Here is a 57,671-nt window from a genome sequence, read left to right as displayed (position 1 = left end):
GGCTACGAAATTACTTATCTTGATCCGGGCGCTGATGGCATCATCACTCCGGCTATGGTTGAAGACGCTCTGCGTGAAGACACTATTCTGGTCAGCCTGATGCACGTTAACAACGAAATTGGCGTAGTTAACGACATCGCTGCTATTGGTGAGCTGACCCGTTCCAGAAAGATTATGTTCCACGTCGATGCAGCTCAGAGTGCTGGCAAGCTACCTATCGATATGGAAACCATGAAAGTTGACCTGATGTCGCTTTCCGCTCACAAGATGTATGGCCCTAAAGGCATCGGTGCGCTTTACGTTAGCCGTAAGCCTCGTGTTCGTCTGGAAGCACAGACACACGGTGGTGGTCATGAGCGTGGTATGCGTTCCGGTACTCTGCCGACGCACCAGATTGTCGGTATGGGTGAAGCCTGCCGTATTGCTAAAGAAGAGATGGCTGTTGATACCGAGCACTGTCTGGCCCTGCGTCAGCGTTTCCTGAATCACTTTGCTGATATGGAAGAAGTGCACGTCAACGGAAGTCTGGAGCAGCGTGTTGCCGGTAACCTGAACATCAGCTTTGCCTTTGTCGAAGGCGAGTCCCTGATTATGTCTCTGAAAGACGTGGCTGTATCTTCCGGTTCTGCCTGCACCTCGGCCAGTCTTGAGCCTTCCTACGTACTGCGTGCGTTGGGTGTGAACGATGAAATGGCGCATAGCTCCCTGCGTTTCAGCTTCGGCCGTTTCAGTACGCCTGAAGAAGTGGATTATGCTGCCGCCCAGGTTCGTCAGGCTGTAGAAAAACTCCGTGAGCTGTCTCCTTTGTGGGACATGTATAAAGACGGTGTTGATTTGAGCACTGTCCAGTGGACTGCACACTGATTTTATAAGGGTTGGAGGATTAGATCATGGCTTACAGCGAAAAAGTAATCGATCATTACGAGAATCCACGTAACGTGGGCAAGCTGGACGACAAGTCTGAAAATGTCGGTACCGGCATGGTCGGAGCACCTGCCTGTGGCGACGTTATGCGTCTGCAGATTCAGGTAAGCGACGAAGGCGTGATTGAAGATGCACGCTTCAAAACATACGGCTGTGGTTCAGCTATTGCATCCAGTTCACTTGCTACCGAGTGGATGAAGGGTAAGACCCTGGATGAAGCAGCCGAGATCAAGAACACTGATCTGGCTGAAGAACTGGCATTGCCGCCGGTTAAGATTCACTGCTCTGTACTGGCTGAAGACGCCATCAAGGCAGCGATCGACGATTACCGTACCAAGCAGGACGAAGGCGAATCCGCCGCCTGAGATTGATTTGAGCTGGAGTATTTCATGGCTATCACCATGACAGAGGCCGCAGCCCGGCATGTAAAAGACCAACTGGACAAGCGTGGCAAGGGAGTAGGTATTCGGGTTGGAGTACGTACTTCCGGCTGCTCAGGCATGGCTTATGTGCTGGAGTTTGTTGACCAGAAACAGGATGGCGACATCAGTTTCGAACATCATGGTGTTGAAGTGCACTCTGATGAAAAAAGTTTGGCTTACCTTGATGGTACCGAGCTGGATTTCGTCAAGGAAGGTCTGAACGAAGGCTTTCAGTTCAATAATCCCAATGCCGCCAGCGAGTGCGGTTGCGGTGAAAGCTTTAACGTCTGATTCTGAATGCTCGAAGCGGCGATTGCCTGCTTCGGGCTTCTTTTATATAAGACAACAACTGCCCGCTGTATGCTGTTGGGCAGGCTCATCCCAGCATTCGGAATGAACTGCATCGTGGTTGATATAACAAAGAACTTCTTTGAGCTGTTTCAGCTCCCCGTCTCCTGTCAGGTTGATTCTAACCTGCTGTCCGAACGTTACCGTGAACTTCAGAAAGCTGTCCATCCAGACCGCTTTGCTGCTGACGATCAGCGCCAGCAAAGACTGTCTGCTCAGTATGCGGCTCATGTTAATGAAGCCATGGACACCCTGAAGGCTCCGCTTAAGCGTTCCATCTACCTGTTGCAACTTTCCGGTAAGCCGGTGGATATGGAAAATAATACCGTCATGGATACCGCTTTCCTGATGGAGCAGATGGAACTTCGCGAAAGAGTGAGCGAGGTGCGCGATCATGCGGATCCGGAAGCTGAGCTGGAAGCCATTATTGAGCAGGTTGAAGAATCCATAGACGACTATCAGAGTTCGTTTGATTCACTGTGGCAGAAAGGCGACGACAAGTCTCTGAACGAAGCTGAAAGCATTGTCAAAAAGATGCAGTTCATGGTAAAGCTGTCGGCCGAACTGGAACAGCTGGAATCCGAGCTGCTGGATGATTGAGAAATAATTATGTCACTTCTGCAAATTTCCGAACCGGGTCAGGCGCCGGAACCGCATCAGCAGAAACGAGCGGTGGGTATTGATCTGGGCACAACCAATTCACTGGTTGCTACTGTCCGCTCCGGTTCTACAGATACACTGACAGACCTTGAAGGTCGTCATATCCTGCCATCAGTGGTTCGTTATACAGAATCCGGTATTGAGGTAGGTCATGAGGCCTGGGCTCATGCGGTTGAAGATTCCCTGAATACTATTGTTTCAGTAAAGCGCTTGATGGGGCGCGGCCTGAAAGATGTTTCCACCCTGGGCGGTGTGCTGCCTTACCAGTTTGCTGAATCCGAAAGCCGTATGCCACTGATTCAGACTCGCAAGGGTGCTTTCAGTCCGGTTGAAATTTCAGCAGAGATTCTGAGGACTCTGGCTGAGCGCGCCAGTGAATCCCTGGGTGGAGAGCTGGATGGCGCTGTTATTACTGTACCAGCCTACTTTGATGATGGTCAGCGTCAGGCGACAAAAGATGCGGCCAGGCTGGCCGGTATTAACGTCTATCGTCTTCTGAATGAACCAACGGCTGCAGCTGTCGCTTACGGGCTTGATGAAGGTGCTGAAGGTGTTATCGCCGTTTACGACCTTGGCGGTGGTACTTTCGATATCTCTGTTCTGCGCCTGAATAAAGGTGTTTTCGAAGTTATGGCCACTGGCGGCGATTCCGCACTGGGTGGCGATGATTTCGATAAAGTGCTGGCTGGCTGGATTCTGGATCAGGCCGGTATCGGTCATGATGCTCTTGAAAGCGGCAGTCATCGTGCCGTAATGGTAGAGGCACGTCGAGCCAAAGAAGCGCTGACAGACAATGATACTGTCTCTGTATCTCACGGAGACTGGTCAGGTGAAGTGACCAAAGCTCTCTTTAATGAGCTGGTAGAACCTCTCGTTACCAAAACCCTGCGTTCCTTTAAGCGTGCTCTTCGTGATGGGGGGGTCAAAGCCCGTGACCTTCAGGAGGTGGTGATGGTAGGCGGTTCAACCCGCGTGCCTCTGGTTCGTGATAAGGTCGCTGAGCTGGCAGGCAAAGAGCCGCTGACGTCTATCGATCCGGATCGTGTTGTTGCCATGGGTGCAGCCCGTCAGGCTAATGCCCTCGCAGGTAACAAGTCTGCCGATGAAATGCTGCTGCTGGATGTTATTCCACTGTCGCTTGGTCTGGAAACCATGGGTGGTTTGATGGAGAAAGTAATCCATCGTAATACCACTATCCCGGTCAGTCGAGCTCAGGAATTTACCACCTATAAAGACGGTCAGACAGCTATGGCTGTGCAAGTGCTTCAGGGTGAGCGAGAGCTGGTGAATGATAACCGCTCGCTGGCTCGTTTTGAGCTGCGCGGAATTCCGCCACTGCCTGCAGGTTCAGCCAAGATTCGTGTGACCTTTCAGGTAGATGCGGACGGTCTGCTCTCTGTGTCTGCTGAAGAGCTTTCCACAGGAGTCAGTAGCAGTGTCGTTGTCAAACCGTCTTATGGTTTGAGTGATGACGAAATTACTCGAATGCTGAGAGATTCCCAGACCAGTGCGGCTTCTGACCGTGATGCCCGTAAACTGCGTGAGCAGGAAGTGGAGGCGGATCGTCTGGGTGAAGCTCTGGCGGTGGCGCTGGATACTGATGGTAAGGCTCTGCTGAGTGAAGAAGAGTTCAGTGCGCTGGTGTCTGACCTGAGAAACCTGAAGTCGGTTCGTGGCTCGGGTGATGCTGATGCGATTAAAGTAGAAATTGAGCGAGTAGCAAAGGCCAGTGATGCTTTTGCTGCCAGAAGAATGAACCAGGGCATCCGCAATGCGCTGTCCGGCCACAAGATTGACGAATTCAAGGAGTCCTGATCATGCCACAGGTTGTTGTGCTGCCCCATGAAGAGCTTTGCCCGGAAGGTGCTGTATTTGAAGCAGAAGCTGGCGTTACTGTTTGTGATGCAGCTTTGGCTAACGGTGTAGAGATTGAGCACGCCTGCGAGAAGTCCTGCGCCTGCACCACCTGTCATGTTGTTGTCCGCGAAGGTTTCGACAGCATGGAAGAGGCGGATGAGCTGGAAGAAGACCTGCTTGATAAAGCCTGGGGTCTTGAGCCGGAATCGCGTTTGAGCTGTCAATCCCTGATTGGTGATAAAGATCTGGTGGTTGAGATTCCAAAGTACACGCTGAATCAGGTTTCTGAGAAGCACTGATTTTTTAGATGAGTAAGTACTCAGATATACGAGTTCGTGAGTTGTTTTCCTGCTCAGGTGGGAAAACAGCCACTTGATATTCGATTAACGTGTGTCTGCGCGCTTAGAGCGGTATAAAACTACAGCTTTGGGAGATATGGAATGAAGTGGACCGACGTATACGATATCGCCATCGAATTGGCTGAGGCCTATCCGGATACGGATCCAAAGTTTGTTAATTTTGTTGATCTGAGAAGTTGGGTAATGGCGCTGGAAAGCTTTGATGATGAGCCTGAGCGTTGCGGCGAGCGAATCCTTGAAGCTATTCAGGCGGCCTGGATTGAAGAGCTTGAATAAGTTTTAACTTGAGTGAGCTTTAAGTAGTGCTTTAATGAAAAAGCCGGAACAATTGTTCCGGCTTTTTTATGCCTTCAACTAAAGGTTACTTTTTCGGAGCAGGCTTGTCTTTGCTCTTATCATTTTCTGAAGTAATTCCCATGATGCGAGCCAGATCAGCTGCTGGGCGATAGCCGGGGATAGCCTGACCATTTTCAAGGAACATCGCAGGAGTACCGCTGACGCCGAGTTTCAAACCAAGTTGATACTGCTTTTCAACCAGTGCTGCGCACTGACTTTTGGCTTTCTCTTCGTCGCTGGCTTTTTTGGATACGGTCTGTTGGCCGTTCTTCAGTTCTGAAATGGATTGTCTGCGATCGCTGGAGCACCAGGCCTCTACCATCTTGGCATAGGCAGGAGACTGCTGGCCGCCTCTGGGGAAGGCCAGGTAGCGCACTTCAATGCCCAGGTCGTTCATGGCAGGTACTTCCTGATGCAGTTTGCGGCAGTAGCCGCAGTCAACATCGGTGAAGGCGTAAACCACGCCTTTGGTTTTGCCTTTGGCCGGGAAGTTGATCAGCTCTTTGGGGTCTACTTTCTTGAGCTCTGCTGCAGTGGTTTTGTTTCGAATGGCTTCAGTCAGGTTGGTAACCTGGCCACCGCCAATCTGCAGCATATCGCCCCTGAAGAGATGTTTTCCGTCTTTGCTGGCGTAAATAAGATTGCCACCTTTGAGTTTCACCAGGTAGACATTATCCCAGCTGGTTTTTTCTATACCCTCAATCGGGATATTGGGATCCAGCGCCTTGAGTTCCTTTTCTATGGCAGTACTGGCTTCAGCCAGTGTTCTGTCAGCGGCTGGAGCGGCCAGAGCAAGGTTGCTCGCCGTAAGTAGTGACGCAGTCAGTATCAGTGTCCGAATGACCATCAAGGCCCCCTGCAGGATTGTTGTTGGATCAGGCGTCCCTGACCTCTATTGTTCTGATCGGAATAGTTTGCAGAAAAGTTTAGACGTTAGATAAGAGTTGTCACTGGTGGAAGAGGATAAATGATGGATTAGATGCTGACTTTTCGCCAATGAAGTTCGTTACCAATTCGGGTTGGAACATAATGGTGATAGAAGCGGTGCAGGAGTGAAGACTGGATAAGTGGGTAGCATGTGTCTGGATGGTGGTAGACGGTGATGATTTCTTCTTCCAGGTCAATAAGTCCGCTGAGGCGGTCAAACTCCTGAATATTGGTCCAGTTCTCATGACTACCAATTTGTACAAATGTTCCATCAGCTTTCAGGAGGTGTTCAAGCGTATTGTGGTTAGAGTTGTACTCTGGGTCGATCAAGCGTTTGCTTTCATAAAAGGCGGCTAACCATGGGTGTGACTTGCTATCAATTTGAGAGAGATTTTTAAGGGCTGAATGCAGTAGTTGATTTATTTCATCACTGTCCGTTGTGTAATGAGTCAGGCTTTCTTCATCGTTTGCTGTTGGAAAAATACTGGTCATTGGGAGTAGGCAAAGGAAGAGTCTCTCCTGCTCACGCTGAAGCAGGTAGCAGGGGTGGTTAGTGTTCTGTTGCTCTGGCTTGTGCCAGTTGACTCCGCGTTGATCAAGAATCTGTGTCAGAAATTGTTCTGGATGAGTCATCGCTAGCCTCTGGGGTGATGTGTCTGATGTAAGTCGGCAAGGCGTTGATTAGCGATGTGAGTATAGATTTGAGTGGTCGAAAGGTCACTGTGTCCTAGTAGCATTTGTACTGCCCGTAAGTCAGCACCATGGTTTAGAAGGTGTGTCGCAAAAGCGTGACGAAGAACGTGGGGTGATACTTCACTGTTAATTCCGGCGCTGATAGCGTGCTTTTTAATTCGATGCCAGAATGTCTGTCGTGTCATGGGTTTGTCGGCTCTGCCCGGGAACAGTGTTGCAGAGCTGGGCTGATTCAAGAGAGTGGGGCGTGCCAGTTTCAGATATTTCTCGAGCCAGTTAAGTGCTTCCTCACCCATTGGGGTCAAGCGCTCCTTTCCGCCTTTGCCTGCGACCAGAATAATGCCCTGCCGCAAATTGACCCTTTCTACAGTCAGATTAACCAGTTCGCTCACTCTGAGTCCGCAGGCGTAAAGTAGTTCCAACATGCAGCGGTCGCGCAGTCCTAACGTTGTATTGGTGTCAGGTGCTGACAACAGGCTGTCGATATCACTTTCACTAAGGCTTTTCGGAAGAGGGCGGCCAAGCTTCGGCATGTCTATGTTCTGACTGATATCTTGCTCAATCAGGTTTTCTCTGAGTAGAAAGCGGTAGAAAGCTCTCAGGCAAGACAGGCTGCGAGCGGTTGATGACGCCTTGTAGCTGCTTTCATGCCGCCAGCCGAGATAGTTGATCAGGTGATGTTGTTCGGCTCGCTTCAGCGTTTTTTTGTGTTGCTGATCCAGCCACTGGCTAAACAGCTGAAGATCCTTTTTGTAGGATGCTTGTGTGTTGCTACTCAAGCCCTTTTCGAGCCAGAGGTGGTTAATAAATTGGGTGATCAGCGTGTCATTCATTGCTGTTGCTATGTTGAGGGTTATCTAGCTGTTCTACCAGAAATGAGAGAGGTTGCACAGGTGGGCAGTGTTTTCAGAGGTATTTACCAAACGATGGGCACAAAAAAAGCGACTTTCGTCGCTTTTTTTGTGCATGCTGACAAGGTTGCCGGTTTGTCAGAACTTGCTTCGTCACCTTCGAATGATGATAACGAAATGAACTCAAAAATCTTTCGTGCAAGGCACGAAGCGATCTTAGCTGAGCTTTTCCTTGATACGAGCTGCTTTGCCGCTCAGAGCGCGCAAGTAGTACAGCTTCGCTTGACGAACATCACCACGACGCTTCACATTGATGGAAGCAATCATTGGGGAGTAAGTCTGGAAAACACGCTCAACACCAACGCCGCTGGAAATCTTACGTACGGTGAAAGCAGAGTTCAGACCACGGTTACGCTTGGCAATGACAACACCTTCGAACGCCTGTTCACGCTCACGGGTGCCTTCCTTAACCTTAACTTGTACGACAACGGTATCACCCTGCGCGAACGCTGGGATTTCCTTTGTCATTTGCTCATTTTCGAGCGCTTCAATAATTTTGTTCTTGCTCATTTCTATATTTGCTCCCGTTAGTCAAGAATTCGCTTCGTTGTCCGCCTTTGCCTGATGCTCACGAATAAATTCGTTAAGCAGCAACTCTTCTTCTCTGGTCAGTTCCTTGTTCGTCAGCAGATCGGGTCTGCGTAACCAGGTTCGTCCCAGTTGCTGTTTCAGTCGCCAGACGCGAATCTTCGCGTGGTTACCTGACAGCAGAATGTCCGGCACTTGCTGTCCCTCGTAAACTTCGGGACGGGTGTAGTGCGGGCAATCCAGAAGGCCGTCGGCAAAGGAGTCCTCTTCTGCGGAATCCTTGTGACCCAGGGTGCCCGGTACAAAGCGTGATACTGCATCAATCAGAGTCATGGAGGCTAATTCGCCACCACTTAACACGTAATCACCAATAGACCATTCTTCGTCTATCTCAGTGTGAATTACACGCTCGTCAATACCTTCATACCGCCCCGATACCAGAATAAGGCGTTTTTTCTCTGCCAGTTCCCGAACACCTGCTTGATCAAGCTGGCGCCCTTGCGGGGACAGATAAACTACCGTGGCATCGGCTCCTGCAGCTGCTTTAGCTGCATGAATGGCGTCACGCAGAGGTTGAATTTTCATCAACATGCCGGGACCACCGCCGTAAGGTCGGTCATCCACAGTCCGGTGTCGATCATGGGTGAAGTCCCTGGGATTCCAGGTTTCAACCTTGATTCGCCCTTCCTTTACTGCCCGGCCTGAAATGCCGTGATCAGTAATGGCCCGAAACATTTCCGGGAACAGGCTGACAACACCGAACCACATATCTTCTGTTACAGGTGTCTCTTGCTTTTCAGCAGTCGAATCACTCATAACCATTAAAATTCCGGATCCCAGTCGACCCGAATAAACCCTTCAGCAGGGTTTACTTCCAGTACCACCCGATCAAGCAACCAGGGCACCATTCGTTCGCGGCGATCAATACTGCCCTTGCAGGCTTTAATGATCAGAACGTCGTTGGCTCCGGTTTCCATCAAGTGACTGGCTTTGCCCAGTAGAACCTCGTCAGCGCCCTCGAAAGAGCAGCGGACTTCCAGTCCCTCCAGCTGATGCCAATATATTTCGTCATCAGCCAGTGAAGGCAGTTCGCTTTCTGCGATCAGAATCTCGGCGCCTGTGTATTGGCGGGCGATATCCCGGTCATCGCAGCCAGCTATTTGTGCTACCAGACCCTTGCCTTGACGGCGGCCCTGGCTCACTTCAATGGTCTGCTGGCGACCATTTTGGCGCAAAATCCAGTGTTTGTAGTTCAGGATGTTGGTCATGGGCTCAGTGTGTGAATACACCTTTACCCAACCCTTCACGCCATAAACACCAGTAATACTTCCGAGAACAACCTGGTTGGATTGTGCTCCTGCTGATGTGTTACTCACTGGACCTGTTCCTTGTAGAGACTACTTTCAAAACAGCTTAAGCTGCTTTCTTGGCGTCTTTAACCAGCTGAGCTACGCGATCGGATACGGTTGCACCCTGGCTCTGCCAGAATTCAACACGTTCCAGATCTACACGCAGACGCTCTTCCTGACCACGAGCAACCGGGTTAAAGAAACCCACACGCTCGATGAAACGACCGCCTTGAGCTTTACGGCTGTCAGCAACTGTCAGGTGGTAGAACGGACGCTTTTTGGAACCGCCGCGAGCTAAACGAATTGTTACCATGGAATGGTTTCCTGTAATCGTGATTTCCGGCAACGCTTGTCTTTCGTGCCCAGTGCCCCAGGCACAAAATCTCATGGCTTACCCGAGAGTGAGCCATGAAGGGCGCATATTCTAAGGAATAAGTTCTGTTCTGACAATAAGTTTGCTACTTATTCTACTGCGGAATGTGCTTCTTTCCTTTGACGGCAGGGATGGCAGGGGGTGTAAAACCAAGACTAAAGTCCAACAATTGCCAGTAATGCTGACTCCGATGTTATGAACCATGCCTTGAAAGTGTTCTCTATATAACCATGGCACTCATGTTAGGAGAGCAACTATGTTGATTCCACAGGCGGTCTTATCACAGGGATTGGGCCCGGTAATTTTACCGCAAAGTCGTTCAGGCAGGGCTGGTGCCATGACAGGCCATCAGCGATACAGTTGTATTCGTGCGGGTTTACCATTGCCAAGATACTGTCCTGAAGATTCTTATGTAAGCGAGCCTAAAGGATTGTGGTTAGCTCAACGTATGATTACTCAATACGCGAAAGAAACTGCTCTGTTTGGTGCTATTAACTGGCTTGTAAAGCAAGTTAAAGGAACTGCAGATTCAACAGATGAGCGTAAGCAAGAGATCGAGCGCGCTATTGTTGATACAAGCGTGCAAAGTATACCGATGACAGCAGGTGAGTATCTGAGAGTGATGATGCAGCCGGCAATACAAGTCATCGGTGGGCGGTGTGACTTCAGAAATCGGGTTGCTCTGGCAAGAATTCTGGTTGATGAAGAGAAAGCTTCGGATGATAAGCTAGCCAGAAGTGCTGATTGGGCAGAGCTTAAGGAGGTGTTTACCTGCTCTGAGATTTCTACTGATTATGAAGGTGCTTTTAGTCAGTCGTACCAGCAAAGACGCCGCCGTGCTTTACTGGTCAGAAATGCCAGAGGTCGTTGAGGTCTGACCTCTAAAGTTGATTATTCATAGGTACAGAGGTAGGCAGTATCACTGTCAACTTTCACATCGAAGCTGCTGTTTGCTTCTACAACAAAGGATTCGGTGGAACCAAAGTTCTGCCAGCTATCACTGCCAGGCAGTTTAACGGTCAGTTTGCCGCTAACAACGGTCATGACTTCATTCTGGCTGGTGCCAAAGGTATATTCGCCGGGTGCCATTACACCTACGGTTGAAGGCAGTTGCTCACCCTGAAACGCGACCGACTTTACCTTGCCATCGAAATATTCGTTTACTTCAAACATTATACTTATCTCTTATATTTTTCTTTTGTCTGTGTTTCCAGGAGCTGTATTTATGCTCTGTGGCGAGGATATGACTTTGAAATGATTTTGCAAGATTCTTTTGAGTAGCTCTTTTGAGCAGCTTTTTTTGTGTTCCCTAAAATAAAACAGCCCGCTCCATCAAGGGCGAGCTGTTCTCTGACTCAAGATTGTCTGGATCAGAGTGCTTTCATCAGCTTCTCACCGATATCGGTGTGGTGCTGCAGTCCGTCAAAGCTGTCTTGCAGCTGTTCAGGACCAAAGGCCATAACCGTTACCGGTGTGCTGGTGTGAGTGCCAGTACCCCATACGATGTTTTGCTGTTCAGCCAGTTCGCGACCCAGCAGGGTGCCTACATCGTTATAAACGTAGAACGCAGAGAAGTCGGCAACTTTCGGCAGAGTTTCAGCAGACAGGTATTTGTGTCCGTTAGCCTTGAACGGGTTAGGCTCACGTTTCAGAACACGGGCAGCCTGTTCTTCAGTGATGCTGTATGGACCACTTTCAGCAACTACCTTGGCCAGACCGGCAGGTGTCTTCTGATCGGCAGGCAGTTTGTTGTACTGGCCCATAATGCCGTAGAAGCTGGCTTTCTGGCTGTACAGGCTGTCCAGAATCTCAGGCGCACCGAAGTTAAAGTTAGGCTGGTACTGACGCTCGCTGAAGGCTTCGCCCGGCAGGTCGGTTGCCTGTGGCAGGTTGGCTGCGGAGTAGCTGAAGCCAAAGGAGCCGGTTTCGTGGTCAGCGGTGACAACGACAAGCGTATCCTTTCGGTCTTTCGCCCATTCGTAAACCGCAGAAACAGCTTCGTCGAATTTCAGCAGCTCGTGCAGCATGGTAGCCGCATCGTTGTTGTGAGCAGCCCAATCGATCTGACCACCTTCAACCATCAGGAAGAAACCGTCTTTGTCTTTGGACAGAATATCCAGAGCTTTGACCGTCATTTCTTTCAGAGTTGGCTGAGTACGCTTGGAGCTGTTTTTGGTTTGGGTGTACTCAATACCGTCCATCATGCCGGAGTAGGCAAACAGACCGAGCAATTTGTCGCCGGAAGCAGATTCCAATGCGCTACGGTTGAAGGCCAGATCATAGCCATCTTTCTTTGCTTCAAGTACCAGGTTGCGGTCGTCTTTACGCTTGGACTTGATACGAACATTGCCATCAGTCAAAGCGACCATGTTCTTGTAAGCTTTGCCTTTCTCGTTTACGGATTTTGGAATCCAGTAACGAATACCGCCAGATAGCATCACGTCAACGCCGGTAGCCAGCATATCTTCAGCAATCTGGTTTTCCATGGAGCGGTGTGCACGGTGTGCAGCGAAGGAAGCTGGTGTTGCGTGTGTCAGGCGGGTGTCTGATACCAGACCTGTAGCCTTGCCGAGTTTTTGGGCACGTTCCAGAACGGTTTCAGCCGGGTTACCTTTATGATCCAGGCCGATGGCTTCGGAAGGGGATGGCTTGCCAGTAGCCAGTTGGCTGGCAGAGCTTGCAGAATCTACGACCACTGAGCCGTGTGGGTAAGTCATGGACAAACCAAGGGTGCCGGCATCTGCCAGCTTCTGCATGGCAGTAATGCCATCTTTGTAGGGTGAGCTGGGAGCCAGATCGGCATAGCTTTCGAGCATGCTGATCTGTTGAGGGCCCATACCATCGCCGATCATCAGGATAATATTTTTAGCTTTGTCTGATGCTGCGAAGCTGTTCATGGATGCTACAGCCATGGAGACAGCCAAAGCTGAAACGCCGAGTTTGAACTTCATTTATTGCTCCAAATCTATGGATTATTATGTCAGGTCATTCGAAGGTTTAAGTCTTCCGCTTACTGTCGTATAGCCTTCGAAAAAATGATCATATATTTTTTTTCTGTTAATTGTCCCTAAAAATTAGTACTTTTGTGCGATTCAACCTTGGTTTGGTTGGACTAATGCATAGAATACAGCGTGTGCTTTATGCATTGAGATAACAAAACAACAGTAAAATAGAATGGAGTATCGGGATGCCTGAGAGCACTCGAAGATCGACGATGAAGGCGGTGAAGGACTCTATAGCCAGTCTGAAACCAGGTGCCTGGATGACAGGTGTCGTTCTGCTTCTGGTTTCCATGAATTCAGCACATGCTGCAGATGGTGCCAGAAAAACAGTGATGCTGTGTGCCGACAAAGCCTACTGGTATCCTTTCACGTATCAACAGCAGTACCGTGCACATGGCCTGTTTGTCGACATGATTAAGGAAGTTGGACTGCGTACTGATACGCGGTTTGTTGTACGTCCGGCAAAGTGGAGCCGCTGCCTGCGTTTGGCCAAGTCCGGTAAGGTAGACGGAATTCTGGGGGCTTCTTATAAGAAAGAGCGTGCTGAATGGATGAACTATCCGGCGGACGCTACTTCCGGAAAGCCGTCACCGTACAGTATGAGTCTGGTTGACTATGTTATTGCCACCCCCGTAGACAGTTCCTACGTGTTTGATGGCAATACCGCAAACCTGCCAGCGCCTGTTCGTGTACCAAGGTCCTATTCAATTGCAGATGACCTTAAAAAGCAGGGTGCAGCGGTAAAAGCTTCATTCTCCAGTGATCGTTCTGCTTTATTGGGGATGGCAAGACAGAATAACGGTTCTGCAGCGCTTCTGGGTAGTATTGCCAATGAGTTGGTGAAGAACGATCGAAACCTGAGAGGCAAATACAAAATACAGGACAGAAAGCTTAAGGCAAAAGATTACTTCCTGACGTTTTCGGCCCAATCGAAATTGACCGCTGAAGAGAAGAATAACTATTGGGAAGCCCTTCATAGTGTTCGAAACGATGAAGGACTAATGTCCCATTTTTATGAAAACTATGCGGGTGAAGCTGCGGCTGAAGAGGAGCCTGCAGCCTAGGGTAATCAGGGTTTTTCAGTAAAAATAAGTGATGATGTAAAAGGGCACGGCAATTTAATTGTCGTGCCTTTTTTCTGTACTACACTCAAGTGCTGTTTCGAATAAAAAATAGATCTGAGTGTTGTGAAAAATAATAATTATAAATTTATTCTTGGTATTTTCTTCCTCGTTATTCTCTCTGGTTATGTAGATTATTCTCAGGCTAACGCTGCCTTGCTGCAAAACGCTTATAAACAGCTGCAGAACTTCTCTATAAAGGATGATGAGCAGGCTACACGAGTCAAAGCCTTGCAGGCTGTCTCGGAGCTTTCTCTCGAGCAGCTTAAGGACGAAGCTGAGCTGATTGAAACGGATATCCACAATATCAGAAGTGATATCAGGCTGGCGGAAGAAAAGAAAACGACTAACTACAGTCGCTTCAAAAGCGATGAATTAGATGCCTTGCTTAATAGCAGGAAAATGGAATTAAGTAACTGGCAATTGAAAAAGGAATTGTCGGAAGAAGCCAGTGTTCAATTGAGTCGTGAAAGGCTACTGCTTCAGGAAAAATACAGTAAAAGCAAATATACGGGAGAGAATCACTCTGTTCCCGAACACGAGCTGGATGACCAGAAACAACACAATCTTGCTCGTAAAATTCGCTTTGCAGAGCTTTTTCAATCATTGGCAACCCGTAAAATCAATGTTGCCAATGATCAGGTTCAACAGATAGAGAAGCTGCTTGAACAGAGGCGAAGTAAGAAAACAGCAGGCGCTAAAAAGCAGACAGTATCAGCGGAATCTGATGCGGATAAGGCGCTTGATGCTGATAGCCTCAAGCAACGACTGAGTAAAACCAGAAAAAGCCTGCTGCAGTTACAAAGCCTGCATTATGAAATGCTTTATCAGATGGAACAGGTTCAGAACGTTGAGTTGCTCTATGGCATGATGTTGAGGCAGAAGCATCGCCTTAAGTCCATCCCTGACACACTGAATGTTAATTTGCTGATTCAGGAACTCAGGGTTAAGCGGTTCCAGCTGTTTGAAGAAAAAACCGTGTTAATGGCTGATGGTGAATGTACCGGAAGGTGTCAGAAGATCAATGAGCTTCTGTCGGAGCATGAACAGATGCTGCAAATGGCGGCTGAGCTTCAGAAGCTGGAAGGTGAGCTGAAAGCGCATCAGGAAAATCTATTACTGTTACTGGATCAGAGGCAGTTATGGATGGCGACCGTTCCGGCTTTGGGTCCTGCAGGTTTACTGTCTATGGTGACAAGCTTGCCACAGCAGATTCCATCATTACTGGCAGGGCTGTTCAGCGACTGGTTGTTCTGGCTGGTTTTATTTATCCCCATGTTTTGTCTGATCTATCGTCTTGCTCTGAAGCGCTGGTATCACAAGTTACCGTTGATTGATTATGAGAATGAGCTAAGTCGGCAGAGCTGGTACAGAATTATTGCTCTGATCCTGCTGCAACCATGCCCTTTGCTTATTGCAGCTGTCCTTCTAGGCTCCAGTGGTGCTGATACTGAAGAAGGTTTTCGTGGTTCCTGGATGATCGGCCTGCTGGTGATCAGTTACAGTTGGTGTGTACTGACTTCTGTACTCAAACATAAAGGAGTCAACAAAGTACTGCAGGTGCTGCAAAAGAAGTTACACCCTTTCACATCAACTTTGGTTGTGTCGTCTATGGTAGGTCTCTGGCTTACGGCCTTGACGCATCAATGGTATGAAAACCCCTTTGAAAACCGCCTTGGTCAGTTGTCGCTGCTGGTTGTGAGCCTGTGGCAGATTGGTTTGTTCTGTTCCTGGAGTAATAATTTCTCACGTCATGACTGGCGAGGTTTGCTGGTGCGAATCGTCGCTGCGACGCTTTTGCTTGTCGTGGCTGTGACGGCAGTCTTAGGTTATCAACAATTGTCCTGGATGGTGTTCAGCCATTTTCAAATGTTATTGCTTTATGGTGCTTACCTCTGGTTGCTGTACCTGGTTGCAGACTATCAATTACGATTGCGTGCAGAAGCCGTTATGGCCAGGCAGAAAGCGAAGTCCGGTCTGCAGGAAAGTTCTGGCCTTGAATCTCAGGTTTTGAAGAAAAAGTTCTGTGAAAAAAGTCAGAAACTGGAGAGTCAGGGGCGTGTATTGATGACCCTGTTCTTTTCATTGGCCTCGGTGGGGATATTGATGCTGATATGGCGAGGGTTGAGTCCCTTGCTGTCGCCAGTTTCAGAAGCACACCTTTTCTCATTCTCGGAAGGTTCAGGAACTCTGGTTATTGGTCTGGGTGCTGTCGTTAATGTGGTTCTGATATTAATGGCGACCTGGCTGGTAGCGAGAAATCTGGCGGGTATGTTACAGATTCTGTTGCCGGAGCGGATGGTAAAACAGGCCGCTAATGCATATATCTACAATCGTATATTTTCCTATCTGGTCTGGGCTGTTGGTATTACTACCGCGCTTGGGCAGTTGGGTATTCCATGGGACAGGGCGCAATGGTTTGTACTGGCCATTGTCGTCGGTCTTGGCCTTGGCCTTCAGGATATAGTTGCCAACTTCTTTTCCGGTCTGATTATTCTGTTGGAGCGTCCCATCAGGGTAGGCGACACGGTGACCATATCAGAACGTGATGGCACGGTGAAAAAAATATCGATTAGAGCAACGGTGATTGAAACCTTTGATCGTATCGAGCTGATTGTGCCGAACCGGTTGTTAATCAGTAATCAGTTAACCAACTGGTCGCTCAGTTCGGTGATTATTCGATTATCACTCTGGTACGGGGTAAGTCATGACAGCGATCATAACCTGGTGCGTCGACTGTTGCTGCAGGCGGCGGCTGAGTCTAACTCAGTCAGAACAACGCCGGTCTCGGAAGCAGCATTCTTTGAATACACCGAGCACAGCCAGCGATATGAGCTGAGGATATTCCTGAGTCATGCGGATGATCGTTTTATTGCCCGAAATCAGGTAAACAGTCGTGTCCATGAGCTGTTTGAAGAGCATGGTATTACCATTGCCCATATGCAGCATGATGTGCATTTTAATGGTCAGAGTTCTGAATTGCTTATCGGGAAATAGAAAGGGCAGGAATTGATTGAGCCGCTGGCCAGCCGAAAGGCTGGCCAATAGCCTGGATATCAGTGCGGTGGCAATATCAGAACGGGAACTTCTTACCGCCGGCGCCACCAGGAGGCATCATGCCACCCATGCCGCCAGGCATCTGCCCTTTCATACCACCAAGGCCGCGCATCAGCTTATTCATGCCGCCTTTCTTGGTCACCTTCTTCATCATCTTGCTCATCTGCTTGTGCTGTTTGAGCAGACGGTTGATGTCTTGAATCTGGGTACCGGAACCGCCGGCAATACGCTTCTTGCGTGAACCGGTCATAATGTCCGGGTTGGCACGTTCAGCAGGGGTCATGGAGTTGATGATGGCTTCCATCTGGACAAAGATCTTGTTGTCCATCTGGCCTGGCATATTAGCCGGCATGTTACCCATACCTGGCAGTTTATCCATGACGCCAGAGAGGCCGCCCATCTTCTTCATCTGCTGCAGCTGGTCACGGAAGTCTTCGAGGTCAAAGCCTTTACCTTTTTTCAGCTTTTTAGCGAGTTTGTCGGCTTTCTTCTTATCGAGTTTCTGTTCCGCTTCCTCGATCAGGGAGAGAACGTCGCCCATGCCAAGAATACGGGAGGCAATACGATCCGGATGGAAAGGATCCAGTGCATCGGTCTTTTCACCAACACCAATAAACTTGATCGGCTTACCGGTGATATGTCGTACAGACAGAGCGGCACCACCACGAGCATCACCGTCAGCCTTGGTCAGAATGACACCGGTCAGTGGCAGAGCGTCACCAAAGGCTTTAGCGGTATTAGCCGCATCCTGACCGGTCATGGCGTCAACCACGAACAGGGTTTCAATCGGATTAATGGCGCTGTGAACGTCCTTAATCTCGGTCATCATATCTTCATCAATATGCAGACGACCGGCGGTATCGACAATAACGACGTCAATATGACGCAGCTTGGCTTCCTGTACCGCAGCAGTGGCAATATCGACCGGCTTCTGATTGATGTCAGACGGGAAGAAGGTAACGTCTACTTCAGCAGCCAGGGTTTCCAGCTGCTTGATCGCCGCAGGACGGTATACGTCAGCGGAAACAACCAGTACAGATTTCTTATGGCGCTCTTTCAGGAACTTGGACAGCTTGGCAACAGAGGTGGTCTTACCCGCACCCTGCAAACCGGCCATCAAAATAATCGCAGGTGGCTGGGCAGCAAGGTTCAACTCATCGTTGGCCTTACCCATTACCTCGATCAGTTCCGCCTGAACGATTTTAACAAACGCCTGACCCGGGCTCAGGGAAGACTGAACTTCCTGACCAATGGCTCGCCCTTTGATGCGGCCTACAAAATCTTTAACCACTGGCAGGGCAACGTCGGCCTCCAGCAGCGCCATGCGCACTTCGCGCAGGGTATCTTTAATGTTGTCTTCAGACAGCTTTGCCTTGCCGGTGACGTTTTTAAGCGTCTGCGACAGGCGTTCGGTTAAATTCTCGAACATCCAGGTTACCTTGAAGGAATGCCTTGCTGTAAGACAGCTTGCTCTGTCACAAGCACTGCCATAAGCGTAAAATTATCACCATTATATCCAATCTCGAGGGGCTGGGCAGCACCGGAGTTTTACTTTCTTTGACTAAACAGGGTATTTATCAAGTAATTTTTTCGTGATTATTGCTCTAAGGCATAGTCTCCACTGCATTGATATGACACACTTTCACATCTAATGATATTAATCAGCCTGAGGTTATAACTGATTCAATGAATGTCATGTTAGTCAGTATCTGTGCTGCATTCTTCTACGGAGTTGGACTTTTTGCCCAGTGGCTTCGTGTTGCTGAAAAGGGCAATTATAGAAATCTGGTGTTGATATCGACCACCGTGGGTGCCATTTTTCAAACCATGGGGCTCTACTTCAATATCCATGTCCCTACAGGAATCAACCTGAGCATCATCAATATAGGCTCATTGATTACCTTAATGGTCACTCTGGTGCTGTTGCTCAGCAGTTTGAAAAAGCCTGCTGAAAGTCTGTTAATGGCGATTATCCCCTTTACCATTGTCTGGGTGCTTGCAGTCTGGCTGGTTCCTTATACCCATGTATTTGCAGCTCCGGCTATTATGGTAGCCCATGTGCTCTTGTCTGTGCTGGCGTATGGCCTGCTGATGGTGGCAATGTTTCAGGCTTTGCTACTGGCTTATCAGGAAAGTCAGCTGCGTCAGCATAATCAGCGCAAACTGCTGAAAGCTCTGCCGCCACTGTTGACCATGGAAAAATTGCTGTTTGAGTTTCTGCTGGTGGGTGTGATTCTTCTGACCCTTTCTCTGGTAACCGGCTTTATTCATATTGACAATATGTTTGCCAAGGAAATGCTGCATAAAACCATACTTTCAATGGTGGCATGGATACTGTTTACCACGCTTTTAATTGGTCACTGGCTAAATGGTTGGCGTGGTAGAAAGGCTATGCGCTGGACGGTATCCGGTTTTGTTCTACTGCTGATTGCTTATTTTGGCTGGCGGACGGTAGTGGATTTTATCATTGTTCGTTGAATCTTTAGCCCGATATTTTTCGGGTGATATTTGATCAGTATTCAGCAGGCAGACTGTTTACGGCATAAGCTGAATACTGGTCAAAGACATCTACCCCCGGGGTTTGATTCTGTTAGCTCGGCTTGTTTATAGTTTCCCTGGTATTCTCAATGTCGACGCTCTTGTCCCTGTATTAATTTTTCTACCTCCATAGTGTATAGAGCACGATCTTTTGCCTCGTTCAATTTGAGGTCATAGTAATCAGTTAGAGCCGCTGGTAGCAGACTGTAGAAGTCAAATAACGCTGGTTTATGCTGCCAGTATGAGGAGGCAAGTTCTTTTATATGGCACTCAAAAATACCGGTGTCTTTTTGAACAAGCTCTATGTATTGGGGTTGCTCACTGTTATGAGGGGGGAGTAATTCACTGCCATCGCTTGTGCAATAATGAGATACTTCTTCAACTGAAGAGTTGTTGCTGGCTGCAAAAATCCGCACGAAACTATCCTGAGGGACCATTGTAAACTGGCCGCTCAGTAATTCACTGTTGCCTTTCAATGGCTTAAAATCAGGATGATGACTTTCGTCACTATGGTGAACGATCAATCTGGAATCCGAGTCATTATACTCTTGCTCATTTGTGTAGCTGACGATGCTGAAATCAGGTATTAGCCGACACCTTCCCCAATGGTGTTGTTGTATATTTTCACCAGACAAGGTGGCACAACCATAATTAGAATGGTTGGCAATATGGTCAGCTGTTCTGATCCGTTTAAAGGCGTGCTGTTTATTTAGCGTAAGAGTAACGTCAAAGAAGATAGTACGAGTATGGGTTTGCATACCCAATATATTTACTTCGTTAATAGCCAGTTCGTCGTATAAACATATTAATTTGCTTTCCCCTGTCTCAGATTGATGGTGCCATTCTGAGTGCAATTTAAGCGGAGTATCATCATCTAAAAGATCAGGGCGTTTCTCATAGAATGAGAAAAGAGAGAAATACGGGTTTGATCTGTATTCCATAGTTGTATCGCTAAAGGGGCTTACCCAGTACTGACTGGGATTAAGAAGTTCATCTTTTGGAATGCTTTCCGGACATTCAATGTAGAGATACCCAGCTTGTGATTCGTTGCTGTATGAAATGTTGCAAAAACCAAGGCAGATCAAAGCAAAGCCTGTAATGATCGACTTATGTGATAGCTTAAATGAGCTTATATTCATATTTAATCCTGTTTATTAAATTTTTATTGATGAAATAGAGACAGGAAGGGGTTGAGAAAGTTCACCTCACTTTCTTGTGCCGTTTTACAGGTGCATAGGTGGACTTAAAACTGAACATTTGTTCTAAGTAATTTTGAAATAGATTTTGAAAATAGAGTCGGTTAAACAGGGGGTAAGTTGTGATTCTGGAAGTTGCGGTACTGGATGTGAAGAATGGGCAGAAAGCTAATTTTGAACGATCGTTTTATAAAGCGTCTCGAATTATTTCATCCATGGAAGGTTATGTCTCACATGAGCTTCAGAAATGCATTGAAAAATCTGACCGTTATATGTTGCTGATAAACTGGCAGACGCTTGAAAATCATACAGAAGACTTCAGGCAGTCAGCTGAGTACCAACAGTGGAAAGATCTGCTGCATCATTTTTATGAACCATTTCCAAAAGTCGAGCACTATCAACCGGTAGTGTTCGATAAGCTGTAATCCTGACTTTTTTAGACTGAAAACATGTTTGCCAGCTGGCAGCATATTTAACAAGGGGATTGGTAAACCTTCAGGCAGCAGGTAGAATCAGACTTTTATAATGATCGAATATAACAGGCGATTCCAGTCTTGAGTGAAGCATCCACGAGTCTTTTAACGACCGTACTTTTTTTCCTGCTGTTGCTGTCGGCATTTTTCTCCAGCTCCGAAACCGGAATGATGGCGATCAACCGCTATCGTTTGCGGCATCTGGTCAAGAAAGGGCATAAGGCCGCTCTGCGAACCAGTAATCTTCTTGACCGTCCTGATCGTTTGATTGGCGTTATTCTGATCGGCAACAACTTCGTTAATATTCTGGCTTCTGCGCTGGCAACGATTATTGCTGTGAGGTTGTGGGGTGAAGACAGTGGTATTGCCATAGCGACATTGGGCCTTACTGTGTTTGTGCTGATCTTTGGTGAAGTAACACCCAAGACAGTTGCCGCTATGTTTCCGGAGAAGGTGGCTTTTCCTGCATCGCTGGTTCTGTTCCCGTTGTTGAAGCTGCTTTACCCAATGGTTGTTGCCCTGAACTGGATTTGTGGTCTGCTGCTGAAGCCGTTTGGTATTCGTCCGGGAGAAGCAGTTCAGGATCAATTGAATGCAGAAGAGCTGCGCACCATAGTGACCGACCCTGGCATGCTATTGCCCCAAAAGCGTAGAGGCATGTTGCTGGGTATCCTGGATCTTGAAAAGGTTCGGGTTGATGACATAATGGTGCCGCGTAACGAAGTGCTCGGCATCGATATTGAAGACGATATCAAGGATATCCTTGATCAGCTCCGTGATTGCCAGCATACACGTGTGCCTGTTTTTAAAGGGGATGTGAACAATCTTGTCGGTATGCTGCATATGAGAAAGGTGGCGAGACTTCTCAGTGAAGAAGAAGTCAATAAAGCCATGTTGCTGCAGGAAACGACAGAGCCCTACTATGTGCCGGAAAGTACACCACTTCATACCCAGCTGTTTAATTTCCAGAAAACCAAAGAGCGTGTTGCTCTGGTGGTAGACGAATACGGCGATGTTATGGGGCTGGTGACCCTTGAAGATATCCTTGAAGAAATTGTCGGTGACTTTACTACCGACGTTTCAGATTCAAGTCAGGATATTACACCTCAGGAAGATGGTACCTATATTATTGATGGCTCGGCTTCAGTAAGAGACATTAATAAAATTCTGGGTTGGTCTCTGCCTACCGAGGATGCCCGTACCATTAACGGCTTGATTACCGAACAGATGGAGTTCATTCCTGAATCCAGTGTTTGTCTGAAAGTAGGCATCTATCGTCTGGAAATCATGCAGATGCAGGATAACCGAGTGAAGTCGGTAAGAATGTTTACGGCTGATCAGTGGAAGAAAATCCGCAAAGCAAAAAAGAAGTGAACAGTCATCAGAAGCTGTTTTTAGTTGAATAAAAACAGCTTCTCAGCTGGCATCAGGGAGGATACTGTGGCTTGGTCTGAAGTGCGGCGCATCCAGAGGGATATCGGTCCCCGTCGTAATGTTCAGAAACTCTACCAGCATAATCGCCGTTAATCCCCAGATCAGGTATTCACCAAACTGGTAGGACGGCATGGCATAATTCTGACTGGTCATACTCCATTGATCGAAACGCACGTTATCGATATCAGTTAGATAATCCAGTGGCACAGAAAAGATTCTGTCGAGCTCGTCAGGGTTTCCCTGCAGTTCGACATTACCCGGAACAGCGCCAATAAAGGGTGTTACCTTGATACCAAAACGAGACACTACTGGTCCCAATTCTCCAATGACATTAACAGAGCTGGGTGCCAGGCTGATCTCTTCTTTGGACTCTCGCAAAGCGGTATACATTAAATCCGGGTCAGTATCGTCTCGTTTTCCGCCAGGAAAGGCCACTTCGCCACTGTGCTTGTTCATATGTGAAGCGCGACGGGTGAAAATAACGTCGGTTACCTTGCCTTGAGGATTGGTTGCCAGTGGCAATAGGACAGCAGCTTCAGGCAGAGAAAGATCAATAACTCTGGGAGTGTGTTGTTGCAGCTTGTTCTCAATATCAGTTAGTTGCATAAAGTGCCGAGTTTTCTGGGTCAGTATGAGTATTGGTAACTGATCACAGGTGATCAATAAAACTGACTCAGATTTAATGTCAATTATTTTTTATCACTGTTATTTGATATTAACACAGAAAATTCAGTTGGTTAGTTCTGATTCGTAAAGAAATATTATCAGTTCTGGACAAGGGGGATTTCTACCCTTTAAGGTTGGAAGAGCAATTAAAGCGGGGTAAGAACAGGGTGAATTACTGCAGTGACTGTGGGGCAAAGGTGAGCAGGCGGACACCGGAAGGTGATAACCGGGTCAGGGATGTGTGTGACAGCTGTGGGATTATTCACTATCAAAACCCGCTGATTGTGGCAGGTACTCTACCTGTTTATAAAGATAAGGTTCTACTGTGCAAGCGAGCTATTGAGCCTCGAAAGGGTTACTGGACGTTGCCTGGTGGTTTTATGGAGCTGGGTGAAACCCTTGAGCAGGGGGCGCTCAGAGAAACCTGGGAAGAGGCAGGGGCAAGAGTTAATATCGAGTCGCTCTACACTCTGTTTAATATCGTTCATGTTGGGCAGTTGTCTGTTTTCTTTCTGGCCAAACTGCCTGAACCAGACTTCTTTGCAGGCGAAGAGTCATCAGAAGTAAGGTTGTTCAGTGAAGATGAAATTCCCTGGGATGAGTTAGCCTTTAATACCATTAGGAAAACACTGCGGCACTATTTTGTCGACCGTCAGTCGGGTAATTTTGAGCAGAAGATAGAAGATATTCAGGTGGTTCAACAAGTAAAAAAGGTGGCTCAGTAGTTGTATTAAGTTGTCGTTTATTGTCAGTATTCAAACAGTTTATTAGGGTAGGGCAGGATTGATGGGCCAGTATGAATAAGCAGGTTCTTCATAAGGGTGTGCTTGAATCATGGCGTCAATCGCTGCTCTGATCGAGGCTTTCTGACAGATCATTTCAACCCGAAACTCTTCGACCGCTTCAGTCGTACCTTGCTGGCCAATAAAAGGCTGGCTATCATCCAGTGGTCGAAATTGGTTCTGTCCGGAAACTTGCCAGCAGCATTGGTCATAATTACCATAGTGACCAGCCCCTGCTGCAAAAACAGCCTCTTTTACCGTCTCTATATGACTTGCAGGTACATAAAAAACGAGGCTGTACATAGTTCCTTTCCTGAATCTGCTGGTTTGTTCTCTCCAGAGAAAATTTTCAGCGAATACTGAGTCGGTTAATCACCGGGTAAGCGTACATCATAATCAGGTGCTGGTGGTATTCAGCAGGACACTCTGACAGACGTTGATCAAATGCGGCCTGGGCTTCAGCCATCTTTTCATCAGGTGCCAGAGTGCTGAACAGTTCGTCTGTTTCTATTTCCGGCAACCCCTGCAGTCGGCCTCGATCCATTCGGGAGAATGCTGCCAGGTTAATACCGGTTAAACGATATTCCTGATAAATCTGACGATCCACTTCGGCAACAACCTCGTTGGCATTGGCGTACTCATCAGTCAGTGGCTGACCAAAAGCAACATGAATATGACCTTTGCTGCCTTCGATACCGGCAACGATACTCTTCAGGTCTTCGCCCTGTTCCTTTTGATAGCTGCCCAGCTGTTCCGTTTCATACAGCTCTCTGGCTTTAGCCTGATCGCAGGGGTCAAGCTCGTAAGAGATGGAAACAGGCACGATATTCATGGAGCAGATGCTGTCGGCAAACGTGGTGCTGGAATCCTTTCGACTCATATGGAACATTTTGATGATGGCCGAGTCTGTACGGTCATTGCCGTCTTTTGCCCGACCTTCACTCTGGGCAATCCAGATCGGATGTCCGGTATCAATAGAGTCATGGATATAGGCGGACAACTCCTGAAAGGCTCTCAGTTTTTCTCTTCTCCCTGCAACAGAACGCTTAACGATAAAGCTTTTGTTCAGACGCATAATGTCACTGACAAATGGCTTCTGCAGCAGATTGTCGCCAATGGCAATTCGTACTGTCGTACGTTTTGCGCGATGCAGCGCCAGATTGACTAATGCCGGGTCCATCGCGATATCACGGTGGTTGGAGAGAAAAGTGTAGGCTTTTGACGGATCCAGATTTTCCAGACCAGAGAAGCTGATAGCGCTTGCAGTCGACTCAATAACACCGGTGAGGTAAGGCTCAACGATGTGCTGGAAATCTTCGATATCGTTCACGCCTTTGGTTTTGTTTTTCAGTCCAAGGCGGATGAGCCAGCGGGCAACTCCGGGCAGAGAGTCATTCAGACGCGGGAGCTGGTGCTGGCTGAGCACACTGATCAAATCCTGGTCCTGAAGTAAGCGGTTCAGTACAGGACGAACTTCCTGATCATTGTAGGGCCTGATATCGTCAAAGCGTTCCATTCGGGGTAATTAGCCACTCAGTAAAGCGAAAAATGCATTATATCGACGGTGATTTGATTGTTCTGTTGCAAGGTTGTGGCACTTTGTAACCAGCTATTATTCTTCGAAGGTTTGGCAACGGCAAAAGTATACCGCTTTCGGCGGTGGTTTACCTGTGATTTTCCCCGCGCCTCGGGATTCTGTTTTGCGTTTGATGGGAGTAGACTAAGCGACCAATATTTGACTGGGGGCGGAAGGCGTCATGCTGCGTTGTTCACCCCTGAAATCCGCTATTTTTCAGAGGTATGAAATGGGATTCCAAGGGAAGGTAAGCAAGCGTTTATTGCAGGGTGTCCTGGCAACTGTTTTGGTGACGACGTCTATTGCAGGGCAGGCGGGTGAGTTTAACGACTTGCTGAAAAAAGCATCAGGCGGTGATGTTGAATCATCGCTGATGGCAGGCAAGCAAATGCTTACGGGCAAGCTCGATCAGGTCGTTCCTGATCAAATGGTAGACCTTCTGGAACCATTGGCGCAGAAAGGTAATGCTGAAGCTCAACTGCTGCTGGCCAAGGCTTACAGATCAGGTCTGGCGGGTGTTGGCAAAGATAAGAAAAAGAGTTTCAAGCTGCTGGAAGATGCCGCGGGTAAGAAAGGTAAGCTGCCTGAGGCTCAATATGAACTGGGCAAGTCCTACTACATGGGGTCAGGTACTGACAGAAATCTGATTGCTGCCTACATGTGGACAACGGTAAGTCTGGCGGGTGCCAATGACAATTTTGCTCAGCAGGCTATGGAACAGAAGAAGAACCTGGCTGCACAGTTGAATCCTGAGCAATTGAAGAAGGCTAATGAACTGGCTTTGCAAATTAAAGATCTATACCTGCATTGATTTGAGTGAAATGAGTTTCAGGAGTTGATGTCATGATCAGGATATATAATCCGGATAACCTCATGGAGGCTCAGTGCCTGAAAGATATGCTGGAGTCTCACAGTATTAACTGCCATGTCGGTGGCAGCTATCTGGCAGGTGCTATTGGAGAGTTGCCTGCCAATGGCCTGTTAGGCCTCTACGTTGAAGATATTGATGCTGGTACAGCCCGTAAATTGATTGATGACTATCTTGAGGCTGCTCCGGTTGATGAAGCGGTTGATCATGATTAACCACCACTACTGACTCTTTCTTTACTGCCCCGAATGCTGGTATGTCTATTCTAAGTAGATATTCATTATTCGGGGTCATTTCAATGCATGCCGACTTTTCCAAACTTTGTGATGATTATTGGCAGCACTTGTTGGACACAGATCCGGCCATAGGTCGTTCAGTGGGTGATGGCCGGCTGACCCATTTGCTGTGCAAAGAAAGTCTCAGTGACTTTCAGTCGTGCTATGAAGCAGCTCAGAGTTTTAAAAAAAGGCTGCTGACAATACCTCCGTCAGAATTGACCGAAAACGAATCCAGAAGCTATCACCTGCTGCAACGGGAACTGAGTAATACCGTTCAAGAGTTTGAGTTTGAACGACACCTTCGCCATGAGTTCTTTCCCTTTACGCCTGATTTTCGTGCAGTACTTTATCTCAATGATACCTCTCTGCTCAGTCGTCAGGATGTTGAGGACTATCTTCAAAGGTTGAGATCCATTCCTGCACTGTTTCAGGATATTGAGCAGCGGGTTTTAGAAGGTTGTAACAAGGACTACAGGATTCCTGCGATACATCTGCAGCCGGTTATTAACTCACCACTGGAGCAAAGTCGTCAGCCTGTCAGAAAGAGTGGTTTCTTTAAACCGCTGGTGGGTAGTATGGCCAGCAGGTACTCAGATCTGGTAGAAAAAGCAGAGCTGATTATTAGCGAAGAAATATACTCGGCATTGGCGAATTGGAGTCAGTTTGTTGAAAAACAACTGGGACAATATACAACAGGAAAAAACAGTCTTTCAGAGTCAGATCCAGACTACTATCGCTATCTGGTTGAGAAAGAAACTCTCTGCTTACACAGTGCAGAAGAGATTCATCAGATAGGTTTACAGGAAGTGGCTCACATTCAAACAGAGATGGAGTGTGTCGCAAGAAAGGCCGGTTTTACCCAGGGTGCTGATGAACTCAAAGAGCATCTTGCTGGTAATGCCGATTATCTGTCCGAATCTGCACAGGCTCTGAATGACACAGTTTCGATTTTATCGAAAAAGATCGACGGTATGATTCCGGAGTATTTCAATCTGATTCCCCGTATCAGCTATGGCATAAAGAGTATTGATTCGGAAACTTCAGCCTCCATGCCTCCGGCTTTTGCCCAGCCAAACCCAGCCAATAATTCGCGGGCAGGTGTTCACTGGCTGACTTCATTACCGGATAAGTGTCCATCCTATATGCATACACCACTGGCACTTCATGAAGCCTGGCCCGGTCATTTGATGCATATTGCCATTCTACAGGAGCTTGAAGGCATTCCCGAGTTTCAGCTCTATCGCCCTCTGGAATATAACGCTTATATCGAAGGCTGGGCTTTGTATTGTGAGCGGCTGGGGCACGATATGGGGTTATATGATGAGCCTATTGACCATTTCGGACAGCTGCAGATGGAAATGTGGCGAGCAACACGGCTGGTGGTGGATACCGGTATTCATTTCTACGGCTGGAGTCGTGAGCGGGCCAATAAGTATATGCAAACCTATCTTTCTCTTTCCGAAGCAACCATTGCTGCAGAGGTAGATCGTTATATTGGCATGCCTGCTCAGGCTCTGTCGTACAAAATGGGTGATATATGTATTCAACAGTTAAGAGAAAAGAGTGAAACAGATTTGGGAGAACGTTTTTGTTTGCGAGAGTTTCATCGTCAGTTGATGATTTGTGGGCCGGTGACTCTGAACCTGCTGGATCAACATATCACTAACTGGGTAGAGAGTGTTAAGGCCGAAAAAGGTTAAGAAAGTTTCAGCCAGGCCAGGGCTACTGTAAGGGCATCACCCTTGGCGGTATGTCGGTCAAGGAGTGGAATATCCAACTCTTCGCAGATCTTTTCCAGTCGCATATCTGTGACACCTTCAGGCTGTTGATGCAGTTTTTTCCAGTAATAGCGATGCGACAGCTCTTTAATCTGATTGGGTAGTTGAAAGCCAAAGTACTGCTGACAGAAACGACTGATGATCACCTGGTCAAACTTGATGTTATAACCAACCATGGGGCGACCGCCCATAAAATGCAAAAGCTGGCGGAGCGCTTCTTCCGGCTCTAGAGCATTTTCAAGATCTTTTTCTCTGATCTGGTGAATAGGCACTGAATCAGGGTTCAGTTCACCGGATGGCTTGACCCTGAGCACCAGTGATTCACCCGGGAAAACCTTTTCTCCACGAATTGGCATGGCGGCAATTTCCAGAATCTCGGCGGATTGCGGGTTAATGCTGCTGGTTTCCAGATCAAGGCTGATCAATTCGTCTACTGGAGGTTTAACAAAAACATCGGCAAAATCACGGTGACGTTTTTGAATGCGATAGGTCAGCCATCGTGAGCGTAATTGTGATGGAAGTAAGTGCTCAATCATTCTGCTACTCCCTATCCATCAATGTGAAAGTGATGGCGAAGATGCTGCCGGAACTTCTTTGCGGTGTGCAAGCAATGTCGGAGCATATCCCGTCGGCGATAATCCAGCGCACTCAGATCCAGTTCGTTGCCATTGCAGACACCGGCAATCTGTTGCTCCAGTCGCAGACGGTTCAATACCAGAAATGCTTCTTCCAGTTTTGACACTCTTTCCAGGTCAATCTTGTTTCGTGCCTTTAGCGTCTCCAGTCGTTCAGTTGTGGACAGTGCTCTCACTCTCTGTTCAAGCGCCAATGTACGAATACCGTGAACCAGTGGAAAAATGCCGGCTTTCTTAATATCCATTTTCTGGTCTTTACCTTCTTTCAACCGACCGAAGAAGGTCAGCTGAGAATCAAACTGCAGGGCAGGGGAGACAAAAGCGGCAAGAAAGGCTTCACGCCCTCCAAGCTTCTGTGCCAGTTCAATTTCAAAAGCCCGCAGCAATCCTTTTCGACCAGCCACAGCTCGAGCATCGACCATCATGGCCATTTCCATCATGTTTTCCGGTGTCGTTCTGTCGATCCAGCGAGCAGCGCGTTGTTTCCATTCGGAAAGAGTCAGCACCCAATGCGGGTTGGATACCATGACATTGCCATCGCAGGGTGGCCAGCCACACTGAATCAACAGTTGGGTAAAGCCGTTAAGTAGCTCCTGTGGTGGCTTGTCGAAACCGTCGGCAATAATCAGGGCGTTATCCTGATCTGTTTTCAACACCTGTTCTCCCCGACCTTCACTGCCTAACGACATCAGGCAGATGTTTTCCTGAATGCTTTTCGGAAAATGCAATTCGAATAACCGGGCCAGCAATTGATCGTTAAGTGTGGAAACCAGATTCATTACCGAGCCTGTTCGAACACCGTTAGCAAACAGGCTTCTGGCCTGACTTTCGATTTCCGGTGACAGTTCAACCAGTTCATTGATACTGGTGGCTCGGGCGATTCTTACCGCCAGCAGGTGAGAGTGACTGGAAGCCAAGGCGAGGATACGGTTGAGGTCAAGCAGACCAATCAGTTTATCGTCTTCCATCACCACAAGACGTTCTATCTTTTTGCTGGTCATTTTTAGCAACGCATCGAACAGATACTCGCCCGTGTTGATAGTGATCAGAGGGAAAATAGCGATGTCTGATGTCGCAGTTGTCAAAGGTAGCTGCTGAATGGCAATAGCATTTAACAGGTCGGTACGGGTAACCATTCCGTAACCGGCTTCCAGTTCAACCAGTACTGCATCAAGGTGCTCGTTATCAAGAATCAGGGCGGCTTCGCTGAAGCTTTGTTCCGGCTTGAGTATCTTGGCTGAACGACAATGACTTTCTTCAATGCGTCTTAGTAAAAAATCCGCCATGCCAGGGCGGTCGTTACTGCTAATCTGTTCGTATTTTTCACTCAGGTCGGCATTAAGTGCGGCGAGGAAATCAGGATTCTGGTCACAGGTATCTCGAAACAGTTGTGCGGGGATTTCCTGAATCAGAGCTTCTTCAAGGCAGATATATTCGTGCTTGGCCTGATTGTTAAGAAGGGCGCGAACATCAAACAGGTCATCTTCAGCGTAGTGAGCGTAGATTTTTTTGATGTCTTTGGCGTCCCGCTCTTCGATGACACCTTTCTGAACCACCATCAGGGATTCGGGATCACTGCCAGCTCTAATCAGTTTCTCACCGGGTTTATACCAAGTCAGGCTGGCAGCTTTTATAAGCCGCTGTTGCTGATCGTCGGTTAACTGATCGAAAGGTGCTTGCTCAAACCGTCCCTGAAAATCCATTGCTTGCCCGCTGGTGTTATGCCCTGTAGCAAATTTTACAGGGAAAACACCATGACGAATGTCTAGACCAAAGTATCATTGATTTTAGTTTTCGGTGTTTGCTTAGATTTCGGTCAACTGTCGTTTTTTCTCAAGCTTATGTTGTTCGTCGTTTAGGCCTTTCTGCCAGTAGCTGCTGATATATCGAGCTGGACGGGGCTTGGGCATGGTCTGGTTCAGGTGATTACGTAGCTCAAGCACAGCCTTCAACTCACCCGCAGCCCATATGTAGGGAGTGCCAGGGAGCCATTCAAGTTGGGTCAGAGTGTCTTTGATTTGTTCAGGGTTACAGCCTGACTCAGAGTTAATCACCCAGTGGATATCAATACCGTCAGGAATCTGTTGTTCCGAAATTTCCAGTGCACGCTGGTCATCCTTGTCGGGCACTTCCAGCACGATGTAGCCCTTGGCACTCTCAGGCATTAACTGCAGGTTGGCACGAATGGCGGGCAGTGCGGTCATATCACCGGCAATAAAAAACCAGTCCGCATCAAGGTCAACCAGCTTGGTATCACCCGGTCCGGCAATAAGGGCGGGGTCGCCTGCCTTGGCCTTGGCGAGCCAGCGACCAGCAGGTCCCTGCTTTTCAGGCTGATGTTTATTGTGTACTACGATGTCGATGGTCAGCTCTTTACGTTTCTGGCTGGAGTCGACAACGGTCATACTGCGCATTATAGGCTTGGGGCTGCCGGGTACTTCAAAAACCATCTTCACATAAGCTGATGCCTGATTTTCCGGAAAGTCTGACAATGACTCACCAGTAAAAATCAGCCTTTTCATGTTGGTTGTCAGTTGTTCTATGGACTGGACGGTAACTGCTCTTGGAGCGGGTTTTGCCATGGGTACTCCGTAGTCTCCCGGTTAGCCGGTCACTATTGAATAAGTTTTGATGAGAATGATTATCATATATTTGGTCGGGCGAATTGCAAGAGGATTTATACTATCTAGGCGGCTGGAAAGGTAATAAAGAAGGTAAAAAAAACGGTAAAAGGGGGAGGGCTGATAGCTTTCAGCCCTTTTAAAACAGGAGTTATGTAGTAGCTGTCTAGAAACTATTTAGAAGCTATGCGGCTTGAGCGGTCACAGTCTCAGCTTTCAGCTTACCCATAACATAATTCAGTAACACGCCATACATAGGCAGGAACAGCAGCATGCTGATGGCCAGCTTATAACCATAGTCAGCTAGAGCAATTTCCATCCAGTGCTCAGCCATAAACGGATCTGCAGAACCGGCAAAGGCCAGGCCGAAGAAGCTCAGAGTATCAATGGCATTACCAAACAGGGTGGAGCAAGCTGGAGCTACCCACCAGATAGCATTCTGACGCAGTTTATTGAATACGGTGATGTCCATCAGCTGACCAATAAGGTAAGCCGCAAAACTCGCCATAGCGATACGGGCAACGAACAGATTGAATTCTGCCAGTGAACCCAGACCAGTAAACTGACCATCAACAAACAAAACCGAAACGACATAAGAGATCAGAAGTGCCGGGAACATGGCCATAAAGATAATCTTTCGTGCCTGTTCTGATCCATAAATACGGACAGTCAAATCCGTCGCCAGAAAGATAAACGGAAAAGTAAAGGCGCCCCAGGTGGTATGAAATCCAAACAGTTCAAAGGGGATCTGTACCAGATAATTACTGGCGGTAATGGTGGCAATATGAAACAGGGAAAGAATCAGAAGAAGATTCAGAGACTGCTTTTGTAGAGGGGCTTGTGAAACGTTAGGTGAAGCGTTCAATAAAGAGTTCTGTGCAGACACAGTCATTCCTTTTTAGATAGAGGTAAGGGAACTCAGGCATTGGTGCAGCTATGATGAGCTGATTCAACGCTGTCAGGATTATAGGCCAGAACATACGTTCTAACAAAGCGGCGGTATTTTAACGGGAAAGGTAATTATTAAAAGCTGTTTTTTTTGAAGGATAAATCAAAGCGGTTGCATGGTGGGTTTCCTGCCAGCTCTTGAGCTGACAGGAAGGTTACGCGTCGATTAAATCAGGCAGTAGCCAGAGCCAACTGATTCTTGCGTCTTCTCTGATTAAAGAATACGCCAGCCAGAAGTAGCAGTGCCGGTATCCAGACCCATTCACGGTGAGGACGGTCGGCAGTCACTTCCAGACGGTTAATCTGCCAGTCAAAATCGATACCGGCCTTTTCCGCAGGGCTGCTAAAACCAACCATATCAACGACCAGCTTGCCGTCGTTTTCAATGACATCCAGTCCCATGGCACTCAATCGAGCAGATCCTTCAGACAGTTCGCCGGCATTCAGAATGGCCAGTTTGCTGACCTGGTTGCCATCCAGATTCTCGCCAGATACCCAGAGTCTGGCTTCACCATCAACCGGCAGTTTTTCGACTGCCTGAACAATGGCTGTACCTTCGTAGGTTTCATACGGGTCGTATACCTTGTCCCAGAAGAAGCCAGGGCGGAACAGGGCAAAAGCAACAACCAGCAGCAGGGCACTTTCATACCAGCGGCTCTTGGTGATCCAGTGTCCTTGAGTAGCGGTAGCAAAGACCAGCATGGCGATAATGGCACTGATGACAACCAGTGTCAGTTCCAGTGGACTGTGAACGCCTATCAGTAGCAGCTCGGTATTGAAGATAAACATAAACGGCAGCACCGCTGTACGAATATCATAGGTAAAGCCCTGAATACCGGTCTTAATCGGATCCGACTGAGCGATGGCTGCCGCTGCAAAAGCGGCCAGACCCACCGGAGGTGTGTCATCTGCTAATATCCCGAAGTAGAACACAAACAGGTGTACAGCAATCAGCGGTACGATCAAACCGGACTGAGCACCCAGCGTGACAATAACCGGAGCCATCAGTGTGGACACTACGATATAATTGGCCGTAGTTGGCAGACCCATACCAAGAATCAAACAGATTAAAGCGGTAAAAATCAGCATGATGATGATATTACCGCCAGACACCCACTCAACAAACTCGGTCATAACCAGACCAATACCTGTCAGAGTAACTGCGCCAACAACGATACCGGCAGTACCCGTAGCGATACCAATGCCGATCATATTACGGGCACCGGTGATCAGACCATCAAACAGATCATCAATACCTTCTTTTAAATTGATGTTGTCATGTTTGCGAAACCAGCTGATCACAGGTTTATGAGTAAGAGTGATAGCGATCATGATCACGGTGGAGTAAAACGCTGACAGCCCCGGTGAGAAACGTTCAACGGTCAGGCACCAGAGCAGTACCACCAGTGGCAGCAGGAAGTAGAGGCCGCGTTTCAGAGTCGGGCCTGGCTCAGGAGAGTGAGTCAGCGTCTCTTCAGAATCTTCCGGCAAATCCGGTTGGTTAGCAGCAACTTTCAGCAGGCCAATGTAGCTGGCAATCAGTACCGCGCCGATAATCCAGAGAGCAGCATCACCCATATAGGCTTTGGTCCAGCCGATGCCGTAATAAACGACAGCGCCAAGAACGCACATCAGGGTAAAGGAGCCAGTAAACGACAGAAGGCTCTGTAGTTTGGTGCGCGCTACACGACGTGGCAGGCCTTCCATGCCGGATTTAACCGCTTCCAGATGCACAATATAGAAGAGTGCAATGTAGGAAATCAGCGCAGGCAGCAGGGCGGCACGAATCACTTCAAGGTAGGAAATGCCGACATACTCCACCATCAGGAAAGCAGCAGCCCCCATGATAGGTGGTGTCAGCTGGCCATTAGTAGACGCAGCCACTTCAATCGCACCGGCTTTATAAGCAGGAAAGCCAACACGCTTCATCAGCGGAATGGTAAAAGTACCAGTGGTTACCACGTTAGCAATGGAGGAACCGGAAACAACACCACTCAGGCCAGAAGAAACGACCGCTGCTTTTGCGGGTCCGCCCTTCAAATGACCCAGCAGTGAGAAGGCAACCTGAATAAAATAGTTGCCGGCACCGGCACGTTCCAGCATGGCACCGAAGAGTACAAACAGGAAGACAAAGTTGGTGGAGACGCCAATGGCAACACCGAATACGCCTTCGGTAGTAATCCAGAAGTGCGAAAGTGCCTTGTTCAGGCTGGCGCCTTTATGGGCAATAACGTCGGGCATATAAGGGCCGGCAAAGGCATAGGTCAGAAAAACCAGTGCCACAATCATCAATGGTGGACCTAATGCACGACGGGTTGCTTCCAGCAGCAAAAGCATGCCTGCGCCTGCGGTGATCAGGTCAGCCGTTGTCGGGGCTCCCATACGTCCGGCAATTTCATCGCTGAACATGTAAAGGTAAGAGGCACTGGCAGCACCGCCGGCGGCGAGTACCCAGTCGAGCAGAGGTATCCGGTCTCTTGGTGACAGTTTACGAGCCGGGAATACCAGAAATGTTAAAAACAGCGCAAAAGCCAGGTGAATAGACCTTGCCTGTGTGTCGTTGAAAATACCGAAGTTAAATGTAAACGGCAGTGGTGATGCATACCACAGTTGAAACAGTGACCAGCAAAGTGTCACGGAGATCAGAATACGGCCGGCAAGTCCTACAGGGTTGCGAGCGCCCTGGTCAGAGGACTGAACAATGTCCTGAGCCTCCTGGAGTTTAGAAGAGGTTGCTTCCATAGTGCTTCCTGTTGAAATGAATAGAAAAGATGCGGGGGAGTAACCAGTAGAGTGTCACAAACCAGTCAGTAGACTGGCTGTGATACCTTCATGCTTGTGGCGATGAGGTACCCCGCATCGCCTTGGGCAGGATCGTGCTTACTTAGCCAGAAGGCCGGCTTCGAGGTAGTACTTCTTGGCGCCTTCGTGCAGAGGAGCAGACAGACCGTCAGCAATCATCTCTTCTTTCTTCAGGGTGCCGAACGCAGGGTGCAGCTTCTTGAAGGTGTTCAGATTTTCAAATACAGACTTGGTGATTTCGTACACAGCTTTGTCGCTGATCTCGGAAGAGGATACGAAAGTAGCCGCAACACCGAAGGTGGTGGTATCAGCCTTGTTACCTGTGTACATGCCACCAGGAATGGTAGCGGAGCGGTAGTAAGGCGTGTCGTTAATCAGCTTCTCAACAATCGGGCCGGTTACGTTAACCAGAGTGGTGTCACAGGAAGAAGTTGCTTCTTTCAGGGAGCCGCTTGGGTGGCCGGCAGTGAATACGAAGGCATCAATCTTGTTGTCACACAGAGCTTTTGCTTGTTCAGCGGACTTCAGTTCGGAAGTCAGGGAGAAAGACTTCTTGTCCCAGCCGTAAGCAGCCATCAGGTCTTCCATAGTGCCACGCTGACCGGAACCAGGGTTACCGATGTTGACGCGCTTGCCTTTCAGGTCAGCAAAGTTTTTGATGCCGGAATCTTTACGAGCCAGAACAGTGAAGGCTTCAGGGTGCACAGAGAATACTGCGCGCAGGTTTTTGTTAGCGCCCTGATTTTCAAACTTGCTGGTGCCGTTTACAGCGTGGAACTGCCAGTCAGACTGAACAATACCCATGTCCAGCTCACCGCCACGGATGGTGTTCAGGTTGTAAACAGAACCACCGGTGCTTTCTACAGAGCAACGGATGCCGTGTTCTTTACGGGATTTGTTCACCAGCTTACAGATAGCGCCGCCAGTAGGGTAATAAACACCGGTAACACCACCGGTACCAATGGTTACGAATTGCTGTGTAGCCGCGCCAGCGGTAGATGCAGCAACAGCCAGGCTTGCGCCGGCAATAGTCATACCCAGTTTTTTAAAAACCGACATTTAATGTCCCCTTTATGGTTAATTGCTCTGCCAGTTCAGCTCCTCTGCGACTCCATGCCCGGGTTCTGCTGGCTATTTTGATTGCTCTCTGTACAACTCGGAGCTTAGGTATCAGTCCTGATATATGACAATGGTCATATACTGGATGGTTTTGATGTGTAAACCACTAATTCCTTTTAATTATTACAGTATTTATACAGTGGATGATTGATGGATATCAATAGCGGCTGCGGTAAATTACTAGCTATCAGGAAATAATCTTGTAAATAGGGGGTTGCTGAGATTTTTTTTCTACTCTTGCAAGCTGTAAACAGATGTTGAAAACAGTCCCTGTATATCTTCCTCAATCATTTTTTGATTTTAGAATTAGGGGAAGGGATGGGAGAAATAGAGCCAGGACATTATTTAATGTATGGAGATGATTTCAGTTTAAAAACAAAAAAAATGGTTTAAAAGTTGAGTTGTTTTATAGCCGTTTTGATTAGGTATTTGGTTACTCTTTCCAAATTTTTATATCAGTTTATTCGGGGTCTGGATGAGCTGTAAACAGTTCATGATGATGCCAATAATAAATGGTGTGTTCAATTCATTTAAAGTGTAGAGGGTTGTGCTATGTGCTACGGGGTTAGCAGCAGAACAGCGGTTAACCCCGTGCTCTGGTTTTATTTATTATTGGCCAGTGTTTTTTCTTCTGGTTCTCCTGCTAATAATTAGCATTCCCAGCAAGGCCAGAATATTCCAGCTCATGGAGCCGCCACCGCCACTGTTGCTATCACTGCCACTGCTTGGTGCCGGGCTAGGTGTTGTATTTGGTGTGGTGTCGTTGCCTGAAGGTGTTGGCTTGGGTGTATTGCCTTCAGTAGGTTGTACTGGGGCAGGTACAACTGGTTTTTTAGATCCAGAAGGTGGTTGTTCCGGGTCAGGTGAAGGTGCGGGCTGTGAAGGGCTTGGTGCTGGTTGTTGAGGTGTGGGGGCTGGTTGTTCAGGTGTAGGTGCTGGCTCATCTGTCTCAGAGCGAGTACATTCATCTACAGTTCCGGTGACAGTAATTGTGACATCCCCTGCGCCACGACCAAGATTATTGTCTGTCGTCGTATAGGAAAATTTATCGCTTCCGCAAAAACCTGCTTCAGGAGTATATGTAAAGGTACGGGTATTGTTGTTTAGTGACAGCTTTCCGTATTGGGGCAGGCCAAAATATCTGAGTGATATACCACTGTCTACATCAAAGTCATTATCCAGCACCGTAAACTGAATAGGCTTGTTGACATGCGCTTTCACCTTGTCAGCAACGCCAACCGGATTATCGTTGTAAGCTCTAACATTAACTGTGGCAGTTGCTGTAGTCAGGCTGACACGATCCGTCACCTCATAGGTAAACTGATCTTGTCCGGAAGTGTTAAGGTCAGGCGTATACACAATGGAGTGATCCACCGCTATATGAACACTTCCCTTAAGAGGGTCACTGACACCGACGACACGGAGTGCTCTATTCAGGCTGGCATCGTTAGCTAGAACATGAAGGGGTACAGGGATGTCTTCTGATGTTGTGCGGGAATCATCCTTAATCAGCATCTCACTGGCAGGAAATACCTGAACAGTGACTGTGCCCTGCTGGGATTCCCCATTGGCCTCAGCAGTGTAGGTGAAGCTGTCATAACCGGTATAATTGTCTTCAGGCGTGTAAGTAGCTTCACCTTGAGACGTATAAGTGACGGCACCATGCTTGGGTTGAGTGATTGCAGTAATGCTGGCTGTACCTGAAGCAACTACATCATTACTCAGAAGATTCAGGGTAGCGGCCTCATCAATGCTGGTTTTTAACAAGTCAGCGATGGTATGAATTTTGTCCTGTCCCTGAACATGTATGGTAACAGTTGCGGTTCGAGCCTTACCTGAGGAATCAACGGCAGTATACGTGAACTGATCTTCCCCAAGAAATGCGGAGTATCTCAGCTTGTACTTGAACTGATTGTTTTCAAGATTGAAATACTCGGTATTGGTATGACCTGGATTAATTGGTATATCAGCTGATGGTCGTGTAAAACTGACAATATTTAAATTGCCGGATGAAGCGGTATCGTTAGCCAATACATTCAGTGTATACATGCCATCATTGCCCCCTGAACTGGTCTCTTGAACGATATAAAAATCATCATTCAACTGTGGGGCATTAAAGTCATTATCTTGTTTTTTTACTGCTAGGGTGTATGCCCCGGTGCTGCCAAAATCGAGATAACCGTTGTGATAGCCGGGTGTTGGTTTTCGCCCCGTGCCGCGTACAGCAATAAAGTATTTTCCAGACTCAAGCGTCAGGTTTAACCAGTTATCCAAATGGTTTAATGGGTTTGATCGGGCAATTTCTTTACCGTCTTTGTCAAAGAGAATGGTGAGGGCATCCAAAGAATAGGCCCAGATAGCGGGCTGAACATGAATGTTGACGTTCTCGTTTTTATCCAGTTGAAAATGAAACAGATCAAGATCGACGTTGGACTCAATGACACCAAAACCAGAAAGTTCAGCGCCATTCTTAAGTGAGTGAAGAGAGCTTGCTGAAGCAAACTTGTCACCATGATCATCTGCCCGTTGTTTAACGGAACGTTTATACAGGCCAGCCAAATCAGGAAGCAGAAAATGAGCGAGCGGTGGAACGGTTCCTCCACCCATAACTGAGCGCCAGCTTACTTCACTGTCTTTCCCTGTGGCTGAAGTGATAATTTTATGGCCATCAATAACATCTGGTGTTTGAGGTGGGTGCCACATAGACAGTGTGTGACCAACTTCATGAAGAGGGAGTCCTTTTGTTCCCAATGATGGTTTAACTATACGACCAGAGTAGGTAGGAGTCGGAACAGCCTTGACCCCGTTTGATCGTCGAGTCAGAACGTTCTCAAAGTCAGTGCCTCCAGAGGCGGCTATAAAACTTGGAATCTTGCCAAATACTATACGGGAGCCATAAGTCTGGTCATTAACACTGAATCGACCCAGACTATCTTCACCTGGGTCTTCAGTGGTGATATCAATGTCGTACGCAGCATAAACACCGGCAATCGATAACCAAAGCTGCTGAACGACTATATGCTCCTGAGTATTGAATGAGGCTGGATTGTTATCCAGATCCAGAGCAGTCGAGATAATAGGTCCTTTTACCTTATTCTGGTTATTTCCGTTGTTCGCATGTTGCCCGCCGAGTGTTTCGATATGGCCATCGAAATCAAGGAAAATAACCTGTTTAGCGCCCGGCCGGCTGTGAAGTTTGAAAGTATCTTGAGCTGAATATGCCGGCGCGCTCCAGAGTTTATTTCTACCTGGATCTATTTGAATATTGGCAAAGGTTAACTTGCCGTCTACATAAGCAGGAAACGCACCGGGGTAGGGTGGGATAATGTTATTGGAGGCATGGGTTATTGAAGCCAGGGCGGATATGGCAAGAGCAAGTGTTACTGCTTTCATTATTGTTTTTCCTTAAGCTCCAGGCCTTGCTGCTTATCTTAAAGGCCACTGATCATGCAGAAAGTCTACAGGAGGAAATTGGGAGTTTAAGGGGCTTTTCCAGTCAATAACGATATTTGTGACAGTAGTCCTGTTTTATGATTTTCAGGTTCGGGTAAAGCAAGGCCAACACTGACCCCGCATCTACATTTATATACAACACTTTTTAAATTTCTTACCACTGCCGCAAAGGCATGGATCATTACGGGCAGGTGGTTTTGCTGCCAGGTTTGGATAGATGAAATACCAGCTCCCACTCTCACGAATAAAGTCAGAGTTCTCGTGATAAGGTTCTTCATTGCCGCTGGCAGGGTTGATAAACCAGGCTTTAAATTCAACCTTGCCCTTGGTGTCGCCCTCTTTACCGGCAACTGTCGACAAAATGTCGAGTTTCGACCAGCGGGTATTGTCTTCCTGCTGATGGAGCCTTTCCTGTCTCATCGCCTCATGCTGTCGTGGCCAGGTGGTTTCAATCAGGTAGTCGTTGTTCTTCAGATAATACGCACAAAAACGCGAGCGCATCAGCTGCTCGGCAGTCTCGGGCAGTAAACCCTGATTATGGTATCGATCGCAACAGTCTATATAGGTGTTACCAGAGCCACAGGGACAGGAGGAAGTCTTTTCAAAAGATAAAGTATCAATAGTCATTTTTTTGAGCAGTCAAAAGCAGGATTCGATAAACTAGCATCTTTCAAGTTTACTTATTTGTGAGAATGAATTCATGGGGATCGGCAAGTTAGTTGTCATTGTGTTCTGGGTAACCGCCATTTTCAACCTGTTTGCACCGCTGGCTGAACCTATGGGGCGTGTGCTGCATATAGCTGCACCTGCTATGTTGGTGATGCATGCTCTGGAGTGCTTTTTCTTTAATCGCCGTTTTACGGCTATGGGTAAGCCTCTGTCGAGCAGTGACAAATGGATGGTGATCGTATTCGGTGGTTTTCATCTGATGAAACTAATGAAGCAGATCCCTGAACTGAACAGTGGTAACCAATCAGGTAATAACAAGCGTGCTTGAAGAGCCACAAAAGAAAGCGATTCAGAAAGCGTACAGCACCTTTCTGACCAGTAAAAAGCTGAAAGCCCGACCTGGCCAGAAGCAGATGATTGCCGAAATTGCCCGTGCTCTGGGTGAGATCAAGGCTGACGGTGAAGGCCGGCGCATATCCGACCCAGCTGTGTCAGTGATCGAAGCCGGTACCGGTACCGGCAAAACCGTAGGCTATGTCATCCCTGCGGTGGTGATGGCGCAGGCGTCGAAAAAACGTCTGGTCATTTCAACGGCCACGGTAACCTTGCAGGAACAGATCATCAGTAAGGATCTGCCCGATGTGATTCTGAAATCCGGCTTAAAGTTCTCTTTTACTCTTGCCAAAGGCAGAGGACGTTATGCCTGTGTCAGCAAGCTGGACAGAGTGCTGCAGGAAGAACAGTCAACCGCGTCGTTGATGGATATGTTTGCTGCTGAAGGTTATTCCCTTGAGCAGGACGAATCGTCGCTCAAGCTTTATCAGACTATGCTGGAAGATTTTGCATCTTCTAAATGGAAAGGTGATCGAGACAGCTGGCCCGATGCGCTGGAAGATCAACAGTGGCGAATGATTACAACCGATCATGCTCAATGCAGTGGTCGCCGTTGTGGCTATTTCAGTCAGTGTCCTTTCTATAAAGCCCGTGGCGATCTGGAAAGCGCGGATGTGATTGTCACCAATCACGATCTAGTGCTGGCTGACCTGGCCCTGGGTGGTGGCGCTATTCTTCCCGACCCTAAAGACTGTATTTTTGTCTTTGACGAAGGTCATCACCTTCCTGATAAAGCGATAGATCACTTTGCCTGTCATGGTCGTCTAAAAGGTACGGCCAGCTGGCTGGAGAAGGGCAGTAAATATCTTCAGAAAACCCTGGGACAGAATGCCTTGCCGGGTGATCTGGGTGAGCAGTTGGAAAAGCTGATGCCGGAGTTTGATGATCTGGTTAATCATCTGGGTCATACCCGCACCATGCTACATTCCCTCGCTACTTTTGAGCCTCGAATGCAGGGTGATATGCAGGTGGCGGTTCATCGTTTCCCTGAAGGCATAGTGCCTGACGAAGTGCGGCAGCAAGCTGAAATCCTGAAAGCAGGCTTCAGTAAAAGCAGTGGCATGCTGGAAAAGGTGGCTAAAGAGTTAAACGATGCCATGGATGGAGGTGTCCCCGGTATTGATCGCTGGCAGGCAGAACAACTCTATCCGGAAATCGGCGCCATGCAGATGCGGCTGGAAAACCAGTTTCAGCTCTGGCTGACGTATACGCACCCTGACCCGGAAGGTGAGCCGCCCAGCGCTCGCTGGCTGAAGTGGTCGGAAGGTCCTTTTGGTGAAGAGCTGGAAGTGTTCAGTAGTCCCATACTGTCGTCTTCTACCTTGTGGCAGACTCTCTGGAATCCCGGCTATGCCTCTATTGTGACTTCGGCAACGTTAACGGCTCTTGGCAGTTTTAACCGTTTCCGAATGCGCTCCGGTGTGCCATCCGAGTCAAAAACCATTGTTGTGCCAAGCCCGTTTCAGCATCAGTTGGCGGCACAGTTGGTGGTGCCGGATATGTTATCTGAACCCAGGCAGAGTGAAGAGCATACGGAAGAGTTGATCGAAATTATGCCGGGGCTGATGGAAAGTCAGCGGGGAACACTGGTTTTGTTCTCTTCCCGTAAGCAGATGAACGATGTCTTTTATGGACTTGATAACAGTTGGCGTAAAAAGGTTCTTCTACAGGATGACTACTCCCGTCAAGAGCTATTGAAACTTCATAAGAAGAACATTGATGACGGCAAAGTCAGTGTGTTGTTTGGTCTTGCCAGTCTGGCAGAAGGTATCGATTTACCGGGTGAATATTGTGAGCATGTAGTCATCGCTAAAATTCCTTTCTCGGTACCGGATGATCCTGTGGAATCAGCCTTGTCGGATTGGCTGGAAGCTCAGGGGCGAAATCCGTTTATGGAAATTACCGTGCCAGATGCTGCGATTAAACTGGTGCAGGCCTGTGGTCGTCTGCTTCGTACCGAGCAGGACATAGGTAAAATAACGTTACTGGACAGAAGAGTCGTAACGGCTCGCTACGGTCGTATGATTCTTGATTCCCTGCCGCCGTTTCGACGTAATATTGAGTACGCTGTTTTGTAGTAGGTTGTTTTAAAGATCAAGCCTCCTCTGCCTATTCTGGTGGGGGAGGCTAAAGCGCCTAAAGTTCATCTTTCGGTTCGACTTGTTGACTGGCGATAGGTGAAGATTGGTCGCCAAACACTGAGCAATAGACCAGTCCGTCCTGTAGCGGAGTCTCAAGAAATACTTCAATAACTGTGTACTGTGATTGTGTAGATATTCTTCTGATGTTTTCGTCAGAACAGTAAAATTCCCCCCGTTTTCCTGTTGTCAGAGAAAAAACGCCACTGTCTATATCGTGAATCAGATGGAAGTGGGTCGTTCTTTCTTCAACAGTGTAATTGAACAGGTTTCGATCGCCTTGGCCGGGAATATCTAATAGAAGAGATGTCACTGGAGTGATCGTTGCTGTGGAGTCGTCATGAATAAAGGTGTAGCCCTCACCGCTGGCCGTGATGTGATGCGGATCTTCCGTTATGGAGTTCAGGTTGTTTAACCATATTCTGGGATTGCTCGTATCATCAGACCCGGATGTCTGTGTTTGTCTTACTCTGAAGCTCGAATACAAGCTAATCGTTGGGATGGTAACTTTGCATTCTAAGCGATCAGAAAGGCAGGTTTGGGTATCTGGTACGGGTCTTAAATATTCTCCCCCACTAATAGAGGCACCTTCACCAATAATTTCAATGTTCGGTTTGGTAAGAATTTTTTTCTGTTGCCAGTGGTTTCCAGTTATTTGTAGTGGGTAGTTGAGATTGGGTCGATTGTTTACGTCTGGGATGAATGGCGTAAGGGTCAGGGTAACTGTTTCGCTGCTGACAGGATCGATAAGGGTATAACTGCACTCAAAGTGATGATTGAACGTGTTCAGGGTTGCCGATGAAAATTCAACAGAAGAGAGGTCTATTTTTGACTGAATATCAACTTTACCTGACAGTTTTTGCCATGACGGTGGCATGTTTGGGGTGAGGTCAGCGGAGAATGTTCTGAAATCGCCAGAGTCATCGTATGCAACCTTTGCTGGGCATAAAATCTCATTTGCCTGAAGGATTTGAGTGATCAGAAGTAGGGCGATAGAGCAAATACGTGGTCTGAAAAAAGACATGATATGAGTAAACTGCTGTTTAAAGGTGAATGAAAAATAACCTTGTGAGAGCAGAAAAAGTTTGGCAGACGAATGTGTAATTGCCAGAAATAAGTGAAAATTAGTTTGAATCAGTTTGGAGTCTATCAGTTGTGACTGATTCACCCTGACCGATAAGACTTTAGGCACGAAATTGTTGTTGCAGAATGATATCAATTTTCAGTGATATCAAACTGATAATCACTTGAAGGAAGCTCGTCATCACTTTCAGTTTGATCTTCTTCTGATTCATCGTCATAGGCCTGATACTGTTTGTTATCAGGGTATGTGGTGTGTTCGAAATCCTCACTGGGTAGTGAGAACTCCTGATCATCAGCCAGAGTAATCTGGCTACAAAGTTGCAACGTTGATATCAAAGACAGGGCTATTAGTAGTTTCCTTTTCACAGGTAATCACCTCTTGGTTTTTCTTATATAGCGTGCTCTGCAGGTCGCACTAGATTATGAAAGCTCTGACCAGTCTGTTGCTCAAGAGTTCCATTAAGTCTTAGTGAACTCTTCATGCCTGAACCCTGCTGATAATCAGTGATGCGGGTTGCTCGACAGACATTCCAACGGCAGAGGCGATCAGTTACAATACCCGGCTGATTTTTTCCTTTATTTGATTATTCAACAATCACTTACCCACGATCGAAACCCGGTCGCCGGGTGAGTGCGTACATCACTGAGCGAGAGCCATGCTTGAAGTAAACCCTATCAAGGAACGTATCAAAGACCTGTCAGCGCGTACGGACGTGCTTAGGGGGTACCTTTGACTACGCTCACAAGAGTGAGCGGCTGCAGGAAGTAGAGCGGGAACTGGAAGATCCAAATGTCTGGAACGAGCCTGAACGGGCCCAGGCACTGGGTAAAGAACGTTCCATCCTTGAAGGTATTGTCTCCACCATTGACGATCTGAATTCAGGTCTGGAAGACGCTGTTGACCTGCTCGACATGTCCGTTGAAGAGCAGGATGAAGACGGTGTTGACAGTGTTGTCGAAGAGCTGGACGAGCTGAGTGAAAAGCTCGAGCTGCTCGAGTTCCGTCGCATGTTCTCTGGCGAGATGGACCCAAACAACGCGTACCTCGACATTCAATCCGGTTCCGGCGGTACAGAAGCCCAGGACTGGGCCAACATGATGTTGCGTATGTACCTGCGCTGGGGTGAAGCGAAAGGCTTCAAGACCGAGATCATTGAATTGTCTGCCGGTGAAGTTGCGGGTATTAAATCGGCAACTGTTCAGTTCAGCGGTGAGTATGCCTTTGGCTGGTTGCGTACGGAAACCGGTGTACACCGCCTGGTACGTAAGTCTCCATTCGATTCCGGTAACCGTCGTCATACCTCTTTCTCTTCCGTGTTTGTTTCTCCGGAAATTGACGATAATGTCGAGATCGAAATCAACCCGTCCGATCTGCGAATCGATACGTATCGTTCCAGTGGTGCCGGTGGTCAGCACGTAAACACCACAGACTCTGCGGTGCGTATTACCCACGAACCATCCGGTATCGTTGTTCAGTGTCAGAACCAGCGTTCTCAACACCAGAACAAGGACAAAGCTATGCAGCAGCTGAAAGCCAAGCTGTATGAGCAGGAAATGCAGAAGCGTAACGAAAGTGCCCAAGCGCTGGAAGACACTAAGTCTGACATTGGCTGGGGCAGCCAGATTCGTTCATACGTTCTGGATGATTCCAGAATTAAGGACCTTCGTACCAGTGTTGAAACCCGCAACACCCAGCAGGTTCTGGACGGTGATCTGGACAAGTTTATTGAAGCCAGTCTGAAGAAAGGCCTGTAACCCCCTTTTTCCCGGAGAGATTATGTCTGAAGAACAGATGACAGACGCGCAGGAAGAAAACAAGCTGGTGGCTCTGCGCCGTGAAAAGCTGAACGCAATCCGCGCCGATCGTATTGCTTTTCCTAACAAATTCCGCCGTGATTCCCTGGCTGCCGATCTGCAGGAGCAGTTCAAGGACGCCAGCAAGGAAGAGCTGCTGGAAGCCGGTGACACCAATAAAGTAAAGGTAGCCGGTCGCATCATGCTGAACCGTGGTGCTTTTATGGAAATTCAGGATATGTCCGGTCGTATCCAGGTTTACGTTAACCGTAAGGTTCTGGACAAGGCGATTCTGAAGGAAGCCAAAGGCTGGGACATGGGCGACATCATCGGCGCTGAAGGTACTGTCCAGCGTTCCGGTAAGGGTGACCTGTATGTGGATATGCAGCACGTTGAGTTGCTGACCAAGTCCCTGCGTCCATTGCCTGAAAAGCATAAAGGCCTGACCGATACCGAGCAGCGTTATCGTCAGCGTTATGTAGATCTGATCACTAACGATGCGTCCCGCAACACCTTCCGTATCCGTTCCCAAATCGTTCAGGGTATTCGTGATTACTTCCATGAGCAGGACTTTATGGAAGTTGAAACACCGATGTTGCAGGTGATTCCGGGTGGTGCGACGGCTCGTCCGTTCAAGACTCACCATAATGCACTCGACATCGATATGTACCTGCGTATCGCTCCAGAGCTGTATTTGAAGCGCCTGGTTGTTGGTGGTTTTGAACGTGTGTTCGAAATTAACCGGAACTTCCGTAACGAAGGCTTGTCTACACGTCATAACCCTGAATTCACCATGATCGAATTCTACCAGGCTTACGCTGACTACATCGATATGATGGACCACACCGAAGCCATGTTGAAGCGTATCACTGAAACCGTTACCGGCGGTGATACCAAAGTGGTGTATCAGGGCAATGAAATCGACTTCGGCAAGCCGTTTGTGCGTATGTCCGTATTCGATTCTATACTGCACTTCAATTCCGATTTGGACGCAGCTGATATCGATAATATCGAGTCTGCTACTGAAGTTGCCAAGAAACTGGGCGTTCAGATTAAGGATTCCTGGGGATTGGGCAAGATCCAGATCGAGATTTTTGAAGAGACAGTAGAGCATCGCCTGATGGATCCGACGTTCATTACCGAGTATCCAACAGAGGTATCCCCTCTGGCTCGTCGTAATGACGACAATCCATTTATCACTGACCGCTTTGAATTCTTTGTCGGCGGTCGTGAACTGGCAAACGGCTTCTCGGAGTTGAATGATGCTGAAGACCAGGCAGAGCGTTTCCGTCAGCAGGTAGCAGAGAAAGACGCTGGCGATGATGAAGCTATGCACTATGATGCAGACTACATCAATGCTCTTGAGTATGGCCTGCCGCCGACTGCGGGTGAGGGTATTGGCATCGACCGTTTGGTGATGCTGTTTACCGATGCACCTTCCATTCGGGATGTATTGCTGTTCCCGCACATGCGACCACAGCTGTAACCTTCCGATACTGCAGACAGGGTGTTTCCTGTCTGCAGGCTGGCAATGCCGTGTCTTGAGCAGAAACGTCACAATAAAGTGCGACGAATCTGTTATGACTCTCTGTCATGACAAGCTGTTATGAACAGCTCGACGCTTAATGATAAACCGGCAACTGCAAGGCAAAACCAGATGGAAGTACCTAACAGCGAATCAATTCAGCAGATGCCCCATAACGAAGGAATGTCACAGGTCAAGGGAGCATTGAAATACCAGGGGCGTAAAACCAGCAGGGCGAACAGCGAGCAGCGTCGTCGAACCATTCTTGAGGCAGCATTGCGTATTGTTGTAAGAGATGGTGTCCGTGGTGTTCGTCACCGTGCTGTGGCCAGAGAAGCAGAAGTACCTCTGTCTGCTACTACCTACTACTTTAAAGACATTAATGACCTGATTACCGACACCTTTACCCTGTTTGTGGAAATGGGTGCGGAAAAATTCAAGGCATTCTGGCAGGAGTCTGAAGGCAGGCTTCAGCAGGCACTGTCAGTTCTGGACGGTACTGAATACTCCAAAACGATCTTTGGCAACAAGATGACTGATCTGGCGGTTGATTATGTAGTCACACAGCTGCGTGACCACCGTCCATACCTTCAGGCAGAGCGTGCTTTCCAGCTGGAATGTCTGCGCAATGAAAACCTGAGACCGGTTGCCTTTCAGCATCAGGCTTATCTGATTTCCAGTCTTGAAGCTCTGTTTAAGCGTGTCGGTTCCAGTGACCCGCAGAGTGATGCCAAACTGTTTATGGCAGTGATGGTTGAAGTGGAATACGAAGGGATGGTTCAGGGGGAAGGTGCTATTAACCTGGCACCTATCCGTCAACGTCTTAAACGTCAGATTGAGCATATGATCCGTTCATACTGATTGTTTGAAGAAGGGGTAGGTCATATTCTATGGCCTGCCTTCTTTCTATTTTTAAACGGCCTTTTTCTCTATTCTCAAAGTACCTTCCTCTGTTATTTCTTATTTATTAATATCTCTCCTTTCTGATTGTGAAGTACCCAGGTTCACGAATGTATAAGTTGTTTTGCCCGGCGAAGGTGGTCAGACATTAAAATGCTATTGCGTTTGTCTACACAGTTTTAATGGGAAGGGTTGTGTGGCAAGAGTTCTCCGAATTCGGAGATCTGATTGGCTCTTTGCATTTCTGTGTATAATTTATCTGTTTTTTTTGAGTAATCATTTATGCCTGATGTTCGTTTGGAGCCTTCCTGGAAATCTCACCTTCAGGAAGAGTTTAATAAAGAGTACATGCAGAATCTGCGAGCCTTTCTGTTAAATGAGAGAGAGGCCGGGAAGGTTATTTATCCGAAAGGTTCAGAGTATTTTCGGGCGATGGAGCTGACACCCTTTGATCAGGTGAAGGTGGTTGTTCTGGGGCAGGACCCTTACCATGGGCCGGGTCAGGCTCATGGTCTCTGCTTTTCAGTCAGGCCGGATGTTCGCACACCACCTTCACTGGTCAATATGTATAAGGAGTTGAATGCAGATCTGGGTATTCCTCCGGCCAGTCACGGTTGTCTGGAAAGCTGGGCGAAACAGGGAGTGCTGTTATTGAACAGTGTTTTGACAGTGGAGCATAAGCAAGCCGCATCTCACCAGAAAAGAGGTTGGGAGCAGTTCACCGATAAGGTGATTCATGAGTTGAACGCCAAGCGGGAAGGGCTAGTGTTTATTCTCTGGGGCAGTTATGCACAACGAAAAGGCAGTTTTATCGATCATACACGACACTTGGTCTTGAAAGCAGTTCACCCTTCTCCTCTGTCGGCGCATCGTGGTTTTTTTGGTAGTAAGCCTTTTTCTCAAACAAATCACTATTTAGAGTCTCGAGGTCTTGCACCTATTGATTGGCAACTGCCTGAAATAGAAAGTTAGCCGGTAAGAAAGGAAAAGCTGATTAGAGCTTTTCCTTTTTCCGGTGTTATGTTGACTATTCCGGTTTAGTGGCTTCGGAGCTATTGGTGGTATTGCCTACAAGCTCTGTCTCTGCAGTTGGCTCTGAAGTTGCAGTAGAGTTGCTTGCTGTATCGATTTCTTTTGTCTCCAGGGTTGGCGTCGGATGTTCTGAATCATCAGACTTTTCTTTGGTTCTCACTTCCGGTTCGTCTTCACTCGGTTTTTCTGTATGTTCTTCTGTATATAGTGCCTCTTCTGGCTGTTCCTGGAATGCACAATCAGGTGGTGAGCTCAGTAAATCAATACTGAAAATGCTGTCCATCATGTCTGCTGTATTGTCAGGGCAGAGTATCTGACCAGTGAGTTGTTGAAGGGACTTTTGAAACAGCATGGCTTCGCCTGGTGAGAGCGCAGCATTGAGTTGGGCTTGTTGAAGCTCGGATAACGCTTTCCAGAACCTGTTAAAGCCAAGCAGTTGGTAATCGGGGCTCTTAAGCCAATTGTTGGATTTTTTCTCAGTAAATGCTCTCATTAAATTTGCATCGGAATTAGTTATTGCTGCGACATCAAGCAACGCGGCTGAGAGTTGATTGGCGTCCAGTTCATCAAGTTTAAAGGTTGAACTTTGAATCAGTCTTGCACCTGTGACATAGCTTTCATTAAGCCAGTCAAACTGACTGGCTTCTAAGGTTTTCCAGCTATCCTCAAGTTCATCGGAGTCAAGCATTACTTGTAGGGTCAGTACTGGAATTTCCAGAGAGTAATGACCAGAAAAAACCTGAAGTCTGTATAGGATTTCAATAGCTAAATCTATATCAGTAATGTTCGGGGATTGTGCTATTGAATGGCAAGCGTGTAGAAATTTTTCAGACAGTGAGTTGGGGCATAGAGTGTCTAATTCATGGCTTTTTTCAGTTGTTTTTCCATCACCGAAAAGCCAGCCTTTCGCACGGTTGAAATGACTTTTAACAGAATCCCAGTAAGAGGGTGAGTGAATGATGGCTTCAGTAACTGCCACCATTCCGGCAATTTTACTGTAGGTATAGAGAGGGTTTCCCTGGTCGCCTTGAGGGCCTTTGTCCCCAAGCTCACCTTTGTCTCCAGGTTGACCTTGTTCTCCGGGCTCACCTTTGTCTCCAGATTGGCCTTGCTCTCCGGGCTGGCCTTTGTCTCCAGATTGGCCTTGCTCTCCGGGCTGGCCTTTGTCTCCAGGTTGACCTTGCTCTCCGGGCTGGCCTTTGTCTCCAGGTTGACCTTGCTCTCCGGGCTGGCCTTTGTCTCCAGGTTCACCCTGTTCTCCGGGTTGGCCTCTGTCGCCAGGTTCGCCTTGTTCTCCGGGTTTTCCGACATCACCTTCAGCGCCCTGTGTGCCAGGAGGGCCTTGAGGGCCGTCAGGGCCAATGCCACCCTCTGTGCCTTTATCACCTGGCAAACCCTTCTTCCCATCAGGTCCGGGGTTTCCTGTAGGGCCGCGTTTTCCAGGGTCGCCTTGGTCTCCCTGAGGTCCTTTGTCCCCTCTTTCCCCCGTGGCTCCAGGGTCACCTTCAGATCCGGTTGTGCCTCTCTTACCTCTTTCTCCTTGAGCGCCTTTCTGACCCTCATGTCCCGGCTGGCCCCTTTTGCCCTCTCGCCCCCTATCTCCTGGCTCACCTTTATCTCCACGCTCACCTTTTGCTCCTGCTGGTCCGGGGACAGGGTTTAGTGCTCCACCCTGTGAGCCAGCTATGGAGTCAAGAGGTCTTGTGCTGGCTGGTGGTAAATTAAGGTGAGGTGGTTGTGAGGCTGTAGCAGTCTCGAGTGCTTGAGGAGTTATGCTGATAATTTCGATGACGGCTTCATTTATAAGGTTTGAAGTTTGATCTTGCGGGTTGGCAATGGAGATTAAATCCTGAATAGAAAAATTGTGTGTTCCTATAGTTACAGCTTCAGTATTTTCCTGAGAAATTTCCACGTGCGTCAGTGAGTCGGGATGCGCGTATACGGTGTTCTCCATTTTACTGACTCTTATAGAGCCTATAGGCACGTTTTCATCCTTCTTTAGCGTGATGTCTGCTACTGAAGACCCAATATAGAAACAGGCAAGAAAAGAAAGCCATCTCAAGGATGTTTTCATTGACTACTCCTCAATGATTCATTTTTGACAGGCCACGAGTATAGGTTCTATTTATATGAATGGTGATTCACTAATACATGTATTGAAATCTGAATTCGGAATGGCTTGTCAATTTAAAATAAGGAAGTTACAGGCAATTAGTAGGATTTAATGGGTAAAGTAACGATCTCTTAATGGTGATTGTGAATATGAATGCATTACGTTGAGATTTTATTAATGTATGAAATAAAATAAGTAGTGAAAAATATTTTAATGTTTTTTTTGAGTATTTACATTTACGATCAGGTGGGAAAGCTGTCATGACCGATCCTGAAGAAAGATCATGACAGTCGAGAGCGAAGGTATTCTTAAGCGGCAGTATTATCGGTTTGTTGCTCCTCTGGAGGCTCGTTCAGATTATTATTCTGTCGTTCATTTGAATCCAGGACTGTTTCATCTTCCTCACCATCACGCTGTTCAGTATCTTGGCCTGTATGATCTTCTTCCTGGTCCGGTATGCAGTCGGGGTGCTTGTTTTCGTCGAGATAAATTGCAACTGAAGACGATTTTTTGCATTTGGGCTCGTAAAAATGCTCAATAACTTTTTTCTGCCAGAGTATGTCAAGAGGTTGAGAGGGGGAATCTTTCTGGAACTGAGCGTTCAATATGTTTTTGTCATTCTCATCCATATTTATCCAATACAGAGCAAAAGACAAGAGTTGCCAGCGAGTGCTGTGAACCCAGCTTGTTTCAGCTTCAGAGGGTATGTAGGTGCCAAGGGTGCTTATAAGGATTGAGCGGTCATAGGCTTGTAAGATAATGAAAGAGAGTAAGCGCGCTCCTATGGAGTCAAAGCTTGTTGGAGGCTGTTTTGTAGTCAATCTAAACGACTGAGAATTCATTGCAGTGGTGTTCAGGGCTGCCATATCAACAACCTGCCATTTTTCAGCCTCTTCTGTTTCGATTAATTCTTCCAGATTGAACAGCGATAGGAATAGTTGAGACTCTTCAACGCTGTCTATATCTGATATGAACTGATACAGGTCGGATGTTATTTTGTCTTGTCTTCTTAGCTCAAGGCAGGCTTCCGAAAGCGCTTCATGCTGAAGCTGTCGGCATTCCGAGCTGCCTGATTTTTCATCTGTTTCTTCGCCTTTAGGGGGAAACAACCAGCCGACTAGTGGCATAATTTTCTGGTCGTAAAAGTCTTGTGCATTGCCTGCGATTTCATTTCGGAAATGGTATGCGGTGACTGTGATAATAGGTGGTATATAGCCGGTCAGCCATCCAGCCGACTTGCCGGGAATACCTTGTAATCCTTGAGCACCTGTATCGCCTTTTCTGCCTTTATCACCTTTATCGCCTGTATCACCTTTATCGCCTGTATCACCTTTGTCGCCTTGATAGCCTTTATCACCTTGCCTGCCTTGATCACCTTTAAGACCCTGGTCGCCTTTAGGACCTTGTTTGCCCTGCCCACCTTTGGAGCCTTGATCGCCTTTATCACCTTTATCACCTTTAGGGCCTGAATTGCCTCGCTGACCTTCCCTGCCTGGTTGACCTTGCGGACCTGCCACGCCTGGAGCTCCGTTTTTGCCAGGAGGGCCTTGATAGGTTACTAGCCTGATTGGAGCAGAAAAATAACCACCAGAACCGGTCGACATTCCAATGTATGCATTGTTTCCAAATGGTTCTAGTACTGTTTGTATCAAATCTTCAGTGATTGTTTGACCCAGGTGGTCGGTGAGCGTCTGATGTAGCGGATTATTAAGTGGAGCCTGTTGTTGGGTAGGTGTACCTGCGGGTGGGGATGGAATTGGTATTACTGGAGGTGGAGGGGTAAGTGCTGCTATTTGTTGAGTAGGCCCTTGAGCATGATGATTGTGAAAGGTAATCAGCTGATCGTGCGTGATGATGAACTGTTCTGGTGCGGCGGTCGCTTGATCTTGAGGCTCGTTGATGGTTAGTAATTGATCAAGAGTGATGTGAATACCATTAAAAAGAATGGCATCACTACTCTCAACCACAACTACCTGATTCAGGGTGTGCTCTGTGCCTGTTATAGTATGTTGGCCTTGCGTTGATATGTGATACTCCCCGAGTGGCTTATTTGGGTCGGCTATTTTTGTAAACACGGCGAAAACAAACGATGCCTGTAAATAGGCGGCAATAGCTGCAGCGGACAGCAGCTTACTCCTGCTTTTCATTTTCTCTCCAAATCAAATAATTAAAAGGAAGAAAAGCAGTATAGATGTAAATGTGAATATGTATTTGTTTGCAGTTTTTTATATAAAGTGCAATTAACCTGAATCAGGTTAAAGTCAGGGATGGTTAAAGCCTTGAAGTTAACGAAGTCGGTATTTTAAAAAATTTTATTGTTTTAATAAAAGAGAAGAGAGCGAGCTCTTCTCTTTTAGGGTTTGCAGTGATTAGTTCTTAGGTTTTGGAGGGTAGTCTTTTAAAAGTTCTTTTACTTCCTTTTCAATATCCGCCCAACGCTGTTCCGGTGTTTGTCCTTCTTTTCGAGGTTCTTTTAATGTGCCACGCCAAACTATTTTTTTTGTTTTGGCATCAATCAAATCCAGAATAAAAATGCGTTCTTTGTATTCATGTACGCTGGTGGTTGTCTGGGGTTCATTCCACCACCAGTCAGGCCCCAGATAGGGAGCGTAACCAAAACCGGTGTTGAAAGTTTCAATATCCAGCTTTTTATCTGTTTCAGTCAGGTAATTAACCAGCAGTTGTGCTGATTTTTTTGAGGTAATCTTTAACCCCTTTTCGGTGAGGTTTGTGTCTACAGTGGAATGAACTCTACCAGAAGAGAGGCTTTCGAATGCTTCTGCTTTATTAACCGTTCGCTTGTTGACCCATGCGTAGGTGTGATATTTGCTGAAATCGACGACAGGGTTGAAATCCCAGCTGGTTTGCATTGAGTTACAGGCACTAAGCAGCAGGGTAGATAAAACAATGACTAAAGCTCTCATTGGCAACTCCACGACAGTGAATAGGTGATTACGAGAGAAGGTTATTCGCATGCTTCAGAATCGAAGCTGGTTCAAGCCTAGTCGATAAAGTCGTAATGTCGTGTGTTCTTTTAATGAGAGTAAAAGACAGGGTTCCTGTATATCAATTACTGCTCACGAGTGTACTGATATACAGGGCGGATTGTCTATTCAGAGAGATATTTCACCAGCAAGGTCAATGCTGATCTGTGCTGTGACCTGCTCAGGTGTTTTACCGCATGACAGTAAATGATGAAGCTTGCAGAACATGGCTTCTGTGGTGGTATCCAGCCCGCCAATAACACCGGCATTGGCTAAAGCAGAGCCAGCCGCATAGCTGCCCTGATGAACTGTGCCGCGATGGCATTGGGTCAGATTGACAATGATTTTGCCGGAATCTGTGGCTTTCTTCAGTGCGTCCAGAAGGGCCTGATCACCGTCCGGGCCATTGCCTGTGCCGTAGGTTCTCATGATAAAGGCTTTAAATGGTTGGTTTAGTGTCGCTTCGACAAAATCAGCGGTGATGCCGGGGAAGAGCTGAAGGATAGCAACATTGCTGTTGGAGTCGCAGTCCAGCATAAATTCCGGCTTTTGTGACGGTTTCAGCAGCAGATACTCGCTCAGCTCGATATTGATATCGGCTCGACCCAGCCATGGGAAGTTTGGTGAATCGAAGGCGTCAAACAGATAAGCGTTCTGTTTACGGGCACGGTTGCCGCGCATCAGTCGGCCATTAAAATAGAGACAGACTTCCTTAATGCGTTCGTCGGCCGCCAGTGTCAGTGCACCAACAAAGTTTTCAAGACCATCGGTACGAGCTTCGCACAGGGGAATCTGGGAGCCGGTAAAAATAACGGGTTTATCCAGGTTTCTCAGCATGAAGGAGATCATGGAGCTGGAATAGGCCATGGTGTCGGTGCCGTGAAGGACGACAAAACCATCATACTGGTCATAGTGATCAGCAATGTCAGTGGCAATCTGTTTCCAGTTGTCCGGTCGAATGTTACTGGAGTCAATCAGTTGCTCATATTCAACCAGATCAAAGTCAGGTAACTCGGCCTGTACATGCTCTGGCAGTTTTTCTTCCAGTAGTGCCATCATATTTCCGGAAGGAGCGTAGCCGGAGTCGGTCGGGCGCATACCAATAGTGCCACCGGTGTAAATAACGTAGATTTTCTTCGTCATCAATGTGCTCTCAAATAAACGTGCTCTTATAAACAAGAAACCCCGTTAGACCAGTCTATGGCTTAACGGGGTGTTATTAAACAAATTTTAAAGGTCGGTTAATCAGGCACTGGCCATTTCAGCCTGATACAAAGACTTGTCGCTGGATTTAACGTAACGCTGATCAACAGGGCGGAACTTGCCCAGATAAGCAAAGGCAATCACCAGACCAATGCTGATAAAGCTCATCCACATATAAGGTACGTAAGCAACGGTGGACACGCCCAGCAGGCCGGCCATAAAGATGCCGTTATCACTCCATGGTACCATACCGGAAGTCAGCGTTCCGCCAAACTCGGCGCTGCGGGACAGCATGCGACGGTCGACATTCATGCGATCATAGCTGCCGGACATGATCTTTGGAGTCAAGATCAGGGAAACGTACATAGCGCTGCCGAATACGTTGGCAAAGAATGCGGTTAGAACGGTGTAAACCGTCAGATTACCTTCGTTGGTGATCTTGTTTTCATACTGTTTAGCGACAGTCTCAAGAATACCAACCTTATCCAGCAGGCCACCAAAGCCCAGGCCAAAGATGATAACAGCGACAGACCCCAGCATGTTAGACATACCACCACGGTTCAGGATGTTGTCGATAAAGGCGTTACCGGACTCCATGGATAAAGGTGCCCAGATACTGCTAATGGCCTCAACTGGTGCGCGATCCTGAAACAGGACGGCCCAGACAATACCCAGAGCAGAACCAAACATGATAACCGGATAAGAAGGCAGCTTCTTTGACAGCATGAGAAGTACGGCAATAACCGGAATAAAGGCCATCAGGGAGATGTTGAAGTTGCTGTCCATCACCTGCATTACTGCTTCTACCTGAGCCATATCAGCGTTACCGCCAAACTGCAGGCCGTAAGCGGTGAAAGCAATAGCGGTAAGAATGTAGGCGGTCAGGCTGATAGGTAGCATGCCTTTAATATGGTCAACGATTTCCACCTCAGACATGGACGACGCCAGAATAACACTGTCGGACAGTGGTGACAGTTTGTCGCCAAAGTATACGCCGGACAGAATGGCGCCAGCCGTCACAGGCATAGGTACGCCCAGGCCCTGACCGATACCCATCATGGCAATACCGGCGGTGCCGGCAGCGCCCCAGGAGGTGCCTGTTGCCAGTGCGGTCATGGAGCAGATGATCAGTGTTGCCAACAGGAAGATGGAAGGGTGAATGGTTTGCAGGCCGAAGTAGATAATGCTCGGCACTATGCCGCCAGCAATCCAGGTACCGACCAGTGCGCCAACGGCTAACAGAATAAGAATGGCACCCATACCTTTATAGATGCCTTCGCCGGCAGCGGCTTCGAGATCTTTGTATTTGTGACCGAGTTTTAAGCCAAGGCCCATGGCCAGAAACCAGCCAACACAGAGTGCCAGCTGAATCGGCAGATTAAATTCAGCGGTAAATGAGAACGCTAATAGTAGAAACGTGCCCAATACCAGGAAAACCTGGAACATGGACGGGAGGGGAAGTTTCCGTTCCATTGTGTAGTACTCCAAATAGATGAAAAAGCGTTTAGTGCTGTCATCCTATGGAGTGATTCTTCATAAGCGATTGATGCAGATCAATTTTTGATTCTGCGAGCAGTCGAATCGGTTAAAAAAATGACCTGCATCAAGCGGGTAGAGCTGAAGCCCTTAATAGTTACTGTCTTTAGGGGTAAATGTGAATGGTTGTATATTTTTGCAACAGATGTTCTTTTGCTGAAGTGACTTGGTTAGTATGAGCAAGCACCCACTTATCACCTGACATTTTTACGAGAGACATTAATGAAAAAAATAACAGCACTCTGTGGTTCGCTGGTTCTGTCTGTT

54 protein-coding genes (2 of these 54 only partly in view) are annotated in these 57,671 nt (G+C 47.7%); 24 read left to right on the top strand and 30 right to left on the bottom strand.

Translation table 11 applies throughout. The features are described from left to right. The 7 genes from EOPP23_RS16230 to iscX form a co-directional block, all read left to right on the top strand. Positions 1-864 carry the 3' portion of an IscS subfamily cysteine desulfurase gene (locus EOPP23_RS16230; RefSeq protein WP_153767031.1) on the top strand. The gene continues 351 nt to the left of window position 1, outside the view, so 864 of the gene's 1,215 nt are visible here — the last part of the coding sequence; its start codon lies beyond the left edge, outside the window; the stop codon is at positions 862-864. A gap of 26 nt (positions 865-890) precedes the next feature. Then, the gene (gene iscU, locus EOPP23_RS16225) at positions 891-1,289 is read left to right on the top strand and encodes a Fe-S cluster assembly scaffold IscU (RefSeq protein ID WP_153767030.1); all 399 of its coding nucleotides are present in this window, start codon (positions 891-893) and stop codon (positions 1,287-1,289) included. A 24-nt stretch (positions 1,290-1,313) separates the two neighbouring features. Continuing rightward, positions 1,314-1,637, top strand: a complete 324-nt coding sequence (iscA, locus tag EOPP23_RS16220) for an iron-sulfur cluster assembly protein IscA (protein ID WP_153767029.1) — start codon at positions 1,314-1,316, stop codon at positions 1,635-1,637. A gap of 114 nt (positions 1,638-1,751) precedes the next feature. After that, complete coding sequence (gene hscB / locus EOPP23_RS16215; protein WP_370514788.1) at positions 1,752-2,294, top strand: Fe-S protein assembly co-chaperone HscB; 543 nt, start codon at positions 1,752-1,754, stop codon at positions 2,292-2,294. A 9-nt stretch (positions 2,295-2,303) separates the two neighbouring features. Beyond that, positions 2,304-4,169, top strand: coding sequence for a Fe-S protein assembly chaperone HscA (gene hscA, locus EOPP23_RS16210; protein ID WP_153767027.1), 1,866 nt, complete (start codon positions 2,304-2,306; stop codon positions 4,167-4,169). Between the two features lie 2 nt (positions 4,170-4,171). Further along, positions 4,172-4,510 (top strand): ISC system 2Fe-2S type ferredoxin, encoded by a 339-nt coding sequence (fdx, locus tag EOPP23_RS16205; protein WP_153767026.1) that lies wholly within the window; start codon positions 4,172-4,174, stop codon positions 4,508-4,510. Between the two features lie 141 nt (positions 4,511-4,651). Further along, positions 4,652-4,846 (top strand): Fe-S cluster assembly protein IscX, encoded by a 195-nt coding sequence (gene iscX / locus EOPP23_RS16200; protein ID WP_153767025.1) that lies wholly within the window; start codon positions 4,652-4,654, stop codon positions 4,844-4,846. A gap of 85 nt (positions 4,847-4,931) precedes the next feature. Here iscX and EOPP23_RS16195 read toward each other — a convergent pair whose 3' ends face one another. The 7 genes from EOPP23_RS16195 to rpsP form a co-directional block, all read right to left on the bottom strand. Then, entirely contained in the window at positions 4,932-5,753 is an 822-nt protein-coding gene (locus EOPP23_RS16195) for a DsbC family protein (RefSeq protein WP_153767024.1), read from the bottom strand. 128 nt (positions 5,754-5,881) lie between these two features. Further along, positions 5,882-6,466 carry a hypothetical protein gene (locus EOPP23_RS16190; RefSeq protein ID WP_153767023.1) on the bottom strand — a complete coding sequence of 195 codons (585 nt, stop codon included), beginning with the start codon at positions 6,464-6,466 and terminating at the stop codon, positions 5,882-5,884. A 2-nt stretch (positions 6,467-6,468) separates the two neighbouring features. Further along, positions 6,469-7,359, bottom strand: coding sequence for a site-specific tyrosine recombinase XerD (gene xerD, locus EOPP23_RS16185; protein WP_153767022.1), 891 nt, complete (start codon positions 7,357-7,359; stop codon positions 6,469-6,471). Positions 7,360-7,593: 234 nt separating this feature from the next. After that, the gene (rplS, locus tag EOPP23_RS16180) at positions 7,594-7,947 is read right to left on the bottom strand and encodes a 50S ribosomal protein L19 (RefSeq protein ID WP_153767021.1); all 354 of its coding nucleotides are present in this window, start codon (positions 7,945-7,947) and stop codon (positions 7,594-7,596) included. Between the two features lie 21 nt (positions 7,948-7,968). Continuing rightward, entirely contained in the window at positions 7,969-8,733 is a 765-nt protein-coding gene (gene trmD, locus EOPP23_RS16175) for a tRNA (guanosine(37)-N1)-methyltransferase TrmD (protein WP_153767237.1), read from the bottom strand. A gap of 53 nt (positions 8,734-8,786) precedes the next feature. After that, complete coding sequence (gene rimM, locus EOPP23_RS16170; RefSeq protein WP_370514787.1) at positions 8,787-9,341, bottom strand: ribosome maturation factor RimM; 555 nt, start codon at positions 9,339-9,341, stop codon at positions 8,787-8,789. Between the two features lie 37 nt (positions 9,342-9,378). Further along, positions 9,379-9,627: a 30S ribosomal protein S16 gene (rpsP, locus tag EOPP23_RS16165; RefSeq protein ID WP_153767020.1), complete on the bottom strand. Its 249-nt coding sequence runs from the start codon at positions 9,625-9,627 to the stop codon at positions 9,379-9,381. A 316-nt stretch (positions 9,628-9,943) separates the two neighbouring features. Here rpsP and EOPP23_RS16160 point away from each other — a divergent pair, with 316 nt between their 5' ends. Beyond that, positions 9,944-10,558: a hypothetical protein gene (locus tag EOPP23_RS16160; RefSeq protein ID WP_153767019.1), complete on the top strand. Its 615-nt coding sequence runs from the start codon at positions 9,944-9,946 to the stop codon at positions 10,556-10,558. A gap of 20 nt (positions 10,559-10,578) precedes the next feature. Here EOPP23_RS16160 and EOPP23_RS16155 read toward each other — a convergent pair whose 3' ends face one another. Further along, a complete protein-coding gene (locus EOPP23_RS16155) occupies positions 10,579-10,860 on the bottom strand; it encodes a pyrimidine/purine nucleoside phosphorylase (RefSeq protein ID WP_153767018.1) in 282 nt (93 codons plus the stop codon). A 197-nt stretch (positions 10,861-11,057) separates the two neighbouring features. Next, positions 11,058-12,638, bottom strand: a complete 1,581-nt coding sequence (locus tag EOPP23_RS16150; protein ID WP_153767017.1) for an alkaline phosphatase — start codon at positions 12,636-12,638, stop codon at positions 11,058-11,060. A gap of 236 nt (positions 12,639-12,874) precedes the next feature. Here EOPP23_RS16150 and EOPP23_RS16145 point away from each other — a divergent pair, with 236 nt between their 5' ends. Both EOPP23_RS16145 and EOPP23_RS21845 read left to right on the top strand, forming a co-directional pair. Then, entirely contained in the window at positions 12,875-13,753 is an 879-nt protein-coding gene (locus EOPP23_RS16145) for a transporter substrate-binding domain-containing protein (protein WP_153767016.1), read from the top strand. A 123-nt stretch (positions 13,754-13,876) separates the two neighbouring features. Beyond that, the gene (locus tag EOPP23_RS21845; protein WP_153767015.1) at positions 13,877-16,807 is read left to right on the top strand and encodes a mechanosensitive ion channel domain-containing protein; all 2,931 of its coding nucleotides are present in this window, start codon (positions 13,877-13,879) and stop codon (positions 16,805-16,807) included. A gap of 76 nt (positions 16,808-16,883) precedes the next feature. Here EOPP23_RS21845 and ffh read toward each other — a convergent pair whose 3' ends face one another. Continuing rightward, on the bottom strand, positions 16,884-18,296 hold the full coding sequence (ffh, locus tag EOPP23_RS16135; RefSeq protein WP_153767014.1) for a signal recognition particle protein: 1,413 nt from the start codon (positions 18,294-18,296) through the stop codon (positions 16,884-16,886). Positions 18,297-18,553: 257 nt separating this feature from the next. On the opposite strand from ffh, the gene EOPP23_RS16130 reads away from it, so the two are divergent. Then, a complete protein-coding gene (locus EOPP23_RS16130; RefSeq protein WP_153767013.1) occupies positions 18,554-19,345 on the top strand; it encodes an inner membrane protein YpjD in 792 nt (263 codons plus the stop codon). Positions 19,346-19,491: 146 nt separating this feature from the next. On the opposite strand, the gene EOPP23_RS16125 is transcribed toward EOPP23_RS16130, so the two are convergent. Beyond that, positions 19,492-20,544: a hypothetical protein gene (locus EOPP23_RS16125; RefSeq protein ID WP_153767012.1), complete on the bottom strand. Its 1,053-nt coding sequence runs from the start codon at positions 20,542-20,544 to the stop codon at positions 19,492-19,494. Positions 20,545-20,723: 179 nt separating this feature from the next. Between EOPP23_RS16125 and EOPP23_RS16120 the strand changes: the two genes are divergently transcribed. Both EOPP23_RS16120 and EOPP23_RS16115 read left to right on the top strand, forming a co-directional pair. Then, positions 20,724-21,026: an antibiotic biosynthesis monooxygenase gene (locus EOPP23_RS16120; protein WP_370514786.1), complete on the top strand. Its 303-nt coding sequence runs from the start codon at positions 20,724-20,726 to the stop codon at positions 21,024-21,026. A 129-nt stretch (positions 21,027-21,155) separates the two neighbouring features. Continuing rightward, positions 21,156-22,448, top strand: a complete 1,293-nt coding sequence (locus tag EOPP23_RS16115; protein WP_153767011.1) for an HlyC/CorC family transporter — start codon at positions 21,156-21,158, stop codon at positions 22,446-22,448. A gap of 42 nt (positions 22,449-22,490) precedes the next feature. On the opposite strand, the gene EOPP23_RS16110 is transcribed toward EOPP23_RS16115, so the two are convergent. Beyond that, the gene (locus tag EOPP23_RS16110) at positions 22,491-23,114 is read right to left on the bottom strand and encodes a CoA pyrophosphatase (protein WP_153767010.1); all 624 of its coding nucleotides are present in this window, start codon (positions 23,112-23,114) and stop codon (positions 22,491-22,493) included. A gap of 227 nt (positions 23,115-23,341) precedes the next feature. On the opposite strand from EOPP23_RS16110, the gene EOPP23_RS16105 reads away from it, so the two are divergent. Continuing rightward, on the top strand, positions 23,342-23,899 hold the full coding sequence (locus EOPP23_RS16105; RefSeq protein WP_370514785.1) for an NUDIX hydrolase: 558 nt from the start codon (positions 23,342-23,344) through the stop codon (positions 23,897-23,899). Positions 23,900-23,941: 42 nt separating this feature from the next. Here the strand turns inward: EOPP23_RS16105 and EOPP23_RS16100 are convergent, their stop codons facing one another. Together EOPP23_RS16100 and EOPP23_RS16095 are read right to left on the bottom strand one after the other, a co-directional pair. Then, the gene (locus EOPP23_RS16100; protein WP_153767008.1) at positions 23,942-24,259 is read right to left on the bottom strand and encodes an NGG1p interacting factor NIF3; all 318 of its coding nucleotides are present in this window, start codon (positions 24,257-24,259) and stop codon (positions 23,942-23,944) included. A 46-nt stretch (positions 24,260-24,305) separates the two neighbouring features. After that, on the bottom strand, positions 24,306-25,472 hold the full coding sequence (locus EOPP23_RS16095) for a 1-acyl-sn-glycerol-3-phosphate acyltransferase (protein ID WP_153767007.1): 1,167 nt from the start codon (positions 25,470-25,472) through the stop codon (positions 24,306-24,308). Positions 25,473-25,761: 289 nt separating this feature from the next. Between EOPP23_RS16095 and EOPP23_RS16090 the strand changes: the two genes are divergently transcribed. The 3 genes from EOPP23_RS16090 (at position 25,762) to EOPP23_RS16080 (ending at position 28,378) form a co-directional block, all read left to right on the top strand. Beyond that, entirely contained in the window at positions 25,762-26,343 is a 582-nt protein-coding gene (locus EOPP23_RS16090) for a tetratricopeptide repeat protein (RefSeq protein ID WP_194842638.1), read from the top strand. A 32-nt stretch (positions 26,344-26,375) separates the two neighbouring features. Further along, a complete protein-coding gene (locus EOPP23_RS16085; RefSeq protein WP_153767005.1) occupies positions 26,376-26,615 on the top strand; it encodes a DUF2007 domain-containing protein in 240 nt (79 codons plus the stop codon). 83 nt (positions 26,616-26,698) lie between these two features. Then, entirely contained in the window at positions 26,699-28,378 is a 1,680-nt protein-coding gene (locus EOPP23_RS16080) for a DUF885 family protein (RefSeq protein ID WP_194842637.1), read from the top strand. Here the strand turns inward: EOPP23_RS16080 and EOPP23_RS16075 are convergent. From EOPP23_RS16075 to EOPP23_RS16040, 8 genes are all read right to left on the bottom strand, one after another. Then, positions 28,375-28,992: a 3'-5' exonuclease gene (locus EOPP23_RS16075; RefSeq protein ID WP_153767003.1), complete on the bottom strand. Its 618-nt coding sequence runs from the start codon at positions 28,990-28,992 to the stop codon at positions 28,375-28,377. The genes EOPP23_RS16080 and EOPP23_RS16075 overlap by 4 nt on opposite strands. A gap of 11 nt (positions 28,993-29,003) precedes the next feature. After that, positions 29,004-30,794, bottom strand: a complete 1,791-nt coding sequence (locus EOPP23_RS16070; protein WP_153767002.1) for a DUF294 nucleotidyltransferase-like domain-containing protein — start codon at positions 30,792-30,794, stop codon at positions 29,004-29,006. Between the two features lie 102 nt (positions 30,795-30,896). Beyond that, positions 30,897-31,673, bottom strand: a complete 777-nt coding sequence (locus EOPP23_RS16065) for a siderophore-interacting protein (RefSeq protein ID WP_153767001.1) — start codon at positions 31,671-31,673, stop codon at positions 30,897-30,899. Positions 31,674-31,896: 223 nt separating this feature from the next. Next, positions 31,897-32,577 carry a 7-cyano-7-deazaguanine/7-aminomethyl-7-deazaguanine transporter gene (locus EOPP23_RS16060; RefSeq protein ID WP_255471718.1) on the bottom strand — a complete coding sequence of 227 codons (681 nt, stop codon included), beginning with the start codon at positions 32,575-32,577 and terminating at the stop codon, positions 31,897-31,899. Between the two features lie 254 nt (positions 32,578-32,831). Further along, on the bottom strand, positions 32,832-35,402 hold the full coding sequence (locus EOPP23_RS16055) for a TRAP transporter permease (protein ID WP_153766999.1): 2,571 nt from the start codon (positions 35,400-35,402) through the stop codon (positions 32,832-32,834). Positions 35,403-35,540: 138 nt separating this feature from the next. Continuing rightward, complete coding sequence (locus EOPP23_RS16050) at positions 35,541-36,521, bottom strand: TAXI family TRAP transporter solute-binding subunit (protein ID WP_153766998.1); 981 nt, start codon at positions 36,519-36,521, stop codon at positions 35,541-35,543. Between the two features lie 669 nt (positions 36,522-37,190). After that, positions 37,191-39,974 (bottom strand): Ig-like domain-containing protein, encoded by a 2,784-nt coding sequence (locus EOPP23_RS16045; protein WP_153766997.1) that lies wholly within the window; start codon positions 39,972-39,974, stop codon positions 37,191-37,193. A gap of 189 nt (positions 39,975-40,163) precedes the next feature. Beyond that, positions 40,164-40,661, bottom strand: a complete 498-nt coding sequence (locus tag EOPP23_RS16040; protein WP_153766996.1) for a YchJ family protein — start codon at positions 40,659-40,661, stop codon at positions 40,164-40,166. Positions 40,662-40,734: 73 nt separating this feature from the next. On the opposite strand from EOPP23_RS16040, the gene EOPP23_RS16035 reads away from it, so the two are divergent. Together EOPP23_RS16035 and dinG are read left to right on the top strand one after the other, a co-directional pair. Beyond that, entirely contained in the window at positions 40,735-41,031 is a 297-nt protein-coding gene (locus tag EOPP23_RS16035; RefSeq protein ID WP_153766995.1) for a DUF1145 domain-containing protein, read from the top strand. Continuing rightward, positions 41,024-43,174, top strand: coding sequence for an ATP-dependent DNA helicase DinG (dinG, locus tag EOPP23_RS16030; protein WP_370514784.1), 2,151 nt, complete (start codon positions 41,024-41,026; stop codon positions 43,172-43,174). The genes EOPP23_RS16035 and dinG overlap by 8 nt, the downstream gene beginning before the upstream one ends. A gap of 58 nt (positions 43,175-43,232) precedes the next feature. On the opposite strand, the gene EOPP23_RS16025 is transcribed toward dinG, so the two are convergent. Together EOPP23_RS16025 and EOPP23_RS16020 are read right to left on the bottom strand one after the other, a co-directional pair. After that, complete coding sequence (locus EOPP23_RS16025; RefSeq protein ID WP_153766994.1) at positions 43,233-44,426, bottom strand: hypothetical protein; 1,194 nt, start codon at positions 44,424-44,426, stop codon at positions 43,233-43,235. 23 nt (positions 44,427-44,449) lie between these two features. Then, positions 44,450-44,683: a hypothetical protein gene (locus tag EOPP23_RS16020; protein ID WP_153766993.1), complete on the bottom strand. Its 234-nt coding sequence runs from the start codon at positions 44,681-44,683 to the stop codon at positions 44,450-44,452. 290 nt (positions 44,684-44,973) lie between these two features. Here EOPP23_RS16020 and prfB point away from each other — a divergent pair. The 4 genes from prfB to ung all read left to right on the top strand — a co-directional run bounded on the left by prfB (position 44,974) and on the right by ung (position 49,508). Beyond that, positions 44,974-46,072 (top strand): peptide chain release factor 2 gene (gene prfB, locus EOPP23_RS16015; protein ID WP_153766992.1). Its coding sequence is split into 2 segments (ribosomal slippage): positions 44,974-45,048 and positions 45,050-46,072, totalling 1,098 coding nucleotides; the frame shifts between segments, so codons are not numbered across the junction. 22 nt (positions 46,073-46,094) lie between these two features. After that, on the top strand, positions 46,095-47,597 hold the full coding sequence (lysS, locus tag EOPP23_RS16010) for a lysine--tRNA ligase (RefSeq protein WP_153766991.1): 1,503 nt from the start codon (positions 46,095-46,097) through the stop codon (positions 47,595-47,597). A 120-nt stretch (positions 47,598-47,717) separates the two neighbouring features. Beyond that, positions 47,718-48,497, top strand: a complete 780-nt coding sequence (locus tag EOPP23_RS16005; RefSeq protein ID WP_194842636.1) for a TetR/AcrR family transcriptional regulator — start codon at positions 47,718-47,720, stop codon at positions 48,495-48,497. A 321-nt stretch (positions 48,498-48,818) separates the two neighbouring features. Further along, the gene (gene ung, locus EOPP23_RS16000) at positions 48,819-49,508 is read left to right on the top strand and encodes a uracil-DNA glycosylase (protein ID WP_153766990.1); all 690 of its coding nucleotides are present in this window, start codon (positions 48,819-48,821) and stop codon (positions 49,506-49,508) included. A gap of 55 nt (positions 49,509-49,563) precedes the next feature. Here the strand turns inward: ung and EOPP23_RS21560 are convergent, their stop codons facing one another. From EOPP23_RS21560 to nhaC, 6 genes are all read right to left on the bottom strand, one after another. After that, entirely contained in the window at positions 49,564-50,256 is a 693-nt protein-coding gene (locus tag EOPP23_RS21560) for a hypothetical protein (protein WP_228550748.1), read from the bottom strand. 167 nt (positions 50,257-50,423) lie between these two features. After that, entirely contained in the window at positions 50,424-51,197 is a 774-nt protein-coding gene (locus tag EOPP23_RS21555) for a hypothetical protein (protein WP_228550747.1), read from the bottom strand. Positions 51,198-51,989: 792 nt separating this feature from the next. Continuing rightward, positions 51,990-53,828, bottom strand: coding sequence for a collagen-like protein (locus EOPP23_RS15990; RefSeq protein WP_228550746.1), 1,839 nt, complete (start codon positions 53,826-53,828; stop codon positions 51,990-51,992). A 222-nt stretch (positions 53,829-54,050) separates the two neighbouring features. Then, complete coding sequence (locus EOPP23_RS15985; RefSeq protein ID WP_194842635.1) at positions 54,051-54,605, bottom strand: DUF4136 domain-containing protein; 555 nt, start codon at positions 54,603-54,605, stop codon at positions 54,051-54,053. 189 nt (positions 54,606-54,794) lie between these two features. Next, positions 54,795-55,808, bottom strand: a complete 1,014-nt coding sequence (ansA, locus tag EOPP23_RS15980) for an asparaginase (protein ID WP_153766987.1) — start codon at positions 55,806-55,808, stop codon at positions 54,795-54,797. Positions 55,809-55,910: 102 nt separating this feature from the next. Further along, complete coding sequence (gene nhaC, locus EOPP23_RS15975; protein ID WP_153766986.1) at positions 55,911-57,341, bottom strand: Na+/H+ antiporter NhaC; 1,431 nt, start codon at positions 57,339-57,341, stop codon at positions 55,911-55,913. 285 nt (positions 57,342-57,626) lie between these two features. Here nhaC and EOPP23_RS15970 point away from each other — a divergent pair, with 285 nt between their 5' ends. After that, a protein-coding gene (locus tag EOPP23_RS15970) for a heme-binding protein (RefSeq protein ID WP_153766985.1) crosses the window boundary here: on the top strand, positions 57,627-57,671 show its beginning. Its footprint extends 426 nt past the window's final position; 45 of the gene's 471 nt are visible here — the first part of the coding sequence; it begins with the start codon at positions 57,627-57,629; its stop codon lies off the right edge, out of view.

Source organism: Endozoicomonas sp. OPT23 (genome assembly GCF_009653635.1).
Classification (GTDB): domain Bacteria; phylum Pseudomonadota; class Gammaproteobacteria; order Pseudomonadales; family Endozoicomonadaceae; genus Endozoicomonas_A.
The sequence above is the reverse complement of the archived record's forward strand: the minus strand, read 5'-3'. Positions and strand labels throughout refer to the sequence as shown.

What these genes read in the sequence shown, in the direction of transcription:
- iscU (WP_153767030.1), top strand. Translation starts at nt 891, where the DNA reads ATGGCTTACAGCGAAAAAGTAATCGATCATTACGAGAATCCACGTAAC.
- iscA (WP_153767029.1), top strand. Translation starts at nt 1,314, where the DNA reads ATGGCTATCACCATGACAGAGGCCGCAGCCCGGCATGTAAAAGACCAA.
- hscA (WP_153767027.1), top strand. Translation starts at nt 2,304, where the DNA reads ATGTCACTTCTGCAAATTTCCGAACCGGGTCAGGCGCCGGAACCGCAT.
- fdx (WP_153767026.1), top strand. Translation starts at nt 4,172, where the DNA reads ATGCCACAGGTTGTTGTGCTGCCCCATGAAGAGCTTTGCCCGGAAGGT.
- iscX (WP_153767025.1), top strand. Translation starts at nt 4,652, where the DNA reads ATGAAGTGGACCGACGTATACGATATCGCCATCGAATTGGCTGAGGCC.
- EOPP23_RS16195 (WP_153767024.1), bottom strand. Translation starts at nt 5,753, where the DNA reads ATGGTCATTCGGACACTGATACTGACTGCGTCACTACTTACGGCGAGC.
- EOPP23_RS16190 (WP_153767023.1), bottom strand. Translation starts at nt 6,466, where the DNA reads ATGACTCATCCAGAACAATTTCTGACACAGATTCTTGATCAACGCGGA.
- xerD (WP_153767022.1), bottom strand. Translation starts at nt 7,359, where the DNA reads ATGAATGACACGCTGATCACCCAATTTATTAACCACCTCTGGCTCGAA.
- rplS (WP_153767021.1), bottom strand. Translation starts at nt 7,947, where the DNA reads ATGAGCAAGAACAAAATTATTGAAGCGCTCGAAAATGAGCAAATGACA.
- trmD (WP_153767237.1), bottom strand. Translation starts at nt 8,733, where the DNA reads ATGTGGTTCGGTGTTGTCAGCCTGTTCCCGGAAATGTTTCGGGCCATT.
- rpsP (WP_153767020.1), bottom strand. Translation starts at nt 9,627, where the DNA reads ATGGTAACAATTCGTTTAGCTCGCGGCGGTTCCAAAAAGCGTCCGTTC.
- EOPP23_RS16160 (WP_153767019.1), top strand. Translation starts at nt 9,944, where the DNA reads ATGTTGATTCCACAGGCGGTCTTATCACAGGGATTGGGCCCGGTAATT.
- EOPP23_RS16155 (WP_153767018.1), bottom strand. Translation starts at nt 10,860, where the DNA reads ATGTTTGAAGTAAACGAATATTTCGATGGCAAGGTAAAGTCGGTCGCG.
- EOPP23_RS16150 (WP_153767017.1), bottom strand. Translation starts at nt 12,638, where the DNA reads ATGAAGTTCAAACTCGGCGTTTCAGCTTTGGCTGTCTCCATGGCTGTA.
- EOPP23_RS16145 (WP_153767016.1), top strand. Translation starts at nt 12,875, where the DNA reads ATGCCTGAGAGCACTCGAAGATCGACGATGAAGGCGGTGAAGGACTCT.
- ffh (WP_153767014.1), bottom strand. Translation starts at nt 18,296, where the DNA reads ATGTTCGAGAATTTAACCGAACGCCTGTCGCAGACGCTTAAAAACGTC.
- EOPP23_RS16130 (WP_153767013.1), top strand. Translation starts at nt 18,554, where the DNA reads ATGAATGTCATGTTAGTCAGTATCTGTGCTGCATTCTTCTACGGAGTT.
- EOPP23_RS16125 (WP_153767012.1), bottom strand. Translation starts at nt 20,544, where the DNA reads ATGAATATAAGCTCATTTAAGCTATCACATAAGTCGATCATTACAGGC.
- EOPP23_RS16110 (WP_153767010.1), bottom strand. Translation starts at nt 23,114, where the DNA reads ATGCAACTAACTGATATTGAGAACAAGCTGCAACAACACACTCCCAGA.
- EOPP23_RS16100 (WP_153767008.1), bottom strand. Translation starts at nt 24,259, where the DNA reads ATGTACAGCCTCGTTTTTTATGTACCTGCAAGTCATATAGAGACGGTA.
- EOPP23_RS16095 (WP_153767007.1), bottom strand. Translation starts at nt 25,472, where the DNA reads ATGGAACGCTTTGACGATATCAGGCCCTACAATGATCAGGAAGTTCGT.
- EOPP23_RS16090 (WP_194842638.1), top strand. Translation starts at nt 25,762, where the DNA reads ATGGGATTCCAAGGGAAGGTAAGCAAGCGTTTATTGCAGGGTGTCCTG.
- EOPP23_RS16085 (WP_153767005.1), top strand. Translation starts at nt 26,376, where the DNA reads ATGATCAGGATATATAATCCGGATAACCTCATGGAGGCTCAGTGCCTG.
- EOPP23_RS16080 (WP_194842637.1), top strand. Translation starts at nt 26,699, where the DNA reads ATGCATGCCGACTTTTCCAAACTTTGTGATGATTATTGGCAGCACTTG.
- EOPP23_RS16075 (WP_153767003.1), bottom strand. Translation starts at nt 28,992, where the DNA reads ATGATTGAGCACTTACTTCCATCACAATTACGCTCACGATGGCTGACC.
- EOPP23_RS16070 (WP_153767002.1), bottom strand. Translation starts at nt 30,794, where the DNA reads ATGGATTTTCAGGGACGGTTTGAGCAAGCACCTTTCGATCAGTTAACC.
- EOPP23_RS16065 (WP_153767001.1), bottom strand. Translation starts at nt 31,673, where the DNA reads ATGGCAAAACCCGCTCCAAGAGCAGTTACCGTCCAGTCCATAGAACAA.
- EOPP23_RS16055 (WP_153766999.1), bottom strand. Translation starts at nt 35,402, where the DNA reads ATGGAAGCAACCTCTTCTAAACTCCAGGAGGCTCAGGACATTGTTCAG.
- EOPP23_RS16050 (WP_153766998.1), bottom strand. Translation starts at nt 36,521, where the DNA reads ATGTCGGTTTTTAAAAAACTGGGTATGACTATTGCCGGCGCAAGCCTG.
- EOPP23_RS16045 (WP_153766997.1), bottom strand. Translation starts at nt 39,974, where the DNA reads ATGAAAGCAGTAACACTTGCTCTTGCCATATCCGCCCTGGCTTCAATA.
- EOPP23_RS16040 (WP_153766996.1), bottom strand. Translation starts at nt 40,661, where the DNA reads ATGACTATTGATACTTTATCTTTTGAAAAGACTTCCTCCTGTCCCTGT.
- EOPP23_RS16035 (WP_153766995.1), top strand. Translation starts at nt 40,735, where the DNA reads ATGGGGATCGGCAAGTTAGTTGTCATTGTGTTCTGGGTAACCGCCATT.
- lysS (WP_153766991.1), top strand. Translation starts at nt 46,095, where the DNA reads ATGTCTGAAGAACAGATGACAGACGCGCAGGAAGAAAACAAGCTGGTG.
- EOPP23_RS16005 (WP_194842636.1), top strand. Translation starts at nt 47,718, where the DNA reads ATGAACAGCTCGACGCTTAATGATAAACCGGCAACTGCAAGGCAAAAC.
- ung (WP_153766990.1), top strand. Translation starts at nt 48,819, where the DNA reads ATGCCTGATGTTCGTTTGGAGCCTTCCTGGAAATCTCACCTTCAGGAA.
- EOPP23_RS21560 (WP_228550748.1), bottom strand. Translation starts at nt 50,256, where the DNA reads ATGCTTGACTCCGATGAACTTGAGGATAGCTGGAAAACCTTAGAAGCC.
- EOPP23_RS15990 (WP_228550746.1), bottom strand. Translation starts at nt 53,828, where the DNA reads ATGAAAAGCAGGAGTAAGCTGCTGTCCGCTGCAGCTATTGCCGCCTAT.
- EOPP23_RS15985 (WP_194842635.1), bottom strand. Translation starts at nt 54,605, where the DNA reads ATGAGAGCTTTAGTCATTGTTTTATCTACCCTGCTGCTTAGTGCCTGT.
- ansA (WP_153766987.1), bottom strand. Translation starts at nt 55,808, where the DNA reads ATGACGAAGAAAATCTACGTTATTTACACCGGTGGCACTATTGGTATG.
- nhaC (WP_153766986.1), bottom strand. Translation starts at nt 57,341, where the DNA reads ATGGAACGGAAACTTCCCCTCCCGTCCATGTTCCAGGTTTTCCTGGTA.